Annotated in this window: 45 protein-coding genes, 2 tRNA genes and 3 pseudogenes; 24 read left to right on the forward strand and 26 right to left on the reverse strand. The window is 67.6% G+C overall.

The genetic code is table 11. The features are described from left to right. Nucleotides 1-262, forward strand: a 262-nt coding sequence (locus L0U85_RS15840; protein WP_241378731.1) for a cellulase family glycosylhydrolase, incomplete at its 5' end; no start/stop codon positions are given. Between the two features lie 198 nt (nucleotides 263-460). Here the strand turns inward: L0U85_RS15840 and L0U85_RS15845 are convergent. Beyond that, nucleotides 461-661 carry a hypothetical protein gene (locus tag L0U85_RS15845; protein ID WP_241378732.1) on the reverse strand — a complete coding sequence of 67 codons (201 nt, stop codon included), beginning with the start codon at nucleotides 659-661 and terminating at the stop codon, nucleotides 461-463. A gap of 132 nt (nucleotides 662-793) precedes the next feature. Then, complete coding sequence (locus L0U85_RS15850; protein ID WP_241378733.1) at nucleotides 794-1,393, reverse strand: TetR/AcrR family transcriptional regulator; 600 nt, start codon at nucleotides 1,391-1,393, stop codon at nucleotides 794-796. A 116-nt stretch (nucleotides 1,394-1,509) separates the two neighbouring features. Here L0U85_RS15850 and L0U85_RS21415 point away from each other — a divergent pair. Continuing rightward, nucleotides 1,510-1,787 (forward strand): annotated as a pseudogene (locus L0U85_RS21415) (maturase); the annotation flags it as partial. Nucleotides 1,788-2,295: 508 nt separating this feature from the next. Here L0U85_RS21415 and L0U85_RS15855 read toward each other — a convergent pair. After that, on the reverse strand, nucleotides 2,296-3,462 hold the full coding sequence (locus L0U85_RS15855; protein WP_241378769.1) for an IS701 family transposase: 1,167 nt from the start codon (nucleotides 3,460-3,462) through the stop codon (nucleotides 2,296-2,298). 186 nt (nucleotides 3,463-3,648) lie between these two features. On the opposite strand from L0U85_RS15855, the gene L0U85_RS15860 reads away from it, so the two are divergent. From L0U85_RS15860 to L0U85_RS15870, 3 genes are read left to right on the forward strand one after another with little or no spacing between them, the layout of a single operon-like run. Further along, a complete protein-coding gene (locus L0U85_RS15860; RefSeq protein ID WP_241378770.1) occupies nucleotides 3,649-5,166 on the forward strand; it encodes a M48 family metallopeptidase in 1,518 nt (505 codons plus the stop codon). A gap of 16 nt (nucleotides 5,167-5,182) precedes the next feature. After that, nucleotides 5,183-6,283, forward strand: a complete 1,101-nt coding sequence (locus tag L0U85_RS15865) for a hypothetical protein (protein WP_241378734.1) — start codon at nucleotides 5,183-5,185, stop codon at nucleotides 6,281-6,283. A 7-nt stretch (nucleotides 6,284-6,290) separates the two neighbouring features. Further along, complete coding sequence (locus L0U85_RS15870; protein ID WP_241378735.1) at nucleotides 6,291-6,977, forward strand: hypothetical protein; 687 nt, start codon at nucleotides 6,291-6,293, stop codon at nucleotides 6,975-6,977. A 68-nt stretch (nucleotides 6,978-7,045) separates the two neighbouring features. Here the strand turns inward: L0U85_RS15870 and L0U85_RS20835 are convergent, their stop codons facing one another. Continuing rightward, nucleotides 7,046-7,180 (reverse strand): hypothetical protein, encoded by a 135-nt coding sequence (locus L0U85_RS20835; RefSeq protein WP_277605904.1) that lies wholly within the window; start codon nucleotides 7,178-7,180, stop codon nucleotides 7,046-7,048. Between the two features lie 209 nt (nucleotides 7,181-7,389). Continuing rightward, complete coding sequence (locus L0U85_RS15875; protein WP_241378736.1) at nucleotides 7,390-7,713, reverse strand: hypothetical protein; 324 nt, start codon at nucleotides 7,711-7,713, stop codon at nucleotides 7,390-7,392. Between L0U85_RS15875 and L0U85_RS15880 the strand changes: the two genes are divergently transcribed. Further along, nucleotides 7,712-8,254 carry a hypothetical protein gene (locus L0U85_RS15880; protein WP_241378737.1) on the forward strand — a complete coding sequence of 181 codons (543 nt, stop codon included), beginning with the start codon at nucleotides 7,712-7,714 and terminating at the stop codon, nucleotides 8,252-8,254. The two genes, L0U85_RS15875 and L0U85_RS15880, sit on opposite strands and share 2 nt — an antisense overlap. Nucleotides 8,255-8,646: 392 nt before the next feature. Here L0U85_RS15880 and L0U85_RS15885 read toward each other — a convergent pair whose 3' ends face one another. Continuing rightward, nucleotides 8,647-9,726: a hypothetical protein gene (locus L0U85_RS15885; RefSeq protein WP_241378738.1), complete on the reverse strand. Its 1,080-nt coding sequence runs from the start codon at nucleotides 9,724-9,726 to the stop codon at nucleotides 8,647-8,649. 7 nt (nucleotides 9,727-9,733) lie between these two features. Then, on the reverse strand, nucleotides 9,734-9,937 hold the full coding sequence (locus tag L0U85_RS15890) for a hypothetical protein (RefSeq protein ID WP_241378739.1): 204 nt from the start codon (nucleotides 9,935-9,937) through the stop codon (nucleotides 9,734-9,736). Between the two features lie 278 nt (nucleotides 9,938-10,215). On the opposite strand from L0U85_RS15890, the gene L0U85_RS15895 reads away from it, so the two are divergent. Then, the gene (locus L0U85_RS15895) at nucleotides 10,216-11,670 is read left to right on the forward strand and encodes a hypothetical protein (RefSeq protein ID WP_241378740.1); all 1,455 of its coding nucleotides are present in this window, start codon (nucleotides 10,216-10,218) and stop codon (nucleotides 11,668-11,670) included. Beyond that, nucleotides 11,658-12,782, forward strand: coding sequence for a hypothetical protein (locus L0U85_RS15900; RefSeq protein ID WP_241378741.1), 1,125 nt, complete (start codon nucleotides 11,658-11,660; stop codon nucleotides 12,780-12,782). Before L0U85_RS15895 ends, L0U85_RS15900 begins: the two co-directional genes overlap by 13 nt. A gap of 104 nt (nucleotides 12,783-12,886) precedes the next feature. Here the strand turns inward: L0U85_RS15900 and L0U85_RS15905 are convergent. The 5 genes and pseudogenes from L0U85_RS15905 to L0U85_RS15925 all read right to left on the reverse strand — a co-directional run. Continuing rightward, a pseudogene (locus tag L0U85_RS15905) lies at nucleotides 12,887-13,336 on the reverse strand (IS30 family transposase); the annotation flags it as partial. Nucleotides 13,337-13,645: 309 nt separating this feature from the next. Next, nucleotides 13,646-13,972, reverse strand: a complete 327-nt coding sequence (locus L0U85_RS15910) for a thioredoxin family protein (protein WP_241378742.1) — start codon at nucleotides 13,970-13,972, stop codon at nucleotides 13,646-13,648. Between the two features lie 3 nt (nucleotides 13,973-13,975). Continuing rightward, the gene (locus L0U85_RS15915) at nucleotides 13,976-14,251 is read right to left on the reverse strand and encodes a hypothetical protein (RefSeq protein WP_241378743.1); all 276 of its coding nucleotides are present in this window, start codon (nucleotides 14,249-14,251) and stop codon (nucleotides 13,976-13,978) included. A gap of 57 nt (nucleotides 14,252-14,308) precedes the next feature. After that, a complete protein-coding gene (locus L0U85_RS15920) occupies nucleotides 14,309-14,695 on the reverse strand; it encodes a hypothetical protein (protein WP_241378744.1) in 387 nt (128 codons plus the stop codon). Between the two features lie 67 nt (nucleotides 14,696-14,762). Beyond that, nucleotides 14,763-14,835 (reverse strand) — tRNA-Trp (locus L0U85_RS15925). Nucleotides 14,836-15,341: 506 nt separating this feature from the next. On the opposite strand from L0U85_RS15925, the gene L0U85_RS15930 reads away from it, so the two are divergent. Genes L0U85_RS15930 through nudC form a run of 3 tightly spaced genes read left to right on the forward strand, consistent with a single transcriptional unit; the run spans nucleotide 15,342 to nucleotide 18,840 of the window. After that, the gene (locus L0U85_RS15930; protein ID WP_347177462.1) at nucleotides 15,342-16,649 is read left to right on the forward strand and encodes a pitrilysin family protein; all 1,308 of its coding nucleotides are present in this window, start codon (nucleotides 15,342-15,344) and stop codon (nucleotides 16,647-16,649) included. Beyond that, nucleotides 16,646-17,956, forward strand: a complete 1,311-nt coding sequence (locus tag L0U85_RS15935; protein WP_241378746.1) for a pitrilysin family protein — start codon at nucleotides 16,646-16,648, stop codon at nucleotides 17,954-17,956. The genes L0U85_RS15930 and L0U85_RS15935 overlap by 4 nt, the downstream gene beginning before the upstream one ends. Next, a complete protein-coding gene (gene nudC, locus L0U85_RS15940) occupies nucleotides 17,953-18,840 on the forward strand; it encodes an NAD(+) diphosphatase (protein WP_241378747.1) in 888 nt (295 codons plus the stop codon). The genes L0U85_RS15935 and nudC overlap by 4 nt, the downstream gene beginning before the upstream one ends. Here the strand turns inward: nudC and L0U85_RS15945 are convergent. After that, a complete protein-coding gene (locus L0U85_RS15945; protein WP_241378748.1) occupies nucleotides 18,837-19,793 on the reverse strand; it encodes a DMT family transporter in 957 nt (318 codons plus the stop codon). The two genes, nudC and L0U85_RS15945, sit on opposite strands and share 4 nt — an antisense overlap. Nucleotides 19,794-20,894: 1,101 nt before the next feature. Here L0U85_RS15945 and L0U85_RS15950 point away from each other — a divergent pair. Next, nucleotides 20,895-21,683 (forward strand): annotated as a pseudogene (locus L0U85_RS15950) (alginate lyase family protein); the annotation flags it as partial. A 384-nt stretch (nucleotides 21,684-22,067) separates the two neighbouring features. Here the strand turns inward: L0U85_RS15950 and L0U85_RS15955 are convergent. Then, nucleotides 22,068-22,322 carry a glutaredoxin domain-containing protein gene (locus L0U85_RS15955; protein ID WP_347177463.1) on the reverse strand — a complete coding sequence of 85 codons (255 nt, stop codon included), beginning with the start codon at nucleotides 22,320-22,322 and terminating at the stop codon, nucleotides 22,068-22,070. A 136-nt stretch (nucleotides 22,323-22,458) separates the two neighbouring features. Here L0U85_RS15955 and L0U85_RS15960 point away from each other — a divergent pair, with 136 nt between their 5' ends. The 3 genes from L0U85_RS15960 to L0U85_RS15970 all read left to right on the forward strand — a co-directional run bounded on the left by L0U85_RS15960 (nucleotide 22,459) and on the right by L0U85_RS15970 (nucleotide 25,613). After that, complete coding sequence (locus L0U85_RS15960) at nucleotides 22,459-24,570, forward strand: ATP-dependent DNA helicase UvrD2 (protein ID WP_241378749.1); 2,112 nt, start codon at nucleotides 22,459-22,461, stop codon at nucleotides 24,568-24,570. Nucleotides 24,571-24,746: 176 nt separating this feature from the next. Continuing rightward, nucleotides 24,747-25,058 carry a hypothetical protein gene (locus L0U85_RS15965; RefSeq protein WP_241378750.1) on the forward strand — a complete coding sequence of 104 codons (312 nt, stop codon included), beginning with the start codon at nucleotides 24,747-24,749 and terminating at the stop codon, nucleotides 25,056-25,058. 195 nt (nucleotides 25,059-25,253) lie between these two features. Further along, nucleotides 25,254-25,613, forward strand: a complete 360-nt coding sequence (locus L0U85_RS15970; protein ID WP_277605906.1) for a WhiB family transcriptional regulator — start codon at nucleotides 25,254-25,256, stop codon at nucleotides 25,611-25,613. 235 nt (nucleotides 25,614-25,848) lie between these two features. On the opposite strand, the gene L0U85_RS15975 is transcribed toward L0U85_RS15970, so the two are convergent. Then, nucleotides 25,849-27,153: an AarF/ABC1/UbiB kinase family protein gene (locus tag L0U85_RS15975; RefSeq protein ID WP_241378751.1), complete on the reverse strand. Its 1,305-nt coding sequence runs from the start codon at nucleotides 27,151-27,153 to the stop codon at nucleotides 25,849-25,851. A 239-nt stretch (nucleotides 27,154-27,392) separates the two neighbouring features. On the opposite strand from L0U85_RS15975, the gene L0U85_RS15980 reads away from it, so the two are divergent. Together L0U85_RS15980 and L0U85_RS15985 are read left to right on the forward strand one after the other, a co-directional pair. Next, nucleotides 27,393-27,557 (forward strand): DUF5679 domain-containing protein, encoded by a 165-nt coding sequence (locus L0U85_RS15980; protein WP_168801475.1) that lies wholly within the window; start codon nucleotides 27,393-27,395, stop codon nucleotides 27,555-27,557. Between the two features lie 178 nt (nucleotides 27,558-27,735). Next, entirely contained in the window at nucleotides 27,736-28,257 is a 522-nt protein-coding gene (locus tag L0U85_RS15985; RefSeq protein ID WP_347177460.1) for a M48 family metallopeptidase, read from the forward strand. A gap of 6 nt (nucleotides 28,258-28,263) precedes the next feature. On the opposite strand, the gene L0U85_RS15990 is transcribed toward L0U85_RS15985, so the two are convergent. Continuing rightward, complete coding sequence (locus L0U85_RS15990) at nucleotides 28,264-29,532, reverse strand: zinc-dependent metalloprotease (protein WP_241378753.1); 1,269 nt, start codon at nucleotides 29,530-29,532, stop codon at nucleotides 28,264-28,266. 247 nt (nucleotides 29,533-29,779) lie between these two features. On the opposite strand from L0U85_RS15990, the gene L0U85_RS15995 reads away from it, so the two are divergent. Both L0U85_RS15995 and L0U85_RS16000 read left to right on the forward strand, forming a co-directional pair. Continuing rightward, nucleotides 29,780-30,754, forward strand: coding sequence for a S16 family serine protease (locus L0U85_RS15995; RefSeq protein WP_241378754.1), 975 nt, complete (start codon nucleotides 29,780-29,782; stop codon nucleotides 30,752-30,754). 72 nt (nucleotides 30,755-30,826) lie between these two features. Further along, nucleotides 30,827-33,802 carry a UPF0182 family protein gene (locus L0U85_RS16000; RefSeq protein ID WP_241378755.1) on the forward strand — a complete coding sequence of 992 codons (2,976 nt, stop codon included), beginning with the start codon at nucleotides 30,827-30,829 and terminating at the stop codon, nucleotides 33,800-33,802. A gap of 59 nt (nucleotides 33,803-33,861) precedes the next feature. Here L0U85_RS16000 and L0U85_RS16005 read toward each other — a convergent pair whose 3' ends face one another. Continuing rightward, a complete protein-coding gene (locus tag L0U85_RS16005) occupies nucleotides 33,862-35,505 on the reverse strand; it encodes a serine/threonine-protein kinase (RefSeq protein WP_241378756.1) in 1,644 nt (547 codons plus the stop codon). A 101-nt stretch (nucleotides 35,506-35,606) separates the two neighbouring features. Beyond that, entirely contained in the window at nucleotides 35,607-35,870 is a 264-nt protein-coding gene (locus tag L0U85_RS16010) for a hypothetical protein (protein ID WP_241378757.1), read from the reverse strand. 474 nt (nucleotides 35,871-36,344) lie between these two features. On the opposite strand from L0U85_RS16010, the gene L0U85_RS16015 reads away from it, so the two are divergent. Further along, on the forward strand, nucleotides 36,345-37,223 hold the full coding sequence (locus tag L0U85_RS16015; RefSeq protein WP_241378758.1) for a helix-turn-helix transcriptional regulator: 879 nt from the start codon (nucleotides 36,345-36,347) through the stop codon (nucleotides 37,221-37,223). 61 nt (nucleotides 37,224-37,284) lie between these two features. On the opposite strand, the gene L0U85_RS16020 is transcribed toward L0U85_RS16015, so the two are convergent. Then, nucleotides 37,285-37,458 carry a DUF397 domain-containing protein gene (locus L0U85_RS16020; RefSeq protein ID WP_241378759.1) on the reverse strand — a complete coding sequence of 58 codons (174 nt, stop codon included), beginning with the start codon at nucleotides 37,456-37,458 and terminating at the stop codon, nucleotides 37,285-37,287. 122 nt (nucleotides 37,459-37,580) lie between these two features. Beyond that, on the reverse strand, nucleotides 37,581-38,489 hold the full coding sequence (locus L0U85_RS16025) for a cation diffusion facilitator family transporter (protein WP_241378760.1): 909 nt from the start codon (nucleotides 38,487-38,489) through the stop codon (nucleotides 37,581-37,583). 232 nt (nucleotides 38,490-38,721) lie between these two features. Here L0U85_RS16025 and L0U85_RS16030 point away from each other — a divergent pair, with 232 nt between their 5' ends. After that, complete coding sequence (locus L0U85_RS16030; protein WP_241378761.1) at nucleotides 38,722-39,195, forward strand: hypothetical protein; 474 nt, start codon at nucleotides 38,722-38,724, stop codon at nucleotides 39,193-39,195. Between the two features lie 29 nt (nucleotides 39,196-39,224). Here L0U85_RS16030 and L0U85_RS16035 read toward each other — a convergent pair whose 3' ends face one another. Further along, nucleotides 39,225-39,611 carry a phage holin family protein gene (locus L0U85_RS16035; RefSeq protein WP_241378762.1) on the reverse strand — a complete coding sequence of 129 codons (387 nt, stop codon included), beginning with the start codon at nucleotides 39,609-39,611 and terminating at the stop codon, nucleotides 39,225-39,227. A 195-nt stretch (nucleotides 39,612-39,806) separates the two neighbouring features. Between L0U85_RS16035 and pstB the strand changes: the two genes are divergently transcribed. Then, nucleotides 39,807-40,694: a phosphate ABC transporter ATP-binding protein PstB gene (gene pstB / locus L0U85_RS16040; protein ID WP_241378763.1), complete on the forward strand. Its 888-nt coding sequence runs from the start codon at nucleotides 39,807-39,809 to the stop codon at nucleotides 40,692-40,694. Nucleotides 40,695-40,870: 176 nt separating this feature from the next. Here pstB and pstA read toward each other — a convergent pair whose 3' ends face one another. From pstA to phoU, 4 genes are all read right to left on the reverse strand, one after another. Next, a complete protein-coding gene (pstA, locus tag L0U85_RS16045) occupies nucleotides 40,871-41,773 on the reverse strand; it encodes a phosphate ABC transporter permease PstA (RefSeq protein ID WP_241378764.1) in 903 nt (300 codons plus the stop codon). Beyond that, the gene (gene pstC / locus L0U85_RS16050) at nucleotides 41,770-42,756 is read right to left on the reverse strand and encodes a phosphate ABC transporter permease subunit PstC (RefSeq protein WP_241378765.1); all 987 of its coding nucleotides are present in this window, start codon (nucleotides 42,754-42,756) and stop codon (nucleotides 41,770-41,772) included. Before pstC ends, pstA begins: the two co-directional genes overlap by 4 nt. 84 nt (nucleotides 42,757-42,840) lie before the next feature. Beyond that, on the reverse strand, nucleotides 42,841-43,890 hold the full coding sequence (pstS, locus tag L0U85_RS16055) for a phosphate ABC transporter substrate-binding protein PstS (RefSeq protein ID WP_241378772.1): 1,050 nt from the start codon (nucleotides 43,888-43,890) through the stop codon (nucleotides 42,841-42,843). A 218-nt stretch (nucleotides 43,891-44,108) separates the two neighbouring features. Next, on the reverse strand, nucleotides 44,109-44,756 hold the full coding sequence (gene phoU, locus L0U85_RS16060; protein WP_241378766.1) for a phosphate signaling complex protein PhoU: 648 nt from the start codon (nucleotides 44,754-44,756) through the stop codon (nucleotides 44,109-44,111). Between the two features lie 175 nt (nucleotides 44,757-44,931). On the opposite strand from phoU, the gene L0U85_RS16065 reads away from it, so the two are divergent. Then, nucleotides 44,932-45,693 (forward strand): hypothetical protein, encoded by a 762-nt coding sequence (locus L0U85_RS16065; RefSeq protein WP_241378767.1) that lies wholly within the window; start codon nucleotides 44,932-44,934, stop codon nucleotides 45,691-45,693. A 122-nt stretch (nucleotides 45,694-45,815) separates the two neighbouring features. Here the strand turns inward: L0U85_RS16065 and L0U85_RS16070 are convergent. Continuing rightward, a tRNA-Lys gene (locus tag L0U85_RS16070) sits at nucleotides 45,816-45,888 on the reverse strand. Between the two features lie 115 nt (nucleotides 45,889-46,003). On the opposite strand from L0U85_RS16070, the gene obgE reads away from it, so the two are divergent. Next, nucleotides 46,004-47,467 carry a GTPase ObgE gene (obgE, locus tag L0U85_RS16075; RefSeq protein WP_347177461.1) on the forward strand — a complete coding sequence of 488 codons (1,464 nt, stop codon included), beginning with the start codon at nucleotides 46,004-46,006 and terminating at the stop codon, nucleotides 47,465-47,467. The last annotated feature ends 314 nt before the right edge of the window (nucleotides 47,468-47,781 follow it).

Here is a 47,781-nt window from a genome sequence, read left to right on the forward strand (position 1 = left end):
CTACGACGCATTCGTCACGCGAGGATACCCGGTCGTCGTAGGCGAGTACGGCTCGGTCGACAAGTCATCGCACGACTCGGCGAACAACCAGTATCGGGAGGACTTCGCGCGCGCCATGGTGGCCACCGCCAAGCAGTATGGAGCCGCCACCATCTACTGGGACAACGGCGTCAACGGGCAGTACGGGTTCGGGCTGTTCGACCGAACCTCTTATGCGGTAACCCAACCGGGCATCGTCAATGCCATCATGAGCGGCCTCTAACCCGACCGCTTCATGAGTTCTAGTCAGGTGGGGGTGTCGTGACGCAAGAAGTGCCTTGCTACCAGCGATGATACGGATGCTGAAACCATAAGTGACCCGCTGGTTCTGGCTTCGACGCCCGATCATCCTGCCACCGATCTGGTGAGCCCAGAGAAACGAAGAAGCGGCCCGGATCCTTCGATCCGGGCCGCTTCAAATTCAACTGCAGGGATCATACGTATCGAGCAGGCGTCCCAGCAGGTCACTCGACCAGATCAGGCCAGCGGCCGCCAGTAGGGCGACTGCCGCAATGGCGAGGAGGGTCGGACGCCGCCGCTGCGGCGCGGACTCGGCGCCCGGCGGCGGCTCTGCCGGGGCATCGTCGTCGCGGGCGCCCTGAGAGGAGTTCGCCTCGTCCACGCGCCAACCGTACCGGTACCCGATCGGGACCCTCCCGATGCTCAAACCACCTGAGTTGTACGCAGTTCGCCGAGAACTCGTTTCAAGTTCGTGGTTGAGCATGCCCATGGGACTCCTCGCCAAGCGCCGCTTTCATGGTGTGTAGGTGGCGTCGATGAGAGCGGTCAACTGTGCGGCGGCGTTCCTGGTGTCGTAGGCGGGGTCCTGCAACTTCTCGGTCACGATAGCGTCGATCGCACCGCCGATGATGAGCGCCGTGGTGCGGCTGTCCGGATCGGGAGCCAGGCCGCGTGTCCTGCGCGCGGCCTGGATGAGCTGCGCCAAGGGTTTCCAGCGGGCGGCGGTGTCCCTTTCGGCGTCGCTGTTGCTCAGCGCCTCGATGATCATGCGCGTGTGCCGTCGGTTCACGCTCAGATACTCGATCATCGAACTCGCGTAGGCGGCAGGTCCTTCCTCTGCGGATGCGGCCTCCACCGCGGCACCGACGTGCGAGACGAGTTCATGAAGCACGTGCTCGTAAGCCGCATCAACGACCGCGGCCTTGCTTGAGAAGTGGTAGAGCACCGCAGGCTTGGTGATGCCCGCGCGTTCGGCGATCCCCGACAGGGAGACGCCCGCATAGCCCTTCTCGGCCACGAGCTCGATGGTCTTCTCGATGATCTGCGCTCTGCGGTGCCGCTGAGCGAAGGTCGGCGATGCGCCCTCTGAGCTGGTCTTACTCGTCCTAGGCATTGCCATAACTTACCAGATGGTATATTTACTGACCGATCGGTAAGGAGGAATGATGGAGACCGACCCGACATCCGAGGAACGTGTCACCTCGCCCGAAACCGAGCTGCGCCGCCGCCGCCGTAGCCGAGGAGATCAAACAGCGCCTGGCGGCGTTCCTGCACGATGACCTCAAGCTGGAACTGTCCCAGGACAAGACGCTGATCACGCATGCCAGGACCGGCAGAGCGCAGTTCCTGGCTATGAGATCAGCGTGTTGCACGACGACAAGCAGCGCACCGTGACCGGCCAGAGGGCCGTCAACGGCGCGATCGGCTTGCACGTCCCGACATCGGTGATCCGGGCCAAGAGCGCCCCGTATCTCATGCGCGGCAAACCCGCGCGTCGGCGTGAACTAGACAGCGCGGAAAAGGACCCGCGGACAGCGGGCACCTCGCCGCGCGGTCGACCCTACCCAGGATACCAAGGGCCACTTCGGACTCGATGAGCATCAGATGCGGACCTGGACCTCGGTCCGCCGCTGGATCACCCTGTGCCTGCTCGTTGCGGCCGCGATCACCATCGCCCACCACCTCGCCCGATCCCGAAGCAGCCACCTGAGTCTCACCGGTCTCGCCCGACTGCACGCCGAGATCATCCGGCCGACCACCCCGATGACCACCGCTACCGCAGGTCAGAATGGATATGCGGCCACAACGAAGCCACCCGGCGAGCCCATTACCGCCGCCGAGACAACCACTGTCCGTCATGAAACGAGCTTCCGCTGCCGTAGTAGCACGACAGCTGTATTTCGTTGTGCTGCTTCTATTGTCGCTGGTAGCGGGATTGTCTAGCGCGGGTTTGGTGGCGGCGCCTCCAGTGGGCGGCGGCGAGGGCATGGCCGAGGGAGCGAGCGGGGTTGAGGACTACCGCCAGGAGACGGCGGATTTCGGGGACTGTGAGTCTTCCCAGCTCGCGTGGGCTTTTGGGTCGGTCGCCGCCATCACCGCCAGGAACGCATGGGCCAGCATGGACATGGTGATGTGCCGGTACCAGCCCTCCCACCTGCGCACTTGATAATGGTCCAGGCCGCATTCGCCCTTGGCGGCCTGGAAGCACTCCTCGATCGCCCACCTGGCCCCGGCGACGCGCACGATCGCCTCGCGCTCGACCGAGTCGGGGTGGAAGCACAGGTAGTAGGCAATATCGGTGGGATCTGCAATGGAACGGCGGGCCAGCAGCGTGCGAGCGTATCCGGGCGGGAGGTCGCCGTAGGAGGGGACGGTGGCCCAGGCCCAGTCGTACTCCCGCTCACCGCGGACGCCGGGTCCGGCCGAGACTCGGTGCCACGCTTCCTCGGGCGCGCGGCCGATGAGGGTGTCGACCCTGCGCTTGCCGTCCAGGTCGACCACGGTCTGGCTCACCGGCACTTCGACGACATAGGACATGCGCCGGGCTTCCAGGAAGGCGCGGAAGGCGCCGTCGCGGCCGTAGGCGGAGTCGGCGGCGACCCAACCGGCCTCGACACCGGCCGCGAGGGCCCGCCCGATCATGGCCTCGGCCAGCCGCGCCTTGGTCAGCACGCCCTGGTGCCAGCGGTCATCGGGGATGCCGGCGTCATCGCACCGGTCGCGATCGGCGATCCAGGACTCGGGCAGGTAGAGCTCACGGTCGATCAACGCCCGGCCCTGCTCACCGGCGTAGGCGAGAAAGACGCCGAGCTGGCAGTTCTCCACCCGGCCCGCCGTCCCCGAGTACTGCCGCTGCACCCCTGCTGAGCGGCGGCCCTTCTTGATGAAACCCGTCTCATCGACCACGAGCACACCGTCCGGCCCGGCCAAATTGGTTGACACAAAGGAGCGAACCTGGTCGCGGACCGCATCAGCGCTCCACTTCGCCCGGCCCAGGAAGTGCTGCACCTTCCACGGGTCGGTATCCCCGGCCGCCTCGGCCAACTGCCAGGAGTTCTTCCGCTCTACCGGCGCCAGCAGCCCGACCAAATACGACCTCGCCCGCCGCCGCAGCTCCACTCGGCTGAACAGCCCCGCAACCTCGGCGAACGCATCATCAAGACTTGACTTCCACGACGACACATCCCCTGCCGCAACATCATCGACCACAAAACCATACTAGACAAGTTGCGGCACAACGAAATACAGCTGTCGTGGTAGAATGCCGGTGTCCCGCGACTGCTGTACTTGACGTATCGACGATGAGAAAGCGACCATGTTCAGCCAGGCCAAGTCCCTCGTGGCTCACGCTGTCGGCGGCGATTCGTGATGCTCTTGCCCCGCACCGTGCTCTGGGTGCTGCTGATCAACGCCGTCCCGGTGGCGATGCTCGCCCTCATGGGTGGGTTGGTCTGGTTCAACGTGTGGGCGTTCACCGTCTCCCCCGTCACCGCCGTCAAGATCGCGATCGGGGTCGTGCCGACCGTGTTGGTGCTCGGCCGCGGGCTGTGGGTGCTGTTCTCCAAGAGCGACAACGCGGTGCGCGGCGTGCCGGTGCGTGAGCACGAGCAGCCGGAGCTGTGGGCGCTCGTCCGCAGGCTCGCCGTGGTCGCGGACACCAGGCCCCCGGACGACATTCATCTGGTCGCGGAGGCGAACGCCTCCGTCCGCGAGGACACCCGGCTGCTCGGGCTGATCTCCGCTCGGCGGCATATGTTCATCGGCGCCCCGCTGGTCGCGACGATGAGTTCGGCCCAGCTCGCCGCGGTGCTGACCCACGAACTCGCCCACTACAGCAATCGCGACACCCGCTTCGCCGGCCTGGCCTACCGCAGTCGCAGCGCCTTCACGCGCACGCTCGCCACGATCAATCGCGGCGACCGCCTCCAACTGGGGCTGCATTTCCTCCTGCGGCACTACGGCGCGTTCGTGTTCCGCGCGTCTGCGAAGCTGAGCAGGCGCCAGGAGGACGTGGCGGACGAGGCGGCTGCGGCCGCCGTCGGTTCGGCCGCCACCGCCTCCGCACTCCGCGAGCTGGCGCCGATCAACGAGTCGTGGGATGTGTTCGAGAACAACCACCTGGTCATCGGTTGGGACGCGGGCTATCTGCCGGCCGATGTGTTCGCCGGGTACCAAAGATTGCACGCCTCACTGCACGACGCGCTGCACGGCCTGCGCACCGATCCGCCGGATGCGGCGGATCCGTTCGACTCGCATCCGCCACTGCGCGACCGGATCGCCGCCACCGACGCGCTGGGCGCCGTCGGCACGATCCACGTCCCGGCCACGTCCGCGCTCGGCCTGCTGCGCGATCCCCTGCGGCTGCTCGACGCGGCGGTGCTGGCCGATCTGACGCCGGAGGCGAGGTCCAAGCGGCGCGCGGACTGGCCGACGTTGATCCGCATCAGCGGCATCAGTTCGCTGACCGAGAACACCGACCGGGTACTGGCAAACGCCGCTCGGGTCACCGGCGGACCGCCGACGCTGCGCGCGCTGCTGGACGCGCTCGACGCTGGCAGGCTGATCGAACTGGGCGCGGACCCGGACCGGGCGGCCGATCCGTCGGACGGCCCCCGCGTCCTTCGCGAACGATCCAGACTCATCGTCCACAAGGCATTGTTCGGCGCAGTCGCCGCGACGCTCACCTCGGCGGGCGCACTGCACTGGACCGAATCCTGGCCGTCGGTCGGCACCTTGCGGCTGGACGAGCGGTACCCGGACTCGCTGCCGGACCTGATCGACGCCGCCCTCAACGATCGCCCCGACACCTCGCGCCTGCGCGCGCTCCTCGATTCAGTAAGAGACTCACCAGGAAGGCCCGGCCACTATGGCGCTGCTGCTCGGTAAGAAAACCAAGGTCTTGATGGCCATGCGGAAGGAGGCCAAGCGCCGCGGCCTGTCGTGGAAGGCTTACCTCGAATCGACGAACGCCGAAGAACTGATCGCCTTGTGCCAGCAGATCGATCCGAGCATCGATCCGGCCGAACTAATCGAGGGCCTGCCCTCCGACCCGCCCGTCGACGCGGTCCAATGGGGTCTGCCGCCCAGGCACGCGCTGCGCACCGACCTGATCAGCCCCGTCCCGGTGATCACCGCGGCGGTGACCGCGGCCAGAGCCGGCGATTGGCGGCCGGCCGCCCACTTGCTCAACCGCAGCTACGGGGATTGGGCGATGCGGGCCGCCGCGGTCCATGCGCTCGCCGAGACCGTGGCCGACGACCGCACCTGGCTGGAGGCGTGGAGGGCGGCCGGCACCGGCGACGACAAGCACATCGCGGCCGTCGATGCGCAGGGCCTGCTCTGGTTGGCCTGGAAGCTGCGCGGCGACAACAACAACGAGAACACCTCGGCCCAGCAGCACGAGGCGTTCGTTCAGGTGCTTCCGCAGGCCGAGGCGGCGGCGTGGAAAGCGACCGAGATGGCGCAGGAGGACCCGACGCCGTGGACCACGCTGGTCACGGTCGCCATGGGTCTCCAATTCGACAACGACAAGTTCGGCGCGGTCTGGCGCGAACTGCTGGCCCGAGACCCGCTGCACCGCACTGGACACGAGTTCGCGGGACAGTACTGGTCCGGCTTCGGCGCGGACCGGATGCTCAGCTTCGCTCTCCAGGCCGCGTCGGCGTCCCCGTCACTCGCCTTCCTGATCATCCAGGCGGCGGCCGAGGGTGAGGGCGAGAACGAGAACGTGTGGCAGCAGGCCGAGGTGCACCGCGCGCTCGACGCCATGCTGCACTGGCTGGGCACGCCCCAAGGCAGCGCCGGTGTGGACGCGAGCGCCGACCGGCGCTGGGCGGCTTACGGGCTGGTGAACGCCGGCCGGGGCGCCGAGGCACTGCCGCTGTTCCAGCAGTTGGGCATCGACGCCTCGGGCACCCCGTGGCAATACTGGGGCGACGCCGCGATCGCCAACTTCGACCGGTACCGTCGCAGGGCCTGCGCCGCCACCATCGCCCGAAAATAGGACCGACTTGGAAGACATCGTCGCCGGCGACCCGGACTGGAGCACCCGGAACGCCACGCCTCCGCCTCGGTGGGCCCTGGCTTGGCGCCCGTTCGGATACCTGCTGGTCGGCCTGGTCTGGCTGGCAATCTGGGCGACCATCTTCGCTTTGGGCTGGGGGATATTGATCTTCGGCGTCGTATCGGGTGAACTCACGGTCGCCGTGTTCACCGAACCCTCCATGTCGTCGGTGGGCTCCGTCCTTGCGATGGTCTTCCTCGTGGCCCCGCTGCTGGCCGTGATCATGGGCCCTGTCGTGCTGTGGTGGCTGCCGAACTGCTCCTGGCCTCTCGCGGCACTGTCGTTCGTCTACATCGGCCGGTCCTTGCGTCCGTCCTTCCGCCACGAGAAACTGTCGTTCACCGCCTATGGCGATCAGGCCGACACGTTCGGTCGGCCCACGGTCTCGGGAACCTCGCTCTCGCTGCAGCCGGTGCGCAATACGGCGCTGACCCGTTTCCTCATGCGCTTCTATGTGGCCGGCTGGGAGCCCAGCGGCATCGGATTCCTCGCGATGATGCCCGCGGGGGTCGGCTGGCTGCTGCTCTTCCCCGCCATCGCGAAGGACGTCGCCCTGACTACGAGCGTCGTGTGCGGCGTGCTCGGGGTCGGATTGATCGCATGGTCGTACGTATGGGCGCTGCGGACCATGTGAACGCTCGCCAAAGACCGCCCACGGGTCAAGTAGGGCCGCTCCAGCACCCCTGCCTCAGAAAGGCGACCTCATCGCACGGTCGGCTCGACCAGCGACTCCAGTGCGGCGGTGATACCGGGCTGGACGGTTTCCAGGTTCGGGCGGCCACCGCCTGGAGCGCGGACCCGGTCGGTCACCTCGGCCCCGGCCTCGATCTCGTTCATGCCCTTGCGGACTGTTCTTCGAGGCCCTCAAAGCCTGAGTTACCACGGGCACACCGTATTCGAGCGCATCGACGCCGAGGTAGAGGCGCCACTGCCGCTCGTTGAGATGCGCACGCATCAACTCGTACTTCTCCGCCAGCGAGATCCGATCGGTCACGCCCCATGTAACGAGCGATCCACTACAGTAGCGACGCCCCAGGTCAATTTGTTCATCGAAGAGCCCTAATCACCGTCGACGAGTCACACGGTGTCCAGGAAGCAACTCGCATCGCGCGCTGGTCCTCAAGGACTTCGTACCCGTGGGCCGACGTCGTCGCTATGAGCTCCTCTGCACCGAGGACCGCGCAGACGTCGGGCCGGTCGATCTGCTCGCCGACCGGGAACTTCTCGACCTCCTGCTTCGGCGGTCCGGCAGGGGCGCCGGAAAGTCCGAGCAGCAGCGCGACTCCGACCGCACCGGCGACGACGACGGCACAGGGTGGTACGTGGCGCCTACGCTGGCAGGTCCGTTCATCATTGAAGAGGCTCACCATGGCACTGCCGAGCTTCGCCGGTTCAGCGCCGCGTCGGCAAAAGCCGCGCACCGTCACGGCGGCTCAGATCTCCGCCACCGCCCAGGTCGCCCTCCTCGCCGTGCTCGCTTGCGGAGGAGGCCTGATCCTGCTGTTCAGCGCCTTCGTGTACGGCATGTCCGACCCGCGTCCTGCGCAGACCGACAGTGCAGCTCCCGGCGATCCTGCCGACGGCACGGTGCTCGCCCGCGCCTTGATCACGGTGGTCGTGTTCATCCTCGTCACCGCGGTGTACACCAGGCTCACCACCCGGCTCGGTGCCGGCACGATCCGGCTCCGGACCGCGTTGATCGCGTTCGCGCCTCCGCAGTACGCGGCCATCGTGATCGCCGGGGTGCTCGCTTTTCAGTGGCAGGTCGATTCGGCGATCGGGCCGCTCGCCGTCTACGCGTGGCTGGTCGCGGTGTCCCTGGTGCCGTCGATGCTGACCACGACCTTCCTCCTCCACCCCAGAGCCCGGCGTTGGTTCGGCGACGGCGGGCCCGCGCAAGAATCAAGCTGACGGCGGACCCGGTGCCTCAATGCGCGGTCTGGCGGCAGCACGCCGGTAAGGCTCCGCCGCGTTCCCCCATCCAGCGGAACGGACCGGCGTTCCGGAACATCGGCCCCCGGTGACAGCGATGGCGATCGCGACTTCAATCAGGCGCAGTCTGAGGCCACCGATAAGGAGGGGACGGGAGCTGTCCTCGAGCCGCGCGATCGTCCTCGGCAGCCAGTGCGCGGGCACGCGGGCCCGGTACTCGGCCCGAGCCGAACACCGCACCCCGAGATCGCGCGGGTTCCCCACGCGACCAGATAAAGGTGCGGGTACCGAGCGCCGCTCACGATGGTGAATCGGTCAGGTGTCGCACCATTCTCGACGGCCCGCGGGGATCGGTTATCAATGCACCGCCATCAGTCGTTCCGCAGTTCGGCGACCCGATCGTCGCCGGTCGCCTCGAACACCGCTTCGGCAGCGGCCGGGTTGCGGGACAAGGCTTCGAGCACGGCGTCGATGGCGTTGGTCGGCTCGTCGAGGGTGAGGTCGAACCAGAGAGGATCCTCGCCCTCGACGGTCCAGTCGCCGCCGTGCTCGATATCGAACTCGATGACCGCTGTCGCCACCGGAGTCAGGAAGTCCTCGTGGAAGTCGCCGAACCGCAGCAGCGGCGCCAGCACCGACCATCCGTAGACGGTCGGCCCCACCGTGTCGATCTCCCACTCGCCGCCATGGAAGTTGTTCAGATCCTCAGTGTGCTCGTCGTCCCGGCCGAGGACGGGTGAGCCGGCGTACTTCACCAACGGCACCTGCGACGAGCCGAGCTCGATGAAGCGGCTGGTGTACTCCTCGCCCAGGTGGTATTCAGGATCGAGGATCAACTCGGTGTAGTTGCCTTCGTCGATCAGTGTTTCCCGGTCCGGGTTCGTCACGTGCGCGAGTCCGATCCCGAGCATTTCCTGTGCCTCCACGGCGAAAGGAGGAGGTGTATCGGGGCCGTCGTCTGTTTCCCAGAACGTCCCACCGCAGTACCTGGTCGCGCCCAGCCCCCAACCGGTCACCAGCCCTTCGGCACCGAGCTCGTCGAAATATGCGGTTTCCAGATCGGCGGGAGCGGCCGGATTGTCGGGACCGTTGTGACCGGGGGTGTCGACGACCTCCATGAGCATGGCAGCGAACAAGGCTAGGCCGGGGTAGGTGCAGGACTGCCTTTCGAAAAGATCTTGGTTCGCTATCCTCACGTCGTCGGCGAGCACGGAGACCTCCTCGGCCGGACCCGAGTCGTACTCGGTCAGGCGGTCGGGCTCGTATTCTTCCAGCCTCGCGAGCCACTTCGATTCGGCGCCGACCCACGTGCCTTGACGGCAGAGGTCCCCGTCCACCGGCCACGGTGGCCTGGTCAGGAGGTAGAGGGCGGCCGGGGCGGCGATCAGGACGACCGCGACCGCGGCGATGACGAGTTTCGCTCTTCCGCTCAGGCTCTGAAGGGTTCCCATGCGGCCGCTACGCCCCGTATCCGTTCGTCACGCGGGACGCATCGCCCCCGTAGCGCTCGCAGTAGTTGGTCATGCGTTCCATCTTGGCACAGGTCCCCTTGTTCGCGAGGACCAGAATTCTTGTGCCCGATGGGCTGTGGGAGATCACCGCGCCGCTGGTCCCGACCTCGCCGAACCGAGCAGAGCTTTCGATCGGGAAGGCTCGGCTCATGAAGTGGCCGGACGAGACCCGAGTGCGGCGATCGGGGCGGCCACCACCCGGTCGCCGAGGGGGAACGAGCGTGGGCCGGTATGAAGGACCGCGCCTCCGAGGAACCGGTCGCCGAGTTCATCGCGAAGCCACGCCAGATGGCGCGCCGATAATAAGGTGGGCGTTGCCGACCGCGGGACTCCGGTGCGACTTCCGGATCCGTTTTGTAAGCGATAGTTCGCCTTCGTGCCTCTCATTCCCCGGTCGGCACCCAGGCCCTTCGAAACCCGGACGCCCCAATGGAACTCACAGCCGACCGCACCGCCGCAGAGGACGTGCTGCTGTTCGTCAACGCCGCGATCGCCTCGACCGGCCAGGGCGAGTTCCACTCCGATGCCGACGCGCAGCAGTGGTCCATGGAGTTCCTACACGAGTACATGCTCGTCAACTACCGGGACCTGTACGCGGCCACGCTCACGCTCGGCGTCAACGACCGCAATGCCGCCGCGATCATCATGCGGCTCTTGCAGAGCGGTCGCGACGCCAACCAGAACCAGCGCGTCGTCGAGGGCCGCCTCATCACCAAAGCGCTTGCCGAGCTGCCGACGCACCGGGTATACCACCTGTTCACCGCCCTGCGGAAGGCCCGGGTCAACAACCGGCGGACTCGCGCGATCATGCGCGAATGGCTCGTCGCACGCCCGGACCCGGCGTTCGAGGCCGTCAAGTACCGGTCCGCGTTCCTCGGCGCAATCCGTCACGCGCACATGAAGGTCGAGGACCTGCCCGGCGAGGAGCTGGACGCGTTTCTGTTCGGGCGGCATGCCGCGGGCCGCTTCGAGACTCCCCAGTTTGAAACCTGGCGGCGCGCCCATTTCGACCGGCGAGCCGTGTTCGAGCTGCCGTATACGGTGGCCGAGGGCTTCGCGGCCAAGCACCGCATCACTCGCGCCGAGTTCCTGGAGAAGATCGCGCCCCAGCTCACCCGCGGCGAGCGGCTGCGGCTCCAGCGATCGGCCGCACGGGTCGGCGCGATCGGGGTGGCCGCTGACGTCGCCGACCTGTCGCGGATGTCGTTGACCCGCCTTGCTGCGTACGCGCTCGCGCTGCCGGTGGAGGAGCTGGAGCAGCGGCGCGTAGAGCTGACCGACGCCCTCCGTGCCGCGGCGCTGCGCGTGGCCGGTCTGCGTGCCGGGACGTGGGGGCGGGTCGCGGCGGTGCTCGACGACAGCTACTCGGCGAGTGGGTCGAGCGAGAAGCGGCGGCGGCCACTCGTCGTAGCGCTGGCGGCGCACTTCCTGTTGCAGGAGCTGGCCGCCGATTACAGCCCCTTGTGGCTTTCTGGCGACGTGGACCCGCTCATGGCCCGCGCCCGCGGCGTCACCGCGCTCGGGGAGCGAATCCTGGACGGGCTCGAGAAGCGCCCCGATGCGCTTGTCGTGGTCTCCGACGGCTGGGACAACGCACCGGTCGGCATGGCCGCCGAAGTCCTGCGCGTCTGGGAGGATCGGCTCGACCCCGAGGGAAAGACCGCTGTGGCCCACCTGAACCCGGTGTTCGACGCCGCGGGGCTCCAGGCGCGCCGCCTCGCACCCACCACCCCCACAATCGGCATCCGCGACGCCGAAGACCTGCCCGAGCTCGTTGAGTTCGCCCGGTTCGCCACCGCCCGCACTGGGATCGCCGAGCTGCGAGCCCACATCGACTCGCGGGTCGAGCGCTGGCTCACCGAGGAGATACCGTGCACCGCTTGACGTTCGACGGACTCCAGACCCGCCCCGGCCAAGTGTGGGGCGGGGTCCGGCTCGTACCGCTCGTCCGCGACGAGCCGATCTCGTCGCTGCGGCTGCACCCCAACGGGTTTCCCGACAACGACCCGTTCGGCGGGTACGAGCCGCGCTGCTGCTACGCGCCACACGGCTTGACCGCCGAGTGGACCGACGACGGCACCGCCGTGCCCGCACTCGGCACCGCACTGCGCATGCCCGCCAAGACCGTGCGCAAGTCCGGGCGACCAAAGACGAAACTCGAACGGCGCACCCGCGTGCGCTTCGTCCCGCACCAAACTGCACTCGAGGCCTTCCTACCGCTCACGTTCCAGGTTCCAACGATCGCCTGGCGCGAATGGTCGACCCGCGTGTTCCGCCGCGGCCTGCCGCGTTCGGAGGAGCCGCAGTACATCGGCTACGACGTTGAAGGGCTCGCCGATGCCCTGCGCATCTTCGAGATCCATCCTGGACAATGCGGCGTCCTGGTGTACATCGCCGACGCGCTCGCCTCAGCCGTCGTCACCCCGCACCCGGACGACTACCGGGCCCTGCACCCGACCCTCGTCGAGGACGGGTTCGGTGAGCTCATCTGGCGGTACACGCACCTGTACGAGGACGTCCCGGACTTCCGCGTGCGGCTTCACGAGAGCTCGATCGACACCGTCGCCGACCTGCGCACGACAATCAGAGTCGCACAGCGGGAGTGGACCGACTTCCACGAGGACGCCATGGCCGGAGGACTTCTCGACGCTGAATACGTCTTCACCGGCGACTACCAGATGAACCAGTACACGCTCCGCCGGTTCCGGCCGCACTTCGTGCCCGGCCGCGAGACCCACGTGGGCGAGGCGATCAGCGACGACAACGGCCGCCTCGCATACCTGCGGACGTTCCGCCTCTCAGAAACCCAGTCACGACGGGGACGACTCCTGCGAACACTGTCGGACTACGACTGGAACGTGGAAGCCGCAGCCGCGAGCATGGGCATCGCAGCCCCAGCACTGGTCGCACGCGTCGACGCCGCCGGCTACGGAGGCCTCCTCCGCCAGGACGTGCTCGACCACTACCGCGCCATGAACTCCCGCTTCGGCACGTAAACCATGTCCGTTCACGGACACACCTTGGCGCTCAAGAGAAGAACGCCCGTCAAGCGAACGCCATGATCGCAATATCAAAAAGGCCCGAACCACATCGGCAGATTCTAGGGCTGGTTGCAACACTGCTGATAGATGCTGTTTTCGGTCAGGAGCTTAGCAAGGCGCTCGGCTGGGGTTTCCCAGCCGAGCGTTTTGCGTGGGCGGCCGTTGAGTTCGGCAGCGACGGCGGCGAGCCGTTCGCGGTCGTGGACGGACAGGTCGGTGCCTTTGGGGAAGTACTGGCGCAGCAGGCCGTTCGTGTTCTCGTTGGAGCCGCGTTGCCAGGGGCTGGCGGGGTCGCAGAAGTAGACGGGGATGTCGGTGGCGACGCTGAAGCCCTTGTGTTCTGCCATTTCGGAGCCGCGATCCCAGGTCAGTGACTTCACCAGGTGGGCTGGGAGTGTGCGGACGGTGTCGATGAGCGCGTCGCGGACGCTAACGGCGTCGTGGCGGCCGGGCAGGTGCAGGAGCATTACGTAGCGGGTGGATCGTTCGACCAGGGTGCCGATCGCCGAGCCGTCCAACCCTGACCTGCGCGATTTCATCCAGAACCACCTGACTCCTCCACCGTCCACGCCGGGAGCGCGCCCCGCGCGATGGCCGCCTTCAGAAACCTCGCCACCGGCGCCCTCAAAATCCTCGGCTCGAGCAACATCGTCAAGACCACCCGTGCAATCGGAGCCGAACCCGAACGAGCCCTTCCGATCCTGGGCATCACCCATCAACCGAACCCTTCAGGAACCCGAAAAAGCCCTGCGCACCGGGCGCCGGCGGCAGCGTCTCCGGGCACGGGTTGATGCTCTCATCGCCAAGGACAGGATCTGTCAGGAGATCTTGAGGTATTCGGCGAGTTCAGCGACGATGCCTTGGGACGAGCGGACGCCGAGAAGGACGCGCTGCAAGATGCCGTTCTTGAAGAAGACCTGCACGGGCAGGTTGGCAGGGCGCACACCCCATTCAGTGGCCGTGAGGGGAGCCTTGTCAATGTCGATGAGACCGACGGCGACCGCACCTTCGGTCTCCTGTTCGAACTCCGCAAGCTGCCTGCCGAAGACCTGACTACTCAGATCGGTGGCGGAGCCAAAGACGAGCAGGCGCGGGCTGTCGTCTGCCAGGAAATCCTGCACGGTCGTGTCATCGAGGAAACGCATAGTTCACCCCTGAATCGCTTCGTAGTGTGTGTCGCGCTTCCACTCGACCATGGTGCGCCACTGGTTGTCTCCGGCGAGGTAGCTCAAGAACGCGCTCATCACCAGCTCCTTCGACGGCACGGTCGCCTCATAGTGCTGGCTCGCGCTGCCGGCTCGATAGTCGAGGCCGAACTGGTCGATGTCCGCCAGGTAGTTGGTCTGGATGTACACCTGGACTTCGCGTCCGAGAAGCGCGATCGAATTCTCGCCCTGACCGAGGGAGTCGATAAGATCGATCACCTCGTCGCGAGTAGCGTTGTGAGAGACGAAATCGAAGTCGGACCTGAGAAACACGGCTTACCTTCCTGTAGTCGTGAACGACCAGAGTCGGGAACGGATCTCCCCTGGTTCGACGGGAATCTCCGTGTTCCCGGCGTCCCAGATGAATCCGAGCCGCCGATGCGGCGGCTGCGTGATGAGTCGGCGGTGATCGATGAGCGCTTGACCGAAGTCGGTGATGCCAAGGTGGAGCGCGCTGGCGAGGCGATCGCGATGCTGCTGCAACTGCTGGAGGATCCTCGGCGGCTGCTGAAGTCGGTGCCGGAGGATTTCCACAAGACCTTTCACCTGTCCTTCTTCAAGCGGCTGCTCGTCTACGTCGATGAAGCGACCGGCGAGCCGAAGATCGGCGCGGACGAGATCCGGTCGCCGTTCACGCCACTGCTGCCCGAGCAACGCAGTCATTTGGGGCCCGAAATGCCGAACACCGGGCCGTTGATCACGGCCCGGTGTTCGGATAATGCTGGTCTTGCAGGGGTGACAGGACTTGAACCTGCAACCTACGGTTTTGGAGACCGTTGCGCTGCCAATTGCGCCACACCCCTATGCCAGGCCCGTTGCCCGGCCTGGCCGCAACCATCTTACGTGCCGCTTCCAGGCCGGTGCAACCGGGTATGAGGCATGTATTGGCTGGTTACGAGGCCGCGATGCCCGAACCGTCGGTGCAGGCCCGCTCGATGCAGGTGCGGACCTCGTCGGACTGGAGGATCTCGGCGAGGTTGAGGAGGGCCCCCGTTCTCGGCGGTCGCGGCGGTGGCTACCAGGTAGTTCGCGTACGGGTTGCCTTCGCGACGGTGTTGCCGAAGCACTTGGGCCGACTGGTGCTGTAATCGGGCATTGGGAGAAGCGTCGCTTTCGCTGTGGGTTGCCGCTTCGAGGCGCGGCGGACATCGGGGCCTTCAGGCGCACATTCGACGCCACGAGTGGCCGGCGCTCTGAGTGTCGGGACCGGAGAGTATGCGATGCCTGTTCACGGTTGCGAAGTGAAGCATGCGAACGGTCCGCATCCGAGTTTCTGTGAGCAACGCCGCGCGGTCTCTTGAGATAGGGTCTGGCCATGACTGTTGCGACGATTCCCGCTCCGGCGTTCGCGATCGAGACGTTCCGGCTCGCCAACGGGCTGCGGGTGGTCCTGGCCCCCGATCCCGGAGCGCCGGTCGTCGGGGTGGCGGTGGTGTACGACGTGGGCATGCGCTCGGAGCCCGAGGGCCGAACCGGATTCGCGCACCTGTTCGAGCACATGATGTTCCAGGGCTCCCACAACGTCGGCAAGGCCGAGCACATGCGGCACGTACAGTCTGCGGGCGGCACGTTCAACGGCTCGACCCACATCGACTACACCGACTACTTCAACCTGCTGCCTTCTGGCGGCCTGGAGCTGGCCCTGTTCCTCGAAGCCGACCGCATGCGGGGTCCGGCGATCACCGAGGAGAACCTGGAGAACCAGGTCAGCGTCGTCAAAGAGGAGATCCGGGTCAACGTCCTCAACCGCCCCTACGGCGGCTTCCCGTGGCTCAAGCTCCCGCCGGTCATGTTCGACACCTTCCCCAACGCCCACGACGGCTACGGATCCTTCGGAGACCTGGAGGCGGCCACGGTCGACGAGGCCCAGGCGTTCTTCGACGCCTTCTACCCGGCCTCGAACGCGGTTCTGTCAGTCGCCGGCGACTTCACCGTCGAGACGGCCCGCGACCTGGTCGAACGCCACTTCGGCGACGTGCCGGCGCGGCCCGCGCCGGTCCACCCGTCGTTCGCGGAGCCGAACTTGGACGCCGAGCGCAGAGAATCCTATGTGGATGAGCGGGCGACGCTGCCGGCCGTCGCCATGGCCTGGCGCATCCCCGACCCCGTGACCGAGCTCGCCGAGTTCCTGCCGTACGTCGTCCTCGGTGAACTGCTCACCGACGGCGACGCCTCCCGCCTGGTCGAGCGCCTCGTCCATCGCGACCGCGTCGCCACCGCCGTGGCCGCCCACGCCACCTTCATGGCCGAGCCCTTCGCCTCCAGGGGCCCGACCGCGCTGCTCATTCAGGCGTTCCTGCCGCCGGGCGGCGACGTGGACACCGTCATGGCCGGCGTCCACGAAGAGCTCGCGCGCGTCGCCGAAGGCGTCGACGAGGCCGAACTCGGCCGAGTCAAGGCCCGCGTCGCCGCCCAGCTCCTGCGCAGCGACGACTCCGTCATGGGCCGCTCGCGGCGCCTGGCCACCGCCGAGGTCTTCCACGGCGACGCGACCATGGCCACCCGCTTCGCCGTGCTCCTCGGCGAGGTCACCGCCGAATCGGTCGCGCGTGCGGCCGCCGCCCTGACCCCGAACCGGCGCGCCGTCATCGAAGTCGTTCCCGGAGGAAACCAGTGAGCACAGCCATTCCCGGCCTCGCGCCGGAAGTCCCGCTCGCGCTGCCGACGCCGGTCGAGCGCGCCCTGCCCAACGGCCTGTCGGTCAGCCTGGTCCGCCGCCCAGGCGTGCCGCTCGCCGAGGTGCGGCTGTCGGTCCCGGCCGCGCACGCCGACCTCGCCGTCGCCGACATGCTCGCCGCCGCCCTGTTCTCCGGCACCGAGGGCTCGACGATGACGCAGATCGCCCAGCGCCTCCAAGGCGTCGGCGGCGCGCTGGGCGCCGGTGCCGACCCCGACCGGATCGCCGTTTCCGGCAACTGCCTCTCCAGCGGCCTCGCCGAGCTGCTCGATGTGCTCGGTGAAATCCTCACCGCCGCCGACTATCCCGCCGAGCCGCTGGCGGTCGAGCAGTCCCGCATTATCGACGGGCTCTCCGTCGCCGAGCAGCAGCCCGAGTTCCAGGTCTCCCGCGCGCTCGACGCCAGGCTGTGGGGCGACCACCCCTACGGCCACCAGCAGCCGACCGCCGCCGAGGTCGGCGACGTCGACCGCGGCGCGGTGCTCGCGCTGCACGCCTCCCGCGTCCACCCGGCCGGGGCGCGCCTGATCATCGTCGGCGACATCGACCCCGACGGGGCCTGGGCCGCCGTCGAGAAGTCCCTGAGCGCGTGGAACGGCGCCGGGGAGCCGAGACGCATGGAGCCCCTGCCGAGTCTGAAGCCCGGACCGATCGTACTGGCGAACCGGCCCGGCTCGGTCCAGTCCGCGATCCGCGTCGCCTACCCGGCCGTCGCGCGCACCCACCCCGACAACGCCGCCCAGCACCTCGCCAACCTCATCTACGGCGGCTACTTCACCTCGCGCCTGGTCATGAACCTGCGCGAGTCAAAAGGCTACGGATACTCTCCTAGATCCAGAGTCGATCACTCACCCGCGGGGTCGGTGCAGCTCACCAGCGTCGACGTGGCCACCGAGGTCACCGCCCCGGCGCTCGCCGAGATCGTGGCCGAGCTGCGCGGCATGGCCGAGAACCCGCCCGACGAGGCCGAACTGGACCTGGCCCGCCGCTACGCGCTCGGCTCCGTGAAGCTCGCCACCGCCACCCAGTCCGGCATCGCCGGCTACACCTCCGCGCTGGCCGCCTGCGGCCTGCCGCTGTCTTGGCTCGCCGAGCACTCCGAGCGGCTGCGCGCGGTCACCGCGGCCGACATCAAGCGGGTCGCCGCCGAGCGCATGAATCCCGACGGTGCGGTCTCGGTCATCCTCGGCGACGGTGAGCACGTCACGGGCCCGCTCGCCGACTCCTCCGAGATCGAGGTCCTATGACCCGCCCGCCCTTGGCGATCGACGCGCTCGACCGGCGCGCGGAGCGACGACACGAACCCGAATGGCTCGACGACGCCTGGCAGCGGGCCCAAGTCGTCGTCTTCGACCCGGTCTCCGAACACATCGACGCCGACGAGGAGGGCCTGCACTACTTCGACGCCGCGACCGCACCCAAGGGTGAGCGCATCTACCTCGGCGGCGAGGACCCGCCCGTCTTCGCCGTCTGGGCGAGCGTCCCCGACGGCCTGAACGCCCGGTGGATCGGCGGCGCCTGGGACGAGCGCGATCTCGCGATCGCCGTGCAGGCCATCGGCATGATGCACTGGCGCGCCACCTACCGGTACCACCCGACCACCGGCGAGGAGCTGGCCCCGATCCGAGGCGGCTGGGAGCTCGTCGCCGACGAGGGCCGCACGGTCTTCCCGCGCACCGACCCGGCCGTGATCGTCCTCATCGACGACGGCGCCGACCGGGTCCTGCTCGCCCAGCACCGTCGATACGGCTCGCAGAGCAATTCCACGCCTCGGCAGGCGTCGACGAGGAAGGGCCGCTACGCGTGCATCGCCGGGTTCGTCGAACCGGGGGAGTCGGCAGAGGCCGCCGTGCACCGCGAGGTCGGCGAGGAGATCGGCATCAAGCTCGACTCGCTCGCCTACGTCTCCAGCCAGCCGTGGCCCTACCCGCGCTCGCTCATGCTCGCCTACCGGGCCAGCGCCGACGCGGGCCAGGAGCTGCGCCTCCAGGACGACGAGATCAGCGACGCCCGCTGGTTCACCCGCGAGGAAGTCCGTCGCATGTGGATCGAGACGGATTCGTCGACGCCGAGCGCGGTGAGGATCTCGATCGCCCGGTTCCTCATCGAAGACTGGCTGGAGGAACGCTAGGCGGGGGCTCCGGCGAGATCGGCGTCCTCGTCGGGAGCGGTGCGGCGCTTCGCGACCGCCCGCTGGGCGGTGAAGACGCCCGCGATGACGACCAGGCCGCCGATGATCTGCGGTGCCGTCAGGGCCTCGCCGAGCAGCGCCCAGGCCGCCAGCGCGGCCACGACGACCTCGGCGTAGCCGATGGCCCCGGCCACCGGTGCCGCGAGGAACCGCAGCCCGGACAACCCGAGCGTGTACGCGACGGCGGTGCTTGCAATGAGCGCGGCCAGGCTCGCCAGGCTCGTGGTCGCGAAACCGCCGAGGGCCACCCCGGTCGACAGCGACGCCCAGTTCATCGCCCACGGCGCGGCCAGCGGGGCGAGGGCGATCGTGCCGACGGTGAAGCCGACGGCGAGCAGGACCCGGACGTCGACCTTCGCGGTCAGGCGTTCACCCGAGAGGAAGTAGGTGGCCTGGCAGGCCGCGGCGGCGGAGCCGGCCAGCAGCCCGACGGCGTCGAGGCGCAGGCCGGACCAGACCTCGACGACGATGCACAGTCCTGCGATGGACAGCAGCGCGCCGACGACGGCGGGGCGCGGCAGCGGATTGCGGCGCACGAACTTGACCCAGGCGACCACGACGATGGGGCCCATGAACTCCAGAAGCAGGGCGATGCCCACCGGGAGGCGTTCGACGGCGATGAAGTAGAAGGCCTGGACACCGGCGATCGCGATGAGTCCGAACACGGCGAGCGCGCCCAACGGGGGCCTGGGGCCGTGGCGGCGGGCCCGCATGAGCGGCACGATCGCGACGGCGACCGCGAGGAGGCCGACGCCGAGGACGCGCAGCCACGTCACCTGGATGGGCGTCAGTCCCGCCTGGATGACGACCTTGCCGAGCGGGCCGCAGACGCCGAAGAAGGCGGACGCCAACAGTATGAGGGCGACGCCGAGGGCGGCTCTGGGCGACGACATCAGGCGGCTCCAGTGGGTGCTGAGGATCGGGAAGCGAGCGTATCCGGCGAGCCGGACGGTCGGCCTGCGTCGAGAGGGCAGAGAAAAGGCCCGGGACGGATCCATCCCGGGCCTGAATGCTTGGCTGCCACCCCTCGAAGCAGCCAAGCAAGCTTGCGGCTTAACTATAGAGCATGTTACCGGCTCTGTGTCCTAAACGTGACCATAGTCTCGGCATATGGCACAAGTCAAGACCCGAGCTTGGCTTTTACCTCCGCCGGCGACGGGTTGGCAAGCGCGGTACCGTCATCGAATCGCAATGCCGGTAGTGCTTCCACCCGGACGCGTAGCCCTGGGGTCGGCTCGGTGCCGGAGTCGTATGCGCTTGCTCTGAGCTGGGGCCCGCGAATCAGCGCGCCGATGTGGGTCGTGGGCCGACAACGTCCACACCGCCGAGTATTTGGCAGCCCGCACCCCAGCAGACCGCTGTCGGGTTTGTCAGCGTCAAGTCTTCACTGGAAGGGACGGTTCCTCGAACCGTCGGGACGGTATGCGGTGCCTCGGTTCCACCTCCCGGGTGCGGCTTCGGGCCGAGCAGCGCAGCCGGCGCGACGGCCGGGCGCGTGAACGGCGGCTTCCGCGGCCGGGCTCGCCCTGCCGCGGATAACGTTCTCAGTGCGCGGTCGCCTCAGATCTGCGATATGTGAGAATGCCTCACAAAGACGGTTCGGGGCAGCGGCGCCCCGGCCACATCCGGCAGTGAACACACCCGGCATCGTTCACTGCCCCCCATTCGCGGAGCGGATCGAAAACTCCGCGGGCATCACATGAGCCAGGAGCAGTATGTCCAAACACCGCCTGAAGTACGCCATGGGCCGACGCAGTTTCATCCGGGGCGGGATCATCGGCGGCGGCACCGCCGCGACCGGCCTCGTCGGCGTCTGGCTCGCCAACCGTCCAAGCGACGTCGATGGCACCGCGGCGCCCACGGCCGGCAGCAGCCACTCTCCCACGAGGGAGGGACCCGTCTCTCCCAGCGCGAGCCCCTCCACCGAACACTTCGGCAGTTCGGGCACCACCGGCCGCGGCGATGCCGTGCCGAACGAACCCGACCATCCTCGGATGCTCCACACCCAGGCCGACTTCGACCGAATCTCCGAAAAAGTCGATGCGGGCGAGGAGCCTTGGGCCGGCGGCTGGAACCGGCTCACCGGCAACGGCCGATCCCACAGCGACTGGTCGCCCCGGCCGCTGGAAAAGGTGGTCCGCGGAGGCGAAGGGTCGAACTACGGGCAGATGTTCACCGACATCCACGCGGCCTACCAGAACGCGCTGCGCTGGCGCGTGAGCGGAGACACCGCCCATCGAGACTGCGCGGTGAACATCCTCAATGCCTGGTCGGGGAGGCTGAAGGAAGTGACCGGCAATGCCGACCGCTACCTGGCCTCGGGCATCTACGGCTACCAGTTCTGCAATGCCGCCGAACTCGTCCGAGACGTCGACGGGTTCGACCTCGGCCGGTTCGCCGACATGGTCACCGGCGTCTTCTACCCGCTCAGCGAGCGATTCCTCAACGAGCACAACGACGCCTGCGTGACCAACTACTGGGCCAACTGGGACCTGTGCAACATGGCCAACATCATGGCCTGCGGCATTCTCACCGACGACGAGTCCCTGTTCGATCGCGCCGTCGACTACTTCTGGAACGGCGGCGGCAACGGCGCGATCGAAAACGCCGTCCCGTTCGTCCACGACGACGGCCTCGCCCAGTGGCAGGAGAGCGGCCGGGACCAGGCGCACACCCTCATGGGCATCGGCCTGATGGCCGACTTCATGGAGATGGCCTGGAACCGGGGCGTCGACCTCTACTCGGCACGGGACAACGCCTTCGCCAAGGCCGCCGAATACGTCGCCCGCTACAACCTCGGCAAGGACGTCCCCTACACCAAGTACACCTGGGGCACCGGCCAGAACTGCGACTACCGCGAACAAACGGTGATCTCCGAGAACGCCCGCGGACAGGTGCGCCCGGTCTGGGCGAGGGCCTACCACCACTACGTCGGTCGGCAAGGCCTCTCGATGCCCAATGTGGCCGAGATGATCGCGCAGAACGGCCCCGAGGGCGGCGGCGGAGACTACGGCCACGACTCCGGGGGCTACGACACGCTCGGATTCGGCACCCTCACCTGCTCCCGGTTAGGAGCGACTCCGTTCAGACCCACTCCTCGCAGACGAGGGAGGCAGGCCCCACGGCTTGCCTCCTCATGCCTCATGAAGCCGCTTCGGTGGTCATCCTCACGCAAGATCCAGCGCGAAGGCGTCCATCACCTGCTGCACGGTGGGATTGGTGAGGGCGACCTCCTCGCCGGAGGGGGCGAAGCCGCGCACCGTGGGCACGGTCTGGTTGCCGCCGTTGACGCCCATGACCCACTCGGCCGCCTCCGGATCGTCCTCGAGATTGACCTCCTTGTAAAGGATGCCCTCCCTGTCGAGCCCGATCTTCAGCCGCCTGCAGTAACCGCACCAGGTGGTGCTGTACATGGTGATCATGGATCCTCCTTCGTCAAGAACGATAACGCTATACACCCCCGGGGCATTCCGATCCGCATGTCGACCGGCGCACATTCGGGTCCGGCCGGGCGGGCGGGCCCCGGATCGTGTCGCACGGCTCTGCGACACTGTCGGGGTGACTTCGCGCGACCAGGACCTCGATGCACTCCTAGCCGAACTCGACCCTGAGCAGCGCGAGGCGGTGACCGCCGACCCCGGGCCGGTGTGCATACTCGCCGGAGCCGGCACCGGCAAGACCCGCGCGGTCACCCACCGGATCGCCTGGCGGGTCCTCCGCGGCGACATGCGCGGCCAGCACGTCACCGCCGTCACCTTCACCGCCCGCGCCGCAGGGGAGATGCGCGACCGCCTGCGCACCCTCGGCGTCTCCGGGGTCAACGCCCGCACCTTCCACTCCGCCGCGCTGCGCCAGCTCCGCTACTTCGGCGCCCGCCACTTCGGCGGCGGCACACCCGACCTGGCCGACTCCACGCTCAAGTTCGTCGCCATCGCCGCCGCTCGCGCCGGCCTCAAGACCTCCCGCGCCAAGAACTTCGACCTCGCCACCGAGATCGAATGGGCAGCGTCCTCCCTCATCGGCCCCGACGACTACGTCGCCGCCATCGCCAAGATCGGCCGTGAGGCCCCGGCCGCCCCCGAGGACGTCGCCAAGGTCTACGCGGCCTATGCGGAGGGCAAGCGGCGTGCCGGCGTCATGGACTTCGCCGACGTCCTCGCCCACACCGCCGACATGATCGCCGAGGACGAGGCCGCCGCCGACCGCATCCGCAGCCAGTACCGCTTCTTCGTCGTCGACGAGTACCAGGACGTCACCCCCCTGCAGCAGCGCCTGCTCGACGCCTGGCTCGGCGACCGCGACGACCTCACCGTCGTCGGCGACGCCAGCCAGACCATCTACTCCTTCACCGGCGCCACCTCGAAGTACCTGCTCGACTTCACCCGCCGCCACCCGGACGCGGCCCTCGTGCGCCTCGTCCGCGACTACCGATCCACCCCGCAGGTGGTCGGCCTCGCCAACCAGATCATCGCCGAGTCCAAGGGCCGCGAGGCCGCGATGCGGCTCGAACTGGTCGGCCAGCGTCCGAGCGGCCGCGAAGTCTTCGCCGAGACGTACAAGGACGAGGCCGAGGAGGCCGAGATGGTCGCCCGGCGCTGCTCCCAGCTCATCGCCGACGGCACCAGCGCCTCCGAGATCGCCGTCCTCTACCGCACCAACGCCCAGTCCCAGGCCTACGAGGAGGCGCTGGCCTCCTACGGCGTCCCGACCGTAGTCACCGGCGCGGCCAGGTTCTTCGATCGGCCCGAGGTCCGCCAGGCCGTCGTCGCTCTGCGGTCGGCGGCCAAGGCCGACATAGGCGCCCTGCCGCTTCGCGAAGCGGTCCCGGCCGCGCTGGAGGCCGTCGGCTGGCGGCCCGGGGAGCCGCCCTCCGGCGGCGCCCAACGAGAGCAGTACGAGGCGGTCACCGCGCTGGCCGGTCTCGCCGAGCAGTACGAAGGCTCGACATTGGAGGAGTTCTGCGCCGAGCTGGGCCGCCGCGCCTCCGATCAGCACGCCCCGGCCGTGGAGGGCGTGACCCTCGCGAGCCTGCACTCGGCGAAGGGCCTGGAGTGGGACGCGGTGTTCCTCGTCGGGTTGGCCGACGGGACGCTCCCGACGACTTTCGCCCGCAGCGACGAGGCCCAGGAGGAGGAGCGGCGGCTCCTCTACGTCGGCATCACGCGCGCACGCGAGTGGCTGCAACTCTCCTATGGACTGTCGCGGAACCCCGGTGGGCGCGAACGCAAGCTGAGCCGCTTCCTCGCCCCGCTCGGCCTCGGCGGCTTCCCGCGCGCGCCCGAGCCCTCGGCCCCCGGGCAGCGGCAGCGCACCAAGAAGGCCGCGAAGGTTCTCGACTGCTCAGGCTGTGGCAAACCCCTGACCGAAGCGAGGGACCGCAAGCTGGGGCACTGCGCCGACTGTCCAGCGACAATGGACGAAGAGCTCTTCGAACGACTGCGCGAGTGGCGCATCGCGGTCGCCAAGGAAGGCGGCAAACCCGCCTTCACCGTTTTCACGGATGTGACCTTGATCGCGATAGCAGAGCGGTGTCCGGCATCCGACACGGAGCTCGCCTCCCTGCACGGCATCGGCAAATCCAAACTAGACAAGTACGGCCCGGCCGTGTTGTGCCTGGTGAACGGTGGTTCGGTAGCGGATTCCCTCACGATCTCGAGTGAAGAGACCTGAGCCGTGCGACCGCTTGCAAGAAATTTCTTCGGCGAGTCGCCGAAAAAGGCGTTGCGCCCGCGAGGCAAGCGGGCGTAGCGTTATCGATTGCCGGGTGAGGTGTGCGCCTCATCGCCCGGCAGAGGAGATGAAGTAGTCATGGCCACCACGGATGAAGGAAGGAGGGACTGACAGTGATGTTGACCAAAGACATTGAAGGCAACGAAGCGGTTACGGCGATGCCGTCTGCTGCCGTCTATTGGCTGCTCGCGCCCGTCCCCGCCTCGCTCCGTGGCACAAGTGTGCCCTCCGACGTCATCGAACCCACGACGGTCGAGGGCACGACGGATGTCCACAACACCGATATCGGCGTTGCCACGTTCGTTGAGCGTGCTTGGAACGGCATCGCACTCGGTCTGTCCGAGTGGGGCCGGCCGGGCACCGGACTCGACAAGCGCCACGGCGCCACCCGCGGGAGACCGCCTCGAGAACATCTGAGGAGCTTATAGAAGCTCGATCGGACCTCTCGAGGCCGCGACTCCCGCCACAGGGATCGCGGCCATTTTTTATGGCATCAGCCAGGTCGCGAAGCCCACAACCAGGCAAAGCACGAGACGAGACAGATTGCGAAGCAGTTGAGTCCTCAACAAACACGCATGCGACCAGTTGAGATGCCGAACGAGATGAGAGAGGAGACCGAGTTCATGACCGACACCCTCATCGGACCTGAGCTCCGCGAGCAGGCCTGCGAGACCGGCAGCGACCTGCCCTGCCGTGAGTACGACGCGGACCTGTGGTTCTCGGAGTCCCCCATGGAGCTCGAATTCGCCAAGTCCCTGTGCGCCGATTGCCCGGTGCGCGTGGCCTGCCTCACCGGCGCCGTGGAGCGGCACGAGCCGTGGGGCGTCTGGGGCGGCGAGATCTTCGAGAAGGGCGCCGTAGTCGCCCGGAAGCGGCCGCGCGGTCGGCCCCGCAAGGACGCCGCCGTCATCGAGCAGGCCGCGCAGGCCGAGCTCGAAGCGCGGACGGCCGAACTCGCGCTGGCGGGGGTGAATGTGTCGTGACGGTCGAGCACCTGAGCCGCCACCTCAAGCGTGACGTCGGCTCCCAAGACCTCGGACTCCCCGCAGGGGAGGTCGAGAGCGGTCGGGCTCTCAGCACGGCGAACCTGCTGTTCGGACGCGTGGGTCGCATCCGAATGCGGAGTCTATGGAAAGAAGCCGGGCATTCCAGGCTTTGACGCCGCTGAGGATGCGTTGGCTTAGAGGGGTCCATCCCGTTCGGGATGGGCCCCTCTTGTCATGCTCGGCCTTCGTCGTCAGAGCGAGTCGGATCGGCGAAGCCGGGAAGCCACTCCTCCAGGATGTCCCGCCAGCGGCCCCTGGCGCCGAGCTGGCACAGCACCCCGATCGAACCCATCGTCACGCGGTGGATGAGCAGGTACGACGGCGGGAAGCTCAGCTGCTTGTTGAGCTTCGCGGCCTCGGACCCCTGGCTGGTGAGCCGTGCGCTCTCCTTGCGCAGCCACTCGCGGGAGAACTGGAACTCCTCGGCGGCCAGCGGCTCCAGCATCGGCAGCAGGAAGTCGAGCATCGCCTGCGCGTCGATTTCGAGGTCGGGCGGCACGAAGCCCTCTTCCCGGAGTCCGTCGACGACCTCCTCGGCCTTGCCCTCCAGCGTGAGCTTCGTCAATCGACCCACATGTATCGGCATGCCGCCCGGCATCCGGGCCGCCGCTCCGAAGTCGTAGACGATGAGGCGCCCGTCGTCGCCCAGCGCGAAGTTCCCGGGGTGGGGGTCGGCGTGCAGGAGTCCGGCGCGCTCGGGCGCCGAGAAGTGCAGCGTCGTCAGCAGCATCCCCGCCCGGTCGCGCATCTCAGGCGTGCCCTCGGCGATGATCTCGGCTATCGGCGTCCCGACCATCCATTCGGTCACGAGCACTTCGGGGCCGGCGTGGACGACCTCGGGGACGCGGATCCGGTCGTCGCCCCGGTAGGCCTCGGCGAACCGGCGCTGCGTGTCCGCCTCCAGCTCGTAGTCGAGTTCTTCGAGGATCCGCTCGCGAAGCTCCACGGTGAGTTTCTTGACGTCGAAGTTCGGCTGCAGCACCTTGAACAGCGGCGCGAGGCGCGCGAGCTGGCGGAGGTCCGAGCGCAGCGCGTCGCCGGCGCCGGGATACTGGATCTTGACGGCCACCTCGCGGCCGTCGTGCCAGACCGCGCGGTGGACCTGGCCGATGCTCGCCGCCGCGGCAGGCTTGTCGTCGAAGTGCGTGAACTGCTCGCGCCAGTCCGCGCCGAGCTGGCCTTCGAGCACGCCGTGGACGCTGGCGGCCGGCAGCGGTGGCGCGGCGCTCTGCAGCTTCGTCAGCGCCTGCCGGTAAGGGGCGGCGAGGTGCTCGGGGAGCGCCGCCTCGAAGATCGACAGCGCCTGGCCCAGCTTCATCGCCCCGCCCTTGAGCTGGCCTAGCACGCTGAACAGGTGCTCGGCGGTGCGCCGCTGCGCCTGCTCGCCGAGGATCTCGTCGGCCAGACCGGTGACTCGCTTGCCGAATCCGACCGTGGCGCGCCCCGCCAGCCCCAGCGGCAGGGAGGCGAGCTTCATGCCCCGTGAGAATGCTCGCCGGGGGAGGTCGTCCCCTGAATGGGTGTTTCCATGCCTGTCGCTCACATTCCCCATGTTCTCACGCCGGGGCCGGAAAACGCCCCCGCGAATGCGAGAGGGACGCCTGCGGGTACCTCGCACGGGTGAAGCGGCGCGCCTGGACTTACACGCGTGAAATTTGTGGCATTCTGAGGCCGGACGGTTGCACAGCGTGACCGTTTACATCAAGGGGGAAGTCAGTGGCTCAAGCAACCGAGACCTACAACGGCTACTGCGTCAAGTGTCGCGAGAAGCGTGACTTCGAGGGTCACGTGGTCGTGTCCGATTCCGGTCGGCGGATGGCGAAGGGGACGTGCCCGGTCTGCGGCACCAAGATGAACCGGATTCTCGGCAAGGCGTCGTGATCGCGGTTGCGGGGCTGACTCACGGCTCGCAAGCGTCGCCAAAAGGTAGCCCGCCCCTCGCTGAATCCCATAATTCGGGAAACTGGCGAGGGGATTTTTCATGACATTCACACTTCTATCCACATAATCACGACTTTCGTGTTATGCGATTGTCACCCTCAGGGATTAATGTGCGTTCATGGCGCGCAAAGTCCATCCCCCCGTTGAGGTGCGGCGCTCATCCCGGCGCCGTGCCACTGTAGCGGCCTACGAAGAACGAGGCCGTGTAGTCGTCATGATCCCCGACGCCTTCTCGGAGTCCGAGGAACGCGAGTGGATCGATCACATGCTCGAACGATTGCGTCGCCGCCAGGCCCGCGACGGCCGGGCGAGCGACTCCGCACTCAGGGCCAGGGCCGTCCGGCTCGCCAGGCGCTACTACCCCGACCACCCCGATTGCGCTGCCCCGGCCAGCGTCAAATGGGTCGACAACCAGCAGCGGCGCTGGGGCTCGTGTACGCCCGACGACGGCACGATCCGCCTGTCGAGGCGGCTCACGATGATGCCGTCGTGGGTCATCGACTACGTTCTGCTCCACGAGCTGGCCCACCTGGTCCACCCCGACCACTCGCGGCCGTTCTGGGAGCTGGTCGGGCGATACGCCAAGGCCGAGCGGGCGCGCGGCTACCTCGAGGGGATCGCCGACGCCGAGGGCGCATAGCCTCGGCTACCGGTCGTCGTTCTCGTCCTCCTCGGGCGGCTTCGGGTCGTTCACCGCGAGCTGGTCGAACATCGACATGTCGAGGTCGCCCAGCGCCTCGGAGACGCTCGCGAAGCCCTCAGGGTGCTCAAGATCGGCCGCGCTCGGCATCAGGTCCGGGTGCGCCCAGACCGCCTCGCGTCCCTCGATGCCGCGCGCCTCCGCCAGGAATTTCCACAGCTGGCTCGCCGCCCGCACCTTCGCCGGGTCGAGCTGGAGCCCGACGAGCGCGTCGAAGGTCTGCTCGGTCGGCCCACCGCTCGCGCGCCGGCGCCTGGCCGACTCCAGCAGCCGGTCCATCGTCGGCAGCCGCTCCGCGGCCGCGTCCGAGACCACCACGTTGATCCAGCCGGTGATGAGCGCCAGCGTCGTGCCCAGGCGTGCCAGCGCCGCCTTCTGCTGCTCGGTGTCCTCGGGCTTGAAGATCTCGCTCAGTTCCATCGTGGCCGCGACCTCGGGATCGGTCGGGTCGATGTCCGCCATGGCCTCTTCGATGGCCGCCTCGTCGATGCGGATCTCGCGCGCGTACGCCTCCAGCGCACCAAGCAGGTGCGAGCGCAGCCACGGCGCGTGCGTGAACAGTCGGTGCGCCGCGGCCTCTCGCAGCGCCACGAACAGCCGCACTTCCTCGACCGGGAGCTCAAGGCCCTCCGAATAGGCGGCGATGTTGTTCGGCAGCAGCGCCGCGACGCCGGTCTTGCCCAGCGGCAGCCCGACCTCGGTGGAGGAGAGCACCTCGCCGGCGAGCTTCGCGAGCGCCTGGCCCATCTGCGCGCCGAACAGCGCCGAGCCGACGCCCTTCATGAGGTCGGCCATCGGGCCGAGCATCCCGGACATCTCCTCGGGCACGAGCGTCTGCATCGCCTCGCCCATCTGGGCGGCGAGCGGCTCGGCAAGCTGCTTCCAGGATTCCTCGGTCTGCGCGATCCACTGCTTCCGCGTCCACGCGTCGGTGGCCGAGACGCCCGAGGGCCAGTCAGTGGCGCCGTCGAGCCAGAGGTCGGCGAGGCGCACGGCTTCGGACACCGCGGACTGGTCGGCCGGCCCCACGGTGTTCTCCGAAGCGAGCTCGGACTCGGCGAGCTGCCTCGCCAGCTGCCAGTTGACCGGTCCTGACGACAGCGACTGAGCCATCATCTGCTGCAGCTGCTGCATCATCTGCTGTACCCGCGGGTCGTTCGGGTCGGGTAGGTCGCCGCCCAAGTTGCCGAAACCGAATGGAATGTCGGAGCCCATGCGCCAACCGTACGTCAGAGACTCGCCTGAAAACCACGGCCTGGCGATCTACGGCGCAGGGTGCCCACGCTCGTAGCTGAAAGGACGATGCCCACGCCTTCATGGCGGGAAGCCCACATGGCTTGCGCCATGTAGGTTCCGCCCTCCTTCGTCGGGCGAGCCCGCTGCGCGGGCCTTCCCGCCATGCTGCGCCTTCCTGCTTCATGGCGGGAAGCCCACATGGCTTGCGCCATGTAGGCTTCCCGCCATGAAGAGGCGCGGAATAACCGTCTTGCTCGGCGCGGCACTGGTGGCCCTGCTGACCTGGCAGTCGCTGTCGATGGACGTCGCGTACGTGGTCATGGGCCCTGGCCCTACTGAGGACGTCCTCGGCGTGGTCACCGACGAGGATGAGACTGAGCAGCAGATCATCAGCGCCGACGTCGAGTACGACACCAATGGCGAACTGCGCCTGACCACGGTGCGAGTCAAGCAGAGCGTCACGCTCGCACAGGCATTGCGCTTCTGGATGTCCAATGAGAATGCGATCATCCCGCGCGACCTGGTCTACCCGCCCGGCCAGTCGCAGGAGGAGATCAGCGCCGAGCAGGAGGCCGACTGGGCCGAGTCCCAGACGAACGCCGAGCAGGCCGCTCTCGACTTCCTCGGCCAGCCTGCCGAGATCCTCGTCGTCTCCGACGGCGCCGGCCTACTCGAAGGCGACGCCGTCCTCCAAGTCGACGGGACCGTCGTCGACTCGCTCGATGATCTCGAGAATTTCGCGGACAGCGAAACCGACGTCATCGTCGAACGCGACGGCGCCGAGACCACCGTCGAAGCGGTCACCCTCGGCGACGCCGAGCTCGAAGTCACCCGCGAAGACCCCTTCGGCATCGAGATACACACCGAGGCCCTCGACATAGGCGGCCCCTCCGCCGGCCTCGTCTTCGCGCTCGGCATCGTCGACCTCGTCGAAGCCGAGGACCTGGTCGGCGGCCTCACCGTCGCCGGCACCGGCGAGATCGACGCGGAAGGCAACGTCGGCGGCATCGGCGGCATCCAGCAGAAGATCATCGCCTCCTCGGAAGCCGGCGCCGAAGTGTTCCTTTCGCCCGCCGCGAACTGTCCGGACGCCGCTTCGGTAGCGCCCGACAACATGACTATTGTCAAGGTAGAGACCCTCGCGGACGCAGTCTCGGCACTGAGGTCCATCAACGCTGGTGAACAAGTCGAGACCTGCTGAAGCCCTGCGTCGGCTCGATGAGACACAAAGGAGTTGCTTAGAGTGGCGAACCGGACGCCCACGCCCCCACGTATGAGCCGACGAGGACGCTACGTGCTGATTCTCCTCGTGGGCGCCATAGTGCTGCTGTCAGTGCTGGGATGGCTGGTCAGCCTCCGCACCAACTATCTGTGGTACGACTCGGTCGACTACACGACCGTGTTCTCCACGATGATGTGGACGAGGATCGGCCTGTTCGCGGTGTTCGCCTTCGCGATGGCCGCGTGGGTCGGCGTGAACCTCTACCTCGCCTGGCGCTTCCGCCCCGACACCTGGCCGGCCACCGCCGAACAGGAGGGGCTCGAACGCTACCGAGAACTCATCTCCCCGCGCGCCGGCTGGTGGATCGCAGGCTCCGCCGTGGCCGTCGGCATCTTCGCCGGCATGTCCGCCCAATCCCGCTGGGAAACGTGGCTGCTGTTCCGCGAAGGCGGCGAGTTCGGCTGGGAGGACCCGGTCCTGGGCGTCGACGCCGGCTTCTACATCTTCCGGCTCCCGTTCTGGGAGTTCCTCATCGGCTTCGGCTTCGCGGCCGTGGTCGTCGGCATCCTCGCCTCGCTCGGCGCCTACTACCTGTACGGGGCGCTGCGCTTCTCCGGCTCCGGCGACCGCATGACCAACGTCGCCCGCATCCACCTGTCGATCCTGGTGGCGCTGTTCCTCGGACTCAAGGCCGTCGCCTACTACTTCGACCGGTTCAACTTCACCGTCCAGGACAACGAGGTCACCAACATCGTCGGCGGCGGCTACACCGAGATGACCGCCCTCATCAACGCGAAGAACGCGCTCATCTGGGTCTCCGTCATCGCGGCCCTGGTCATCCTCGTGTTCTCCTGGGGCTTCACCCGATCCCTGGCGCTGCCGGGCGCAGCGCTCGGCCTCGTCGTGGTCACCGCGATCGCAGCCGGTGGCATCTACCCGGCCGTGGTCCGCAACTTCCAGGTCGAACCCAACCGGCCCCAGCGTGAGGGACCGTACGCGCAGCACACCATCAACGGCACCCGCTACGCCTTCGACATGGAGAACCTCGCACAGGAGACGTACACCGTCGCCTCCAGCCCGAACGCCGAGCAGCTGGAGACCGACACCGGAACGGTGCCGTTCACGCGCCTGATCGACCCGTTCATCGTCTCCGACGCGTTCACCCAGCGCCAGCAGCCGCGAAGCTTCTACGACTTCAACGACAAGCTCGACATCGACCGGTACACGTACACCAACGAGGACGGCGAAGAGGTCACCGAGGACTTCGTCGTCGGCCTCCGCGAACTCAACCCCGATGAGCTCACCGGCGAGCAGCAGGACTGGACCGTCCGACACACCGTCTACACCCACGGGTGGGGCTTCGTCGCGGCGCCGACCGGCGACAACTGCGCGGGCGGCCCGTTCTTCATGAACGGCGTCATGCGCTCCGACGACGCAGAGGCCGGCCAGTGCGAGGCCACCGACGACTTCCTCGACGTCGAACAGCCCCAGGTCTACTACGGCCTGCTCAACAACGACTACGCGATCGTGGGCGTCCCCGAGGGCGATACCCCGCGCGAATACGACCGGCCCGCCGACATCGCGGTCTCCACCGAGGACTCCGACGACCCCGAGGCCGAGGAGATCGGCTCCGACCGCTACACCACCTACCAGGGCGACGGCGGCGTCGAGATCGGTTCGATCACCAGGCGGCTGCTGTACGCCTGGGAGTTCCAGGAGCCGAGGTTCCTGCTGTCCGACCAGATCAACGAGGACTCGCAGCTGCTGTACAACCGGAACGTCCGCGACCGCGTCGAGGCCGTCGCCCCGTTCCTGACCGTCGAGTCCGACCCGTACCCGGCCGTCGTCGACGGCGAGGTCGTGTGGATCGTCGACGGCTACACCACGACGAACAACTTCCCCTACTCCGACCGGGTCAACCTGGCCCAGGCCACCAACGACACCTACTCGGGTTCGGGCGTGGCCAACCAGACCTCTGAGGAGATCAACTACATCCGCTCGTCGGTGAAGGCCGTCGTGAGCGCCTACGACGGCTCGGTCGAGCTGTACGAGTTCGACGAGGAGGACCCGATCCTCCGGACGTGGAACGAGATCTACGGCGGCGACCTCGTCACGCCGAAGGCGGACACCCCGGCCGAGCTCGCCGAGCACTTCCGCTACGCCCAGGACCTGTTCAAGGTGCAGCGCAACATCCTCCAGCGCTACCACGTCGACGAGTCCCGGACGTTCATCGAAGGCGGCGAGGCCTGGGCGGCCCCGGACGACCCCTCCCGGGGCAACGCGGTCACCCAGCCGGCCTACTACGTGTTCGCGCAGTACCCGAGCCAGGAGCAGTCGTACTTCCAGTTGACGAGCACGTACGTGCCGCGCAACCGCGAGAACGCGCTCGCCAGTCTCATGTCGGCCTATTACGACGAGAACGGCGATCCGCAGCTGGTGCTGTACGACGTCGCCGGCGGCGACGACCAGTCGGTGGGGCAGGTCCACCAGATCATCACCTCGACCACGGACGTCGCCGAGGAGCTGAGACTCTTCCAGCAGCAGGGCACCACCGTCGAATGGGGTAACCTGCTGGCGCTGCCGGTCGGCGACGGGATCCTGTACATGGAGCCGATGTACCTGCGCCGCCAGTCCGGCGGCGAGGGCACGACGCTGCCGCTGCTGCGCCGCGTCGCGGTCAGCTACGGCGGCTATGTCGGCTACGCGGAGGGCTTCGAGGAAGCGATCGACTCGGTGGTGGAGCAGTACGTCTCCGGGGCCCCGACGGCAGTCGAGGAGATCGAGGAGGATCCGGACGCCGAGGGCGAGGAGCCGCCGGACGAGCCCACGGACGAGGCGCCTACCACGGAGGCGCCCGTTGAGGACCCGCCGGAGGTCGCCGAGGCGATCGACAACGTGCTCACCGCCCAGCAGGCATATGAGGACGCGCAGTCGAGCGGCACGAACGAGGAGATCGGCCGGGCGCTGGACGACCTGTTCCGGGCGCTCGACGAGCTCCAGGCCGCCAGGGAGGCGGCCGGGGAGTAACCGGATGAGCGATGCGTGAAGCGCCCGACGGCCGTTGGCCGTCGGGCGCTTTCGTTCGTTCACCACTGCGTGGGCGTGGGTGTCGGCGTCGCGTCGGACTCGGTCCGGCACGCCCCGGCGTCGGCGGCCTTCTCGACGGTGATCTGCACCGCGGAGTCGGGTTGGACTTTCGTGCCGGGGGACGGGTACTGGCGGACGACGCCGCACTTGTGGTCGCCCTCGCCCTCGTAGGAGACCGAGGGGGAGAGGTCGGACTCCTCGACGCGCTTGCGCGCCGCCGACTCGGACTGGTCGACGACGTCGGGGACGGTCACCGTCAGCTGCTGTGTGGGCGAGGCGCTCTCGGTGGGCGTCGGCGGGGCCGTCGCCTCTTCGGTGGGTTCGACGCCGACGACCGGAGCGGTGGTCTCGCCGTCGTTCTCCTCTTCGGTCGTCGCCGAGGCCTCCGCTTCATCGGACTCGCCGGTCTGGGCGGGCGCGTGCTCATCGTGATCGGCGGCGGGCGCCGGCGCGTCGGCGTCTTGGCCTCGCACTTCGGCGTCCTCGGCGTCGGTCTCGCCGACGGGCGACGTGCCGGGCCCGGACGGGGCGCTCCACGGGCCGGCGGCGGCGATCACGGCGGCCGCACCTAGGACGGCGAGCGCCCCGGCGAACGTGGCCCAGAGCCTCCCGCGCCGCCGAGGCCGCTCCTCCCCGGCCTCGTGCGCGGCCGCCTCGGTCGAGCCGGACGGCGGCGGCACCGGATGAAAGCCGGTGCGCGGACCGGTACGCGTACCGGTACGGGCGAAGCCGGGTTGCGGCGTCGGATCCACGCGTGTCGGCGACGGCGCCGGATGCGACGCGTCGGGTCGCGGCGTGGTGATCATCGCGCGGACCTCCTGGCAGGCCTCGGCGAAGGCCCCCGCGTTCGGCCAGCGAACGGACGGCTCCTTCTGCAGGGCCCGGGCGATGATCGCGTCGACCTCGCGCGGCACGTCGGGCGGCAGTGGCGGCGGGGCGTTGCGCAGGTGGGCCGAGAGCACGCCGAGCGGCGTGTCGGCTTTGAACGGCGGCGATCCTGCCAGGCATTGGTGGGCGACGACGCCGAGCGAGTACAGGTCGGAGGCGGGCGTCAGGTTCTCCCCGGCGGCCTGCTCGGGGGACATGTAGGTGACCGTTCCCAGCACCACGCCGGTGGTGGTGAGGGTGAGATTGTGGCCTGCACGGGCGATCCCGAAGTCCACCAGGACGACCGAGCCGTCGTCGCGCACGAGGATGTTGCCGGGCTTGATGTCGCGGTGGACGATTCCGGCGGAGTGGGCGATTTGGAGCGCCGTGGCGACGCCGCCGACGACGCGCAGCGTGTCGGCGGCGGCGAGCTTGCCCCACAGGCCGAGGAGCCGCGACAGCGGTCGGCCGGCGACGAACTCCATGATGAGGTAGGCGATGGTGGCGTCAACGTGGTCGATCTCGCCGTAGTCGTAGACCTCGACGACGCCGGGGCCTTTCATCATGGCGATGGCCTGGGCCTCGCGCCGGAATCGTTCGCGGAAGCCGCGGTCGTCGACGAGGTCGGCCAGCAGGATCTTCACGGCGACGGTGCGCCACAGGACCGTGTCGGTGCCTTCCCAGACGTCGCCCATGCCACCGCCGCCGACGCGGCGCTCGAGCCGGTATCGCCCGTCCAGGACGTCGCCTGCTTTGAGGTTGCGCGTGCTCAGCATCCGGCGGCTTTCTCCCCTCGGCGACGCTTGCGAGCCGTAATCTTGGCAAGCGACGGTTCGTCTCTCAGGGACTAACGACCGTGTCGGGCTGAGGCTACGCGCTAGGCCGCGCTCTTTTGGGCGTGCATGTCGACGGCAGGATCCACGGCGCGCGCGTGGATCGGCGAGGGCTCTCTCAACTGTCCTGTTGGGTCGGTGAGGTTCTCGGCGGCGGGCGCCGGCATGGCGACGGCTTCGCCGAGCTGGCCGTCCCAGCACGCCCAGGAGTGGCAGGGCCAGGCCTGTCGACAGTGGCCGCAGACAGGGCGCCGGGCGCCCCGCTGTTCGAGGGCGGGAGTGTGCCGTTTCCACCATCGCGCTTGCACGCGCCACAGGCTCGGAACCAACACCCCGTTCGGCGGCTCGTCCGGCGGGGGGCTCTCGAGTGTGTACGGACTTCGCAACGCGGGCTGCCTTTCATATCGTCTTGATGATCGGTTTCGTTGGCGGCGAACGGAATACGATGCCGCTCTCCTGAGTGACCACTGGTCGGTCTCGAAACGCGGTGTCGAATCGGTACAGTCGGGCGAGGCGGGTAGCCCCTACGTCAAGTAGAATTGCACATGCAGATTTTCGATGCAAGAGTTGTAACCGGATCGGGTGGCGGATTTTCTCCTCGCCGCCTGCGGCAGCCCTGATGGTCCTGCCGAGCCGTACATAGGCGACGCACCCCGTCAACCGGCCAGAAGTCGGCGCCAGCCGGTGCGTCCTCACAGATACCGGAGGGATCAGGGTGTCAAATGGGAACATCGAACGACGACGCTGACAACGATCTGCCGAAGAGGTTGGGGAGCAAGGCGATGCCTTCAGGTGGCAGCCCTACCGTCCGCAGGAGGCGGGCGGGCAAGATCCTGCGCCAGATGCGCGAGACGTCGGGCAGGGACGCTCAGGCCGCGGCCGACGCGCTGGAGGTCACCACCTCCACGATCTACCGCATGGAGCTCGGGCGCGTGGGCATCAAGCCCCGGGACGTCATGGCGCTCACCGAGGTCTACGGCGTGTCCGACTCGGCGCAGGTCGAGGAGCTCGTGCGCCTGGCCCGGGACGGCCGCAAGCGAGGGTGGTGGGCCCGCTACTCGGACACGATCTCCCCTCCGTACGCCACCTACGTCGGCCTGGAGCAGGACGCCTCGAGCCTGTACCTGTACGACGGTCTGATCATCAACGGGCTCTTGCAGACCCCCGGCTACGCCCGTGCCACCTTCGACTTCGCGCTGGAGCAGTCGCGGCAGTTCATGGAAGACCGCATCAACCTGCGCATGGAGCGCCAGGCGCGGCTGCGCGACGACCTGAAGATCTGGAACGTCATCGACGAGGCCGCGATCCGCAGGGTCCTCGGTGGACCGAAGGTGATGATCGACCAGCTCCAGAACCTGCTCGAACTCGCCGCTCTGCCGAACGTCCACCTCCAGGTCCTGCCGTTCGACGGCGGTGCCTACCCCGGCATGCTCTCCTCGTTCACGATCCTGGGCTTCGGAGAGGTGGACGGCGAGGTCGATCCCGGCTACAGGCACCCCGACGTGGTCTACATCGAGGGCCACAACGGCGATGTGTACGAGGAGGGCGAGGACGTCGCCCCGTTCCACGAGGTCTTCGGCAACCTGCGATCGGCGGCCCTGGGGCCAGGCAGGAGCCTGGAGTTCATCGAACAGCAGGCCAGCCGGCTCAAATCTATGTGAAGGCCCCGGACACCTGACGGGGCGGCCGCGGTGACACCGCGGCCGCCCCGTCAGGTATCCGTCACCGGCCTTCCATGTGCAGCAGCGATAGCCAGTCAGCTTGGCTGGTCCGCAGGATCGGGCTCCGGTCGAGCTTGGTGTCCCTGATCTCGACGACACCGTGTGCGAGCCGGACCTCGACGCAGGCCCCGTTGGGGCCTGATCTGCTGCTCTTCCTCCATGCGTGGGTCAACATGGATCTCCTCCTTCCAAGGAGCACTTCGAGTCCCCAGGTCGGTGTTCACCATAGCCAGCAGGCCCGATGGCAAGCGTCACATATTTGTCACTATCGGTTTCCTGACATGTCGACCGAAGGATTCACCAGGCGGGATGATCGCATGCTTGGTCGGGACTGCCGGGTTCGATCTGGACGGTCGCGTGCTCGATCCCGAAGCGTTCGGCCAGCGTTCGCCTGGCCTCGGTGAGGACGGAGCCCGGATCGGCGTCCGTTCGCAGTGCGAGGTGGACGGTGGCGACGTCCATGCCGGACGTGAGCGTCCAGAGATGAAGATCGTGCACCTCATTCACCCCATCGAGTGCCCCCAGCGCGTCCTCGACCTCGTCCACGCTCACGCGGACGGGGGCGTGCTGGAGCAGGATCCGCAGTGCGTCGCGACCGAGCCTGGCCGCGCGCGGCAGGATGAACAGGCCCACGGTCACGGCGATGATGCTGTCGACGTAGAACCAGCCGGTGAACCAGATGACGGCCGCCGCGATGATCACCCCGATCGAGCTGAGCGCGTCGCCGAGGACCTCGAAGTAGGCCCCGCGCACATTGATCGACTCGGCCGCGCCCGACCGCAGCAGCAGCAGCGAGACGACGTTCGCGGTGAGCGCGAGGCAGGCGACCGCCAGCATCGGCAGCGAGTTCACCTCCGGCGGCTCCTCGAGGCGCCGGATCGCCTGGGCGACGACGAAGCCGGCGACGCCGAACAGCAGCACGGTGTTCGCCAGCGCCGCGAGCACCTCGAGTCGGTACAGGCCGTAGGTGCGTCTCGGCTTGCCGCCGCCGCGCCGCACCGCGGTGATCGCGGCCAGGGCCATGCCGATGCCCAATGAGTCGCCCGCGATGTGAGCGGCGTCGGAGAGCAGGGCGAGCGAGTGGGTGTACCAGGAGGCGACCGCCTCGACGACCATCACGCTGACGGCCAGGCTCAGGGCCAGCCAGAGCCGTCCTCGGTGACGGGCGCCGAGGCTTGCGGCGCCGTGCGAGTGGCCGTGTCCCATGCGGGCATCCCTCCTACGGAAGCGTGCACGGCGCGGTGCCGCGCACGACCAAAAAATGCTAACATGCGCATTTGTGCATGCAAATTGTCCGGAGCGAATGCTACCGAGAACACCGCTCAAAATGTTGGGAACCGACCCGGCCGGCACCAACAAGGGGGAGTTTCATAAATCTCCCGGAGTAATGGAATAATATTCATCAGAGACGAATCGATACTGGTCACGGGGGGTGACGATGCAAAACGCTATTGAAGTAGCAATCGCCGCGTTCGGCGCAGTCGTCGCGATCGTCCTCATTTTCGCCGCGGTCCTCGGACTGCGGTCGAGCATCGACACAAGGAGACGCCGCAAGGCCCGTGCCAGGGCAGACGCCGAGGCATGGACCAGGCTTCTCGACAATCAACTCGCCATCGCGCCCTCGTACGTCACCGACGTCGAGGCCGCCGCCGCGCTCGACCGGGCGCGGAAACTCCACCACAACGCCGGCGAATCACTCAAGACTGCCAAGAAGACCAAGCAGTACGAGCGAATCCGCACCTACGCGCTCGCCGGACTCCACAACCTCAACGTCGTGCGCCGCCGACTCGGCAAGGCACCGGGACCGCAAGGCCCCATGCCCTTCAACGGCGCCAGCGCCACTGCCGTCGACCGAGCCGACGTCCAACACGACATTCCCACCAGCCCGTCCACCGGGCTCTACTTCTACTAGGAACGGCGGGGCATGAGGCGGACAGGCGCCTAGTGCCCCGCCTCCTCGCGCCTCGGGGTCAGCAGGTCCATCACCCACATCGCCACCCACACGATGATCGCGCCCCAGAACGCCGCCCAGAACCCGTCGACCGAGAAGCCGATCTCCAACTGCTCCGAGACCCACCCGGTCAACCAGAACATCAACGCGTTCACCACCAGCCCGAACAGACCCAGCGTCAACACGTACAGCGCGCAGCCGACCAGCATCACCACCGGCTTCACGAACGCGTTCACCACCGTGAACACCAGGGCCGCCACCATCAGCGACAAGAACCGGGACCCGGTCGAATCTCCGAACAGCGCGATACCCGGGACCAGCGCCGTCGCCAGCCACAGGGCGAGCGCCGTCAACAGCAGACGCACCACGAAACTCATGGCGCCAGTATCGCCGCAGACCGACTTCGAGACCCCCGAATCGGGCAAACGGCCCGCACAGGCACCGTGAGACGATCCCGCGCCCTCCCATTCACCGTCAGTTCACCGAAGGTCGGGCCGGACGCTACCCGCGCCGCCTATGGTCGCCACAGCCCCCGAACGCTTTCTTCCAAGCTCACCGCAGAGGAGAAGACCATGAGCGACCCGACCATGTCCGGCGCAGGCCCCACCGTGAGCCCGCGTCGCATCGGAGCGGCTCCTCAAGCAGCGCCCCGGAGCACCGGCACGACAGGCGTCGACGGCCCGAGCGTCTTCGACATACGCGACGTCAAAGTCCACTACGGCGCCTACAACGCGGTCAAGAACGTCGGCTTCACGGTCGCCAAGAACGAGATCACCGCGCTCATCGGCCCCTCAGGCTGCGGCAAGTCCACCCTGCTGCGCTCGCTCAACCGCATGAACGACCTCATCCCCGGCGCCCGCGTCGAAGGCTCCGTCGCCTTCCACGGCAAGAACATCTACGACGCCGACGTCGACCCCGTCGAGGTGCGGCGCCGCATCGGCATGGTCTTCCAAAAACCCAACCCCTTCCCCAAGTCGATCTACGACAACGTCGCCTACGGACCCAAGATCCACGGCGTCCCGCGCACTGATCGCGACGGCATCGTCGAGGACTCGCTCAGGAAGGCCGCGCTCTGGGACGAGGTCAAGGACGACCTTCGCAAGAGCGCGCTGGCACTCTCGGGCGGCCAGCAGCAGCGCCTGTGCATCGCGAGGACCATCGCGCTCCAGCCCGAAGTCGTCCTGATGGACGAGCCGTGCTCGGCGCTCGACCCGATCGCGACGGCCCGCATCGAGGAGCTCATGGTCGACCTGGCCAAGCAGTTCACGATCGTCATCGTCACGCACAACATGCAGCAGGCCGCGCGCGTCTCCGACAAGACGGCGTTCTTCTCGACCGAGGTCAACGAGCAGAGCGACACTCGCACCGGAGTGCTCGTCGAGTTCGACGACACCCAGCGGATCTTCACCACGCCCTCGGACGAGCGCACCGAGAACTACGTCACCGGCCGCTTCGGCTAGCCGAACGGAACCTCAGCAGGGCCCCGCCGCGGCGGGGCCCTCGTCGTTCTCAACGTCGGCTCGGCCTGCCGGGCGACCGACCGAAATGCCCGCCGCATTTCGATCGATTGACAGAAAAAGGTCCCCGCGCCGGTGATCCGGCACGGGGACCTCGGAAAGAGACCGGTCGGCTTCGCCTACCGCTTGTCGATGGCGAAGCGTGAGGCGATGATCCTCGAGAGGATCGTGAACAGGAAGACGATCGCGATCAGGGTCAGCGCGGCACCCCAGGCCCGCTCCTGCGAGGCCTCGAACGGGCGCGCCGCGTTGCGGTAGATCTGCGCCGCCAGGGTCGTGTTCTGACCGTCGAACAGGTCCGGCTTGTAGATGTAGGTCAGGCCGACCGTGATGATGATCGGCGCGGTCTCGCCCGCCGCGCGCGCGACCGCCAGCAGCGACCCCGACGTGATGCCCGAGGAAGCGGCCGGCAGCACCACGCCCAGCGTCGTGCGCCACTTGCGGGCGCCCAGCGCGGACGAGGCCTGGCGGAGTTCGTCCGGGACCAACCGCAGCATCTCCTCGGTCGAGCGGATCACGATCGGCAACATCAGGCACGCCAGCGACAGGGCACCGGCGAAACCGCTCTGCTCGCCGACGACCAGGACGTAGCCGACGTAGATGAACAGACCCATGACGATCGACGGGACGCCGGTCATGACGTCGGCCATCGTGCGGATGAACCTCGCCAGCGGGTTGGATTTGCCGTACTCGTTGAGGTAGACCGCGCCGAGGACGCCGACCGGGATGGCGATGAGCGCCGCCATGCCGGTGATCAGCAGGGTGCCGACGACGGCCGGGCCCATGCCCGGGCCCGCGGTGCGGTAGTTGCGGGGAATCACCTCGGTCAGGAAGTCCCAGCTCATGACCGAGGCGCCGCGTGAGATCACCTCGTACGCGACCAGGCCGAGCGGGAACGCCGCGACCAGCACGCACAAGCCGATCCCGAGTGTGGCGGCCCGATTGGCGAACGCGCGTCGCGCCGACAGGTTCTTCCCGGACAGGTCCGGCGGTGTGGGGGTGCCGGTGTCGATGGCGGTCATGTGTGGGCCCCTCGCATCTTGATCTCGGCCCGGCGGACGACCCAGCGGGCGGCGAAGTTGATGATGACGGTGATGGCGAACAGCACGACGCCGATGCCGATCAACGCGTCCGTGTGGAGACCGGTCGACTCGCCCCACTGCTGGGCGATCGCCGCGGCCATGGTGTTGCCGGTGTCGAACATGCTGGCCGAGATGTGGAACGAGCCGCCGATGACCAGCGCCACCGCGATCGTCTCGCCCATGGCGCGCCCGAGGCCCAGCATCGAGGCGCCGACCAGGCCCCCGAAGGAGTGGGGGAGGATGGCGCCCTTGATCATCTCCCAGCGGGTCGCGCCCAGCGCGTACGCGGCCTGCTTGTCGGCCTCGGGAACGGTGTCGAAGACCTCCCTCGCGATGGAGGTGATGATCGGGATCACCATGATCGTGAGGACCAGTCCCGCGGTGAAGTAGTTGCGGCCGGTGTTGGTGTCCGCGAAGAGCGAGCTGAGCAGCGGGATCGGCTCGACCAGGCCGGCGAACCACTGGTAGACCGGCGTGATGAAGGGGACGACCACCAGAACGCCGACCAGTCCGAACACCACCGAGGGCACGGTGGCGAGCAGGTCGATGATCGTGACGATGTACTTGCGGGAGCGCGCGTGCGCCACCTCGGTGATGAACAGGGCGATGCCGATCGAGACCGGCACCGCGATGAGCATGCCGATCAGCGAGGTCACCAGGGTCCCGTAGAGCATCGAGAAGGCGCCGAAGACGTCGTCGTTGGGCGCCCACCGGGTGCCGAAGACGAATCCGAGCAGGCCTTCGTGGCTGATGGCCGGCATGGCGCGCATGGTCGTGGTGACCAGGATCAGGCCCAGGACGATGAGGACCGTGAGACCGGCGAAGGTCACCAGTCCCCGGAAACCCCGGTCGGTTCCCCTGGCTCGGGAGTCGCCGCCGAGATCCAGGTCGTCGGGAGTCTGGGGTGATGCCGTAGAGGTCAAGACTGTCACTCCGGTTTCGGTAGCGGAACGGCCGAAGACCCCACCGGCGCGAATCGCGCTGCTGGGGTCGACGGCGCGACGTTCCTAGGCAATCGTCTCGTTCAGTACGTCCAGGGCCTGCTGCTGCAGTCCCTCGGGCAGCGCCGCGAAGTTGTTCTGGGCGGCCAGGTTCTGGCCGTCGGTCAGCAGCCAGGTCAGGAACTCCTTGACGCCGGCGGCGACGTTCTCGTCCTCGTAGTCCGTGCGGATGAGGATGTAGGTCGGAGCGGTGATCGGGTAGGCCTCCGGACCCGCGGCGTTCAGCGGGTTGTAGGTCAGGTCGTCGTTGATGACCGCGCCGTCGAGACCGGCGGTGGTGCCTTCCAGCGTGGGCTGGACGAAGTTGCCGTCGGCGTTCTCGATGGAGGCGGTGACGAGACCGGTCTCGGCCGCGTCGGCCAGGTCGACGTAGCCGATGGCGCCGTCGGTCTCAGTGACGGCCTGCGCCACACCGGTGTTGCCGTCGCCGCCGATCGAGTTGGACGGCCACTCGGCGGTGTCGCCGGAGCCCAGGGTCCAGGACTCGGTCGCCTCGTCGAGGAATTTCGTGAAGTTGCCGGTGGTGCCCGAACCGTCAGAGCGGTGGGCGACGGTGATGTCGGTGGAGGGCAGTTCGAGGTCGGGGTTGTCGGCCGCGATGAGCTCGTCGTCCCAGGCGGTGATGTCGCCCTGGAAGATCATGGCCAGGGTCTCCTGGCCGATCTGCAGGCCCTCGACGCCTTCGAGGTTGTACGACACGGTGATCGGGGCGGCCACCGTCGGGATGTACTGATAAGAGCCTTCCTCGGGGCCGTCGTCAGAGCCGACCAGCGAGTCGGTGCCGGCGAAGTCGTTCAGGCCCTCGCCGAAGTCGGACTTGCCCTGACCCGAACCGACGGCGTTGTAGGTGACGATGAGGTCGGGGTTCACTTCGGCGTACTCCTCCGTGGCCGCCGCATAGTAGGCGTCGGGGAAGCTGGCGCCGGAGGCGTTGATCTCGCCCGACGCCATGTCGCCACCGGCGCCGTCCCCGTCACCGCCGCCGCAGGCCGCCAGGCCGAACGCGAGGGTGCTTGCAGTGATCGTTCCGAAGATGGCTCTGCGGTTCAGTTTCATGTTCACAGCTGGTCTCTACTCCGTTTTCCGGTCTTGAACCGGGGACTGCTTCACTGTTCACGACCCATCAAAACCAAACCCGGTGTTCACCTGGCGACTTGGAGTTGAACTTGAGGTGAACGACTGAGCGCGATTCACGACGTTTGCTTGCAGGCATCGAGGGGCGCGGCTGCAACCAGGCAGTTTGATGGGATCAGCGCCTTGTCGTGACCGGAGCGTTATGAACGATCGAGGTGAACATCACCGGTGACCAGATACACGACCTGGTGCGAGATGCGCACCGCGTGGTCGCCGAACCGCTCGAAGAACCGAGCCAGGAGCGCCGTGTCGACCGCCGCCTGCGGCCCGTAGCCGAGATCGGGGATCTGATCGTGGATACGCTGCTGGACCGCGTCGAGCTCGTCGTCGTCGAGGCCCATCTGCGCAGCCTGGAGCTGGTCGTGCTCGGCGAGGATTCGCACCAGTTTCTCCGAGATCCTTGTCGCCGCCCGACCCATCGCCGCGAAGTCATCGTGGAGCGATTCGGGGATCGCCGAGACCGGGGACCGCATGATGACCGTCTTCGAGACGTGCTTGGCCAGGTCGCCCATCCGTTCCAGGTCCACCGAGATGCGCACCGCCGCCAGGATGAACCGCAGGTCGCTCGCGACCGGCTCGTACCGGGTCATCAGGTCCACGATCCGGTCGTCGACTTGGAACTGGAGTGCGTTGATCTCCGTGTCGGCGGCCACGACCTCCTCAGCGGCCGGCGCGTCGACCTCCAGCAGCGCCGCGCTCGCCTTCTCCATGGCCTCGCCGGCGCGGCGGGCCATGTCGACGAGCAGCTGGTTGAGGTCGTCGAGGTGCTGGTGGAACGGATTCGCCATAATGGACCAATCGCGGGGTCGGATGCAGGGCTCGTACCAGGACGAGGCACGCGATCAGTCTAAGCCCGGACAGGGCTCCGCAGGCGTGCGGCGGTGAAGGACCGGCACGAGCCGCGGTCTGGTGACGCGAGGTTAAGGTGAGGACGTACTTCGATCGATCCTCAGGAGTGAACGAATGTCGTACCCCTCCCAGCCTTCCTACACGCCCCCGTACGGACAGCCCCAACCGCCGCGCAATACGAACCTCTGGCTCGTGGGGTCCGCGATCATCGCCGTCCTCGTCGTCATCATGACCGTCACGCTGCTCATCATCCAGCGCACCGAGGGCAGCGCCACGGCCGGCGGCGGCGAGGACCCGCAGACCTCCTCGGGGAACGAATCCACTGCCACCGAGGAGGAGACGACCGAGGAGGAGACGACCGAAGGGGACGACGTCGAGGAGAGCGCCGGAGACGGGGGCGGTGAGTACGCAGGACTGAAAGAGGAGACCTGCGACGCCTACGACCTCTCGGCCTTCGAGGAGTACTTCGGGGCGTCCCTCGACGCCGATGACACCTATAGGTCCGCCTCCACCAGCGGTGATTCCGGATCGGTCTACTGCAGCTTCTACACCGACGAGTACGACTCGCTGACCATCTCCGTCTACGTGGAGGACGACGCGGAATGGGCGAGGGACTTCTTCGACTCCGACAAGGAGTACCGGGAAGAGGACTCGGACTACGAGGTGTCCGACTACAGTGATCTCGGCGACGCCGGGTATGTCTCGGTCTACGTCGACGATTCCTACGAGTCCCACGAGTTGCGGGTCATCTCCGGCAAGATCGACGTCAAGGTGAGCTCCGCGATCTACTCCGACGAGAGCGACCGGGGCGAGATGCCGCCCATGCTGGCGGCGCATGCGGCGCAGGCGTTCGACCTGTTCGCGGCGTACGCCTAGCGAACGGGGGCGCCGGTGCGGCACATCACCGAATCGGCGCCCGACCGTGCGTAGCGCCTCCCCCGATGACAGGCAACGAAAAAGCGGGCCCAGATCACTGGGCCCGCTCAATGCTTGTGATGTGCGCCGCCAGGGACTCGAACCCCGAACCCGCTGATTAAGAGTCAGCTGCTCTGCCAGTTGAGCTAGCGGCGCTTGATGATTGAGCTGTTGCGGCCCGAAAGGGCCCGAGTCGCTCGCACGAGGAGAAACTTTAGCACGTCCTGCGGGGTCGCGTTCCGGGGGGAGCGCCGGTGGCTACGCTTGAACGGTGACAAGTTTCGTTGACCGGGTAAATCTGCAGGTCATTGCTGGCAAGGGTGGAAACGGCTGCGTGTCGGTCCACCGCGAGAAGTTCAAGCCGCTCGGTGGACCCGACGGTGGTAACGGCGGCCACGGCGGTGATGTCGTGTTCGTCGTCGACCCCAACGTCCACACGCTGCTCGACTTCCACTTCCAGAGCCGCCTGCAAGCCGGCAACGGCAAGCACGGCAAAGGCTCCAACCGCGACGGCGCCAACGGTGAGACGTTGCGCGTCTCCGTGCCCAACGGCACGGTCATCTACACCGACGGCGAGCAACTCGCCGACCTCACCGGCGACGGCACCGAGATCAGCGTCGCCAACGGCGGAAGAGGCGGGCGTGGCAACGCCGCGCTCGTCAGCTCCAAGCGTCGAGTCCCCGGCTTCGCCGAACTCGGCGAGCCGGGCGACGAGCTCGCCGTCACGCTCGAACTCAAGAGCGTCGCCGACGTCGGCCTCGTGGGCTTTCCCTCGGCCGGAAAGTCCTCTCTTATCGCGGCGATGTCGGCCGCGCGGCCGAAGATCGCCGACTACCCCTTCACGACGTTGAAGCCGAACCTCGGCGTCGTGTCCGCCGGGGAGACGACCTACACCATCGCCGACGTCCCGGGCCTCATCCCGGGCGCCGCGCAGGGGAAGGGCCTCGGCCTGGAGTTCCTGCGGCACATCGAGCGCTGCGCCGTCCTGGCGCACGTCGTCGACTGCGCCAACCTCGAGACCGACCGCGACCCGGTCTCCGACATCGACGCGCTCGAAAGCGAGCTCGCCGAATACGGGGGCCTGGCCGATCGGCCGCGCATCATCGTGCTCAACAAGATCGACATCCCGGACGGGCGTGAGCTGGCCGAGTTCGTACGCCCCGATCTGGAGAAGTACGGCTGGCCGGTCTTCGAGGTGAGCGCCGTCAGCCGTGAGGGCCTGCGGGGGCTCAACTTCGCGTACGCCAAGGCGGTAGAGGAGTATCGCGCTGAACAGCCGCCGATCGAGGCGACCCGCGTCGTCATCCGACCGGCCGCTATCGACGACTCCGGTTTCAAGGTCCGCGCTCTCACGCCCGCATATGAAGGAGACGTCGAGTTCGTCGTCTCCGGTCAGAAGCCCGAGCGCTGGGTCGGCCAGACGAACTTCGAGAACGAGGAGGCCGTCGGGTACCTGGCGGACCGCCTCGCGGGGCTCGGCATAGAAGAGGCACTCGCGAAGCAGGGCGCCGTGCCGGGATCGATCGTGCGTATCGGCGAGACCGAGTTCGAGTGGGAGCCGACCGATCCTTCGGTCATCGCGACGGTTGGACCGCGCGGCACCGACGCGAGGTTCGAGACCACCGACCGCAAGGGCGCCGATGAACGGCTCGCCGAGCGGAAGGCGCGTCGCGCCGAGCTGCTCGAACGCGTCGCCAAGGAAGAGGACGCTCGCGGCAAACGACGCCGCGGCTAGCCCCGATTTCGGCATTGACCTGCGATGACATGGGGTTTGCAAGGGTGTGTCGCCGAACACGCACCCCCCTTGCAAACCCCTGTCCCGGGTCGCGTAAATTAGTTCTTGCCCGCAGGGGAAACGGACAGGAAAGCCGAAAGGCCCTGGCCCAAAACCAAAAGGGCAAAACTCCGAACGAACAGATCGGGGGCCTAAACGGCCCGAAAACAGGTCTGGTAAGTTACTGGAGCCGCTCCGGTCGGAGCTGGAACATCAAAGATGTTTTCAGACTGATTGTGGCGTGTTGTTTGAGAACTCAACAGGGTGTTTGGATG

Source organism: Glycomyces sp. L485, assembly GCF_022548875.1.
GTDB lineage: Bacteria > Actinomycetota > Actinomycetes > Mycobacteriales > Micromonosporaceae > Glycomyces.

What these genes read in the sequence shown, in the direction of transcription:
- L0U85_RS15970 (WP_277605906.1), top strand. Translation starts at nt 25,254, where the DNA reads ATGACCGACACCCTCATCGGACCTGAGCTCCGCGAGCAGGCCTGCGAG.
- L0U85_RS15975 (WP_241378751.1), bottom strand. Translation starts at nt 27,153, where the DNA reads ATGAAGCTCGCCTCCCTGCCGCTGGGGCTGGCGGGGCGCGCCACGGTC.
- L0U85_RS15850 (WP_241378733.1), bottom strand. Translation starts at nt 1,393, where the DNA reads ATGCCTAGGACGAGTAAGACCAGCTCAGAGGGCGCATCGCCGACCTTC.
- L0U85_RS15890 (WP_241378739.1), bottom strand. Translation starts at nt 9,937, where the DNA reads ATGAGCCGAGCCTTCCCGATCGAAAGCTCTGCTCGGTTCGGCGAGGTC.
- L0U85_RS15895 (WP_241378740.1), top strand. Translation starts at nt 10,216, where the DNA reads ATGGAACTCACAGCCGACCGCACCGCCGCAGAGGACGTGCTGCTGTTC.
- L0U85_RS16005 (WP_241378756.1), bottom strand. Translation starts at nt 35,505, where the DNA reads ATGCTGAGCACGCGCAACCTCAAAGCAGGCGACGTCCTGGACGGGCGA.
- L0U85_RS15875 (WP_241378736.1), bottom strand. Translation starts at nt 7,713, where the DNA reads ATGGTGAGCCTCTTCAATGATGAACGGACCTGCCAGCGTAGGCGCCAC.
- nudC (WP_241378747.1), top strand. Translation starts at nt 17,953, where the DNA reads ATGACCCGCCCGCCCTTGGCGATCGACGCGCTCGACCGGCGCGCGGAG.
- L0U85_RS15985 (WP_347177460.1), top strand. Translation starts at nt 27,736, where the DNA reads ATGGCGCGCAAAGTCCATCCCCCCGTTGAGGTGCGGCGCTCATCCCGG.
- L0U85_RS15945 (WP_241378748.1), bottom strand. Translation starts at nt 19,793, where the DNA reads ATGTCGTCGCCCAGAGCCGCCCTCGGCGTCGCCCTCATACTGTTGGCG.
- L0U85_RS16030 (WP_241378761.1), top strand. Translation starts at nt 38,722, where the DNA reads ATGCAAAACGCTATTGAAGTAGCAATCGCCGCGTTCGGCGCAGTCGTC.
- L0U85_RS16000 (WP_241378755.1), top strand. Translation starts at nt 30,827, where the DNA reads ATGAGCCGACGAGGACGCTACGTGCTGATTCTCCTCGTGGGCGCCATA.
- L0U85_RS16020 (WP_241378759.1), bottom strand. Translation starts at nt 37,458, where the DNA reads ATGTTGACCCACGCATGGAGGAAGAGCAGCAGATCAGGCCCCAACGGG.
- L0U85_RS15885 (WP_241378738.1), bottom strand. Translation starts at nt 9,726, where the DNA reads ATGGGAACCCTTCAGAGCCTGAGCGGAAGAGCGAAACTCGTCATCGCC.
- L0U85_RS16025 (WP_241378760.1), bottom strand. Translation starts at nt 38,489, where the DNA reads ATGGGACACGGCCACTCGCACGGCGCCGCAAGCCTCGGCGCCCGTCAC.
- pstB (WP_241378763.1), top strand. Translation starts at nt 39,807, where the DNA reads ATGAGCGACCCGACCATGTCCGGCGCAGGCCCCACCGTGAGCCCGCGT.
- L0U85_RS15865 (WP_241378734.1), top strand. Translation starts at nt 5,183, where the DNA reads ATGGCCATGCGGAAGGAGGCCAAGCGCCGCGGCCTGTCGTGGAAGGCT.
- pstS (WP_241378772.1), bottom strand. Translation starts at nt 43,890, where the DNA reads ATGAAACTGAACCGCAGAGCCATCTTCGGAACGATCACTGCAAGCACC.
- L0U85_RS16015 (WP_241378758.1), top strand. Translation starts at nt 36,345, where the DNA reads ATGCCTTCAGGTGGCAGCCCTACCGTCCGCAGGAGGCGGGCGGGCAAG.
- L0U85_RS20835 (WP_277605904.1), bottom strand. Translation starts at nt 7,180, where the DNA reads ATGAACGAGATCGAGGCCGGGGCCGAGGTGACCGACCGGGTCCGCGCT.
- pstA (WP_241378764.1), bottom strand. Translation starts at nt 41,773, where the DNA reads ATGACCGCCATCGACACCGGCACCCCCACACCGCCGGACCTGTCCGGG.
- L0U85_RS15990 (WP_241378753.1), bottom strand. Translation starts at nt 29,532, where the DNA reads ATGGGCTCCGACATTCCATTCGGTTTCGGCAACTTGGGCGGCGACCTA.
- L0U85_RS15880 (WP_241378737.1), top strand. Translation starts at nt 7,712, where the DNA reads ATGGCACTGCCGAGCTTCGCCGGTTCAGCGCCGCGTCGGCAAAAGCCG.
- L0U85_RS15860 (WP_241378770.1), top strand. Translation starts at nt 3,649, where the DNA reads ATGCTCTTGCCCCGCACCGTGCTCTGGGTGCTGCTGATCAACGCCGTC.
- L0U85_RS15920 (WP_241378744.1), bottom strand. Translation starts at nt 14,695, where the DNA reads ATGACTGCGTTGCTCGGGCAGCAGTGGCGTGAACGGCGACCGGATCTC.
- L0U85_RS15910 (WP_241378742.1), bottom strand. Translation starts at nt 13,972, where the DNA reads ATGCGTTTCCTCGATGACACGACCGTGCAGGATTTCCTGGCAGACGAC.
- L0U85_RS15955 (WP_347177463.1), bottom strand. Translation starts at nt 22,322, where the DNA reads ATGATCACCATGTACAGCACCACCTGGTGCGGTTACTGCAGGCGGCTG.
- phoU (WP_241378766.1), bottom strand. Translation starts at nt 44,756, where the DNA reads ATGGCGAATCCGTTCCACCAGCACCTCGACGACCTCAACCAGCTGCTC.
- L0U85_RS16035 (WP_241378762.1), bottom strand. Translation starts at nt 39,611, where the DNA reads ATGAGTTTCGTGGTGCGTCTGCTGTTGACGGCGCTCGCCCTGTGGCTG.
- L0U85_RS16065 (WP_241378767.1), top strand. Translation starts at nt 44,932, where the DNA reads ATGTCGTACCCCTCCCAGCCTTCCTACACGCCCCCGTACGGACAGCCC.
- L0U85_RS15965 (WP_241378750.1), top strand. Translation starts at nt 24,747, where the DNA reads ATGTTGACCAAAGACATTGAAGGCAACGAAGCGGTTACGGCGATGCCG.
- L0U85_RS15995 (WP_241378754.1), top strand. Translation starts at nt 29,780, where the DNA reads ATGAAGAGGCGCGGAATAACCGTCTTGCTCGGCGCGGCACTGGTGGCC.